This is a genomic window from Pseudomonas sp. W2I6 (assembly GCF_030815935.1).
Classification (GTDB): domain Bacteria; phylum Pseudomonadota; class Gammaproteobacteria; order Pseudomonadales; family Pseudomonadaceae; genus Aquipseudomonas.
The window spans coordinates 4,926,958-4,984,628 of record NZ_JAUSXJ010000001.1 but is presented as its reverse complement, the minus strand read 5'-3'; the positions used below and the strand labels follow the sequence as shown (position 1 = coordinate 4,984,628).

At 61.5% G+C, this 57,671-nt stretch carries 50 protein-coding genes (2 of these 50 only partly in view); 30 read left to right on the top strand and 20 right to left on the bottom strand.

Annotated elements, in window-relative coordinates; translation table 11 throughout:
- The 5 genes from cyoB to queC form a co-directional block, all read left to right on the top strand.
- Window positions 1-40, top strand: the 3' end of a protein-coding gene (gene cyoB, locus QF039_RS22980) for a cytochrome o ubiquinol oxidase subunit I (protein WP_003216371.1). 1,979 nt of this gene lie to the left of the window's left edge; 40 of the gene's 2,019 nt are visible here — the last part of the coding sequence; its start codon lies beyond the left edge, outside the window; the stop codon is at window positions 38-40.
- Between the two features lie 3 nt (window positions 41-43).
- Window positions 44-670, top strand: a complete 627-nt coding sequence (locus QF039_RS22975; RefSeq protein ID WP_008435616.1) for a cytochrome o ubiquinol oxidase subunit III — start codon at window positions 44-46, stop codon at window positions 668-670.
- Window positions 670-1,005: a cytochrome o ubiquinol oxidase subunit IV gene (gene cyoD, locus QF039_RS22970; protein WP_003216374.1), complete on the top strand. Its 336-nt coding sequence runs from the start codon at window positions 670-672 to the stop codon at window positions 1,003-1,005. Before QF039_RS22975 ends, cyoD begins: the two co-directional genes overlap by 1 nt.
- A gap of 11 nt (window positions 1,006-1,016) precedes the next feature.
- Entirely contained in the window at window positions 1,017-1,904 is an 888-nt protein-coding gene (gene cyoE / locus QF039_RS22965) for a heme o synthase (protein ID WP_003216376.1), read from the top strand.
- Window positions 1,905-2,006: 102 nt separating this feature from the next.
- Complete coding sequence (gene queC / locus QF039_RS22960; RefSeq protein WP_003216378.1) at window positions 2,007-2,699, top strand: 7-cyano-7-deazaguanine synthase QueC; 693 nt, start codon at window positions 2,007-2,009, stop codon at window positions 2,697-2,699.
- Window positions 2,700-2,750: 51 nt separating this feature from the next.
- Here the strand turns inward: queC and QF039_RS22955 are convergent, their stop codons facing one another.
- The 3 genes from QF039_RS22955 to QF039_RS22945 all read right to left on the bottom strand — a co-directional run bounded on the left by QF039_RS22955 (window position 2,751) and on the right by QF039_RS22945 (window position 4,502).
- Window positions 2,751-2,936: a hypothetical protein gene (locus QF039_RS22955; RefSeq protein WP_307520887.1), complete on the bottom strand. Its 186-nt coding sequence runs from the start codon at window positions 2,934-2,936 to the stop codon at window positions 2,751-2,753.
- A 77-nt stretch (window positions 2,937-3,013) separates the two neighbouring features.
- A complete protein-coding gene (locus QF039_RS22950; RefSeq protein ID WP_177044449.1) occupies window positions 3,014-3,910 on the bottom strand; it encodes a queuosine precursor transporter in 897 nt (298 codons plus the stop codon).
- A complete protein-coding gene (locus QF039_RS22945) occupies window positions 3,897-4,502 on the bottom strand; it encodes a helix-turn-helix transcriptional regulator (protein WP_003216382.1) in 606 nt (201 codons plus the stop codon). Before QF039_RS22945 ends, QF039_RS22950 begins: the two co-directional genes overlap by 14 nt.
- A 278-nt stretch (window positions 4,503-4,780) precedes the next feature.
- Here QF039_RS22945 and glyA point away from each other — a divergent pair, with 278 nt between their 5' ends.
- From glyA to QF039_RS22920, 5 genes are all read left to right on the top strand, one after another.
- Complete coding sequence (gene glyA, locus QF039_RS22940; protein WP_008435606.1) at window positions 4,781-6,136, top strand: serine hydroxymethyltransferase; 1,356 nt, start codon at window positions 4,781-4,783, stop codon at window positions 6,134-6,136.
- A gap of 256 nt (window positions 6,137-6,392) precedes the next feature.
- Window positions 6,393-6,929, top strand: coding sequence for a sugar dehydrogenase complex small subunit (locus QF039_RS22935; RefSeq protein ID WP_023659207.1), 537 nt, complete (start codon window positions 6,393-6,395; stop codon window positions 6,927-6,929).
- A 14-nt stretch (window positions 6,930-6,943) separates the two neighbouring features.
- Entirely contained in the window at window positions 6,944-8,533 is a 1,590-nt protein-coding gene (locus QF039_RS22930; protein ID WP_102369856.1) for a GMC family oxidoreductase, read from the top strand.
- Window positions 8,534-8,536: 3 nt separating this feature from the next.
- On the top strand, window positions 8,537-9,979 hold the full coding sequence (locus QF039_RS22925) for a cytochrome c (RefSeq protein ID WP_177040293.1): 1,443 nt from the start codon (window positions 8,537-8,539) through the stop codon (window positions 9,977-9,979).
- Window positions 9,980-10,128: 149 nt separating this feature from the next.
- Complete coding sequence (locus tag QF039_RS22920; RefSeq protein WP_307520878.1) at window positions 10,129-11,214, top strand: pyridoxal phosphate-dependent aminotransferase; 1,086 nt, start codon at window positions 10,129-10,131, stop codon at window positions 11,212-11,214.
- 122 nt (window positions 11,215-11,336) lie between these two features.
- On the opposite strand, the gene QF039_RS22915 is transcribed toward QF039_RS22920, so the two are convergent.
- From QF039_RS22915 to QF039_RS22900, 4 genes are all read right to left on the bottom strand, one after another.
- Window positions 11,337-12,041 (bottom strand): hypothetical protein, encoded by a 705-nt coding sequence (locus QF039_RS22915; protein WP_307520876.1) that lies wholly within the window; start codon window positions 12,039-12,041, stop codon window positions 11,337-11,339.
- Window positions 12,042-12,143: 102 nt separating this feature from the next.
- Window positions 12,144-12,398 (bottom strand): Txe/YoeB family addiction module toxin, encoded by a 255-nt coding sequence (locus QF039_RS22910; RefSeq protein WP_087692806.1) that lies wholly within the window; start codon window positions 12,396-12,398, stop codon window positions 12,144-12,146.
- Complete coding sequence (locus tag QF039_RS22905) at window positions 12,395-12,649, bottom strand: type II toxin-antitoxin system prevent-host-death family antitoxin (protein WP_087692805.1); 255 nt, start codon at window positions 12,647-12,649, stop codon at window positions 12,395-12,397. Before QF039_RS22905 ends, QF039_RS22910 begins: the two co-directional genes overlap by 4 nt.
- A 147-nt stretch (window positions 12,650-12,796) precedes the next feature.
- On the bottom strand, window positions 12,797-13,999 hold the full coding sequence (locus QF039_RS22900; RefSeq protein ID WP_307520872.1) for a pyridoxal phosphate-dependent aminotransferase: 1,203 nt from the start codon (window positions 13,997-13,999) through the stop codon (window positions 12,797-12,799).
- Window positions 14,000-14,222: 223 nt separating this feature from the next.
- Between QF039_RS22900 and QF039_RS22895 the strand changes: the two genes are divergently transcribed.
- Entirely contained in the window at window positions 14,223-16,247 is a 2,025-nt protein-coding gene (locus tag QF039_RS22895) for a c-type cytochrome (RefSeq protein WP_307520870.1), read from the top strand.
- Between the two features lie 142 nt (window positions 16,248-16,389).
- Here the strand turns inward: QF039_RS22895 and QF039_RS22890 are convergent, their stop codons facing one another.
- Complete coding sequence (locus QF039_RS22890; RefSeq protein ID WP_307520868.1) at window positions 16,390-18,408, bottom strand: TonB-dependent receptor; 2,019 nt, start codon at window positions 18,406-18,408, stop codon at window positions 16,390-16,392.
- A gap of 378 nt (window positions 18,409-18,786) precedes the next feature.
- Here QF039_RS22890 and QF039_RS22885 point away from each other — a divergent pair, with 378 nt between their 5' ends.
- Together QF039_RS22885 and QF039_RS22880 are read left to right on the top strand one after the other, a co-directional pair.
- Window positions 18,787-19,023 carry a VF530 family DNA-binding protein gene (locus tag QF039_RS22885; RefSeq protein ID WP_003216406.1) on the top strand — a complete coding sequence of 79 codons (237 nt, stop codon included), beginning with the start codon at window positions 18,787-18,789 and terminating at the stop codon, window positions 19,021-19,023.
- 1 nt (window position 19,024) lies between these two features.
- Window positions 19,025-19,666, top strand: coding sequence for a Pr6Pr family membrane protein (locus tag QF039_RS22880; protein WP_307520865.1), 642 nt, complete (start codon window positions 19,025-19,027; stop codon window positions 19,664-19,666).
- Window positions 19,667-19,737: 71 nt separating this feature from the next.
- Here QF039_RS22880 and QF039_RS22875 read toward each other — a convergent pair whose 3' ends face one another.
- Both QF039_RS22875 and QF039_RS22870 read right to left on the bottom strand, forming a co-directional pair.
- Complete coding sequence (locus QF039_RS22875) at window positions 19,738-20,487, bottom strand: siderophore-interacting protein (RefSeq protein ID WP_008435572.1); 750 nt, start codon at window positions 20,485-20,487, stop codon at window positions 19,738-19,740.
- The gene (locus QF039_RS22870) at window positions 20,484-21,032 is read right to left on the bottom strand and encodes a PadR family transcriptional regulator (protein ID WP_003216412.1); all 549 of its coding nucleotides are present in this window, start codon (window positions 21,030-21,032) and stop codon (window positions 20,484-20,486) included. Before QF039_RS22870 ends, QF039_RS22875 begins: the two co-directional genes overlap by 4 nt.
- Before the next feature lie 539 nt (window positions 21,033-21,571).
- Between QF039_RS22870 and QF039_RS22865 the strand changes: the two genes are divergently transcribed.
- Genes QF039_RS22865 through QF039_RS22825 form a run of 9 tightly spaced genes read left to right on the top strand, consistent with a single transcriptional unit; the run spans window position 21,572 to window position 29,241 of the window.
- On the top strand, window positions 21,572-22,093 hold the full coding sequence (locus QF039_RS22865) for a fimbrial protein (RefSeq protein ID WP_023659208.1): 522 nt from the start codon (window positions 21,572-21,574) through the stop codon (window positions 22,091-22,093).
- A gap of 51 nt (window positions 22,094-22,144) precedes the next feature.
- Window positions 22,145-22,705: a fimbrial protein gene (locus QF039_RS22860; RefSeq protein ID WP_023659209.1), complete on the top strand. Its 561-nt coding sequence runs from the start codon at window positions 22,145-22,147 to the stop codon at window positions 22,703-22,705.
- A 16-nt stretch (window positions 22,706-22,721) separates the two neighbouring features.
- The gene (locus QF039_RS22855) at window positions 22,722-25,334 is read left to right on the top strand and encodes an outer membrane usher protein (protein WP_307520859.1); all 2,613 of its coding nucleotides are present in this window, start codon (window positions 22,722-22,724) and stop codon (window positions 25,332-25,334) included.
- The gene (locus QF039_RS22850; RefSeq protein ID WP_134327278.1) at window positions 25,331-26,083 is read left to right on the top strand and encodes a fimbria/pilus periplasmic chaperone; all 753 of its coding nucleotides are present in this window, start codon (window positions 25,331-25,333) and stop codon (window positions 26,081-26,083) included. Before QF039_RS22855 ends, QF039_RS22850 begins: the two co-directional genes overlap by 4 nt.
- Before the next feature lie 21 nt (window positions 26,084-26,104).
- Window positions 26,105-26,686 carry a fimbrial protein gene (locus tag QF039_RS22845; protein WP_003216422.1) on the top strand — a complete coding sequence of 194 codons (582 nt, stop codon included), beginning with the start codon at window positions 26,105-26,107 and terminating at the stop codon, window positions 26,684-26,686.
- A 10-nt stretch (window positions 26,687-26,696) separates the two neighbouring features.
- The gene (locus QF039_RS22840; protein ID WP_134327277.1) at window positions 26,697-27,194 is read left to right on the top strand and encodes a fimbrial protein; all 498 of its coding nucleotides are present in this window, start codon (window positions 26,697-26,699) and stop codon (window positions 27,192-27,194) included.
- A gap of 14 nt (window positions 27,195-27,208) precedes the next feature.
- Window positions 27,209-27,688: a fimbrial protein gene (locus QF039_RS22835; protein ID WP_003216426.1), complete on the top strand. Its 480-nt coding sequence runs from the start codon at window positions 27,209-27,211 to the stop codon at window positions 27,686-27,688.
- An 11-nt stretch (window positions 27,689-27,699) separates the two neighbouring features.
- Complete coding sequence (locus QF039_RS22830) at window positions 27,700-28,233, top strand: fimbrial protein (protein ID WP_023659210.1); 534 nt, start codon at window positions 27,700-27,702, stop codon at window positions 28,231-28,233.
- Between the two features lie 36 nt (window positions 28,234-28,269).
- Window positions 28,270-29,241, top strand: a complete 972-nt coding sequence (locus QF039_RS22825; protein ID WP_307520854.1) for a fimbrial protein — start codon at window positions 28,270-28,272, stop codon at window positions 29,239-29,241.
- A gap of 13 nt (window positions 29,242-29,254) precedes the next feature.
- Here the strand turns inward: QF039_RS22825 and QF039_RS22820 are convergent, their stop codons facing one another.
- The 3 genes from QF039_RS22820 to QF039_RS22810 all read right to left on the bottom strand — a co-directional run bounded on the left by QF039_RS22820 (window position 29,255) and on the right by QF039_RS22810 (window position 38,300).
- The gene (locus QF039_RS22820) at window positions 29,255-34,360 is read right to left on the bottom strand and encodes an NEL-type E3 ubiquitin ligase domain-containing protein (protein WP_307520852.1); all 5,106 of its coding nucleotides are present in this window, start codon (window positions 34,358-34,360) and stop codon (window positions 29,255-29,257) included.
- 135 nt (window positions 34,361-34,495) lie between these two features.
- A complete protein-coding gene (locus QF039_RS22815) occupies window positions 34,496-37,588 on the bottom strand; it encodes a transglycosylase domain-containing protein (RefSeq protein ID WP_307520850.1) in 3,093 nt (1,030 codons plus the stop codon).
- A 253-nt stretch (window positions 37,589-37,841) separates the two neighbouring features.
- Entirely contained in the window at window positions 37,842-38,300 is a 459-nt protein-coding gene (locus QF039_RS22810) for a transposase (RefSeq protein ID WP_032899435.1), read from the bottom strand.
- 638 nt (window positions 38,301-38,938) lie between these two features.
- Here QF039_RS22810 and QF039_RS22805 point away from each other — a divergent pair.
- The gene (locus QF039_RS22805) at window positions 38,939-40,351 is read left to right on the top strand and encodes an amino acid permease (protein WP_003216436.1); all 1,413 of its coding nucleotides are present in this window, start codon (window positions 38,939-38,941) and stop codon (window positions 40,349-40,351) included.
- 45 nt (window positions 40,352-40,396) lie between these two features.
- Here QF039_RS22805 and QF039_RS22800 read toward each other — a convergent pair whose 3' ends face one another.
- From QF039_RS22800 to QF039_RS22785, 4 genes are all read right to left on the bottom strand, one after another.
- Complete coding sequence (locus QF039_RS22800) at window positions 40,397-41,521, bottom strand: OpgC family protein (RefSeq protein WP_177020505.1); 1,125 nt, start codon at window positions 41,519-41,521, stop codon at window positions 40,397-40,399.
- Window positions 41,522-41,664: 143 nt separating this feature from the next.
- Entirely contained in the window at window positions 41,665-41,961 is a 297-nt protein-coding gene (locus QF039_RS22795; RefSeq protein WP_003216439.1) for a cupin domain-containing protein, read from the bottom strand.
- Window positions 41,962-42,027: 66 nt separating this feature from the next.
- Complete coding sequence (locus QF039_RS22790) at window positions 42,028-43,647, bottom strand: FMN-binding glutamate synthase family protein (protein WP_003216444.1); 1,620 nt, start codon at window positions 43,645-43,647, stop codon at window positions 42,028-42,030.
- Between the two features lie 39 nt (window positions 43,648-43,686).
- On the bottom strand, window positions 43,687-44,451 hold the full coding sequence (locus tag QF039_RS22785; protein ID WP_003216446.1) for a LuxR C-terminal-related transcriptional regulator: 765 nt from the start codon (window positions 44,449-44,451) through the stop codon (window positions 43,687-43,689).
- A gap of 93 nt (window positions 44,452-44,544) precedes the next feature.
- Here QF039_RS22785 and QF039_RS22780 point away from each other — a divergent pair, with 93 nt between their 5' ends.
- From QF039_RS22780 to QF039_RS22760, 5 genes are all read left to right on the top strand, one after another.
- Window positions 44,545-45,366 (top strand): carbon-nitrogen hydrolase family protein, encoded by an 822-nt coding sequence (locus QF039_RS22780; protein WP_003216449.1) that lies wholly within the window; start codon window positions 44,545-44,547, stop codon window positions 45,364-45,366.
- Window positions 45,367-45,594: 228 nt separating this feature from the next.
- Window positions 45,595-46,920: an APC family permease gene (locus tag QF039_RS22775; protein ID WP_003216451.1), complete on the top strand. Its 1,326-nt coding sequence runs from the start codon at window positions 45,595-45,597 to the stop codon at window positions 46,918-46,920.
- Window positions 46,921-47,020: 100 nt separating this feature from the next.
- Window positions 47,021-47,293 (top strand): type B 50S ribosomal protein L31, encoded by a 273-nt coding sequence (locus QF039_RS22770; protein ID WP_003216453.1) that lies wholly within the window; start codon window positions 47,021-47,023, stop codon window positions 47,291-47,293.
- Between the two features lie 182 nt (window positions 47,294-47,475).
- A complete protein-coding gene (locus QF039_RS22765) occupies window positions 47,476-48,822 on the top strand; it encodes an HD domain-containing phosphohydrolase (protein WP_023659212.1) in 1,347 nt (448 codons plus the stop codon).
- Between the two features lie 48 nt (window positions 48,823-48,870).
- Window positions 48,871-49,281 carry an NUDIX domain-containing protein gene (locus tag QF039_RS22760; protein WP_307520840.1) on the top strand — a complete coding sequence of 137 codons (411 nt, stop codon included), beginning with the start codon at window positions 48,871-48,873 and terminating at the stop codon, window positions 49,279-49,281.
- A gap of 113 nt (window positions 49,282-49,394) precedes the next feature.
- Here QF039_RS22760 and metR read toward each other — a convergent pair whose 3' ends face one another.
- The 3 genes from metR to QF039_RS22745 all read right to left on the bottom strand — a co-directional run bounded on the left by metR (window position 49,395) and on the right by QF039_RS22745 (window position 55,895).
- The gene (gene metR, locus QF039_RS22755; protein WP_003216460.1) at window positions 49,395-50,312 is read right to left on the bottom strand and encodes a transcriptional regulator MetR; all 918 of its coding nucleotides are present in this window, start codon (window positions 50,310-50,312) and stop codon (window positions 49,395-49,397) included.
- Between the two features lie 97 nt (window positions 50,313-50,409).
- Window positions 50,410-51,024, bottom strand: coding sequence for a hypothetical protein (locus tag QF039_RS22750; RefSeq protein ID WP_307520838.1), 615 nt, complete (start codon window positions 51,022-51,024; stop codon window positions 50,410-50,412).
- Window positions 51,021-55,895: a dermonecrotic toxin domain-containing protein gene (locus QF039_RS22745; RefSeq protein ID WP_307520835.1), complete on the bottom strand. Its 4,875-nt coding sequence runs from the start codon at window positions 55,893-55,895 to the stop codon at window positions 51,021-51,023. Before QF039_RS22745 ends, QF039_RS22750 begins: the two co-directional genes overlap by 4 nt.
- A 203-nt stretch (window positions 55,896-56,098) precedes the next feature.
- Between QF039_RS22745 and QF039_RS22740 the strand changes: the two genes are divergently transcribed.
- Entirely contained in the window at window positions 56,099-57,118 is a 1,020-nt protein-coding gene (locus tag QF039_RS22740) for an alpha/beta fold hydrolase (RefSeq protein ID WP_307520833.1), read from the top strand.
- Between the two features lie 62 nt (window positions 57,119-57,180).
- Window positions 57,181-57,671: the 5' portion of a DsbA family oxidoreductase gene (locus QF039_RS22735; protein ID WP_003216466.1), read on the top strand. It continues 163 nt past the right edge of the window; the window shows 491 of its 654 coding nt (coding positions 1-491); the start codon lies at window positions 57,181-57,183; its stop codon lies off the right edge, out of view.

Here is a 57,671-nt window from a genome sequence, read left to right as displayed (position 1 = left end):
CCCGGCCAACCGTGTTGAAACCTCGTTGGAACAGGCTTAAACCATGTCGAACTTAGTGACCAATGCTGGACACGCCCATGTCGATGACCATGGGCACGATGACCATCACCACGACTCGGGGCCAATGACCGTATTCGGTTTCTGGCTCTACCTGATGACCGACTGCATCTTGTTTGCGTCGATCTTCGCGGTGTACGCGGTACTGGTAAACAACGTAGCGGGTGGCCCGTCGGGCCACGACATCTTCGAACTGCCTTACGTGCTCGGCGAAACCGCCTTGCTGTTGTTCAGCTCGATCACCTACGGCTTCGCCATGCTGGCCTTCTACAAGGGCAGCAAGAAAGGCGTCCTGAGCTGGTTGGCACTGACCTTCCTGTTCGGCCTGGGCTTCATCGGCATGGAGGTCAACGAGTTCCACCTGCTGATCTCCGAAGGTTACGGCCCGCACCGTAGCGGCTTCCTGTCGGCGTTCTTCACGCTGGTAGGCACCCACGGTCTGCACGTGACTGCCGGTCTGATCTGGATGGCGACCATGATGTATCAGGTCAACAAACATGGCCTGACCAACACCAACAAGACTCGCCTGAGCTGCCTGAGCCTGTTCTGGCACTTCCTGGACGTGGTCTGGATCTGCGTCTTCACCGTTGTCTACCTGATGGGGACTCTGTAATGGCTAATGCACATTCCCATGACAGCCATGATGACAGCCACGGCAGCGTCAAGTCGTATGCCATTGGCTTCATCCTGTCGGTCATCCTGACGCTGATCCCGTTCGGCCTGGTGATGTACCCAACCTTGCCGAAGTCGATCACCTTGATGATCGTCCTGGCGTTCGCGGTGATCCAGGTCCTGGTTCACCTGGTGTACTTCCTGCACCTGGACCGCTCGAAGGCTCAGCGCGATAACGTGATTGCGTTCGTGTTCGCAGGTTTGGTGATCCTCCTGCTGGTTGGCCTGTCGGTATGGATCATGTTCAGCATCCATACGTTCATGATGGCGAAGTGAGGTAAGACCCGATGTCGCTTAAGCACTTTATCCAAATCACCAAACCGGGGATCATTTTCGGTAACGTGCTTTCTGTGGCAGGCGGTTTCTTCCTGGCCTCCAAGGGGCATGTCGATCTGGCCATTTTCCTGGCTGCGATGATCGGCACGTCCCTGGTGGTAGCTTCCGGTTGTGTATTCAACAACTGCATCGACCGCGATATCGACATCAAGATGGAACGCACCAAGAATCGTGTGCTGGTCCAGGGCCTTATCTCCCTGAAACTGGCACTGATCTTCGCGACCATCCTGGGTATCGCCGGCGTGGTGTTGCTGTACAAGGTGGCCAACCCGCTGGCGGCGCTGTTTGCCGTGATCGGCTTTGTCATCTACGTCGGCTTCTACAGCCTGTACCTCAAGCGCAAGTCGGTTCATGGCACGCTGGTGGGCAGTCTGTCGGGGGCGATGCCGCCGGTGATTGGTTATGTGGCTGTGACCAATAGCTTCGACATGGCCGCGTTGGTGCTACTGGTGATGTTCAGCCTGTGGCAGATGCCGCACTCCTATGCCATCGCGATCTTCCGCTTCAACGACTACCTGGCTGCCTCGATTCCGGTTCTTCCGGTCAAGCGTGGCATCAAGGTCGCCAAGAAACACATCCTGCTCTACATCCTGGCCTTCCTCGTGGCGACCTTGATGTTGACCTTCAGTGGCTACGCCGGCATGAGCTACCTCGCCGTTGCCGCCGCCATGGGCATGTACTGGTTGTACATGGCCTGGACCGGCTACAAGGCGGTGGATGACACCGTCTGGGCACGCAAGCTGTTCGTCTTCTCGATCTTCACCATCACCGCCTTGAGCGTGATGATGTCCCTGGATTTCCAGGTGCCGAAAGAGTTGCTGCTGACGTACGCTCACTGAGTGATCGAGCAGTAAAAAACCCCGCCTTCGAAAGAAGCGCGGGGTTTTTTATTGAGGGGCCTTTAAACTATGCCAAATCTTACAAATGCAGGAAGCAGCGTGATGAGTAAAAAAGCCGTTATCGTATTCAGTGGTGGGCAGGATTCGACCACCTGCCTGATCCAGGCACTGGCGCTGTATGACGAGGTGCACTGCATTACCTTCGATTATGGCCAGCGCCATGTGGCGGAAATCGAAGTCGCACAGAAACTCGCCAAACAGCTGGGCGCCACCGTTCACAAAGTGATGGACGTGTCGCTGTTGAACGAGCTGGCCATCAGCAGCCTGACCCGCGACAACATTCCGGTACCCACGGTGAACAGCTCGGGCGAGAGTTTGCCGAGCACCTTCGTGCCTGGCAGGAACATTCTGTTTCTGACCCTCGCGGCGATCTACGCCTACCAGGTCAAGGCGGAAACGGTGATCACCGGGGTGTGTGAAACCGACTTCTCCGGCTATCCCGATTGCCGGGACGAGTTCGTCAAGGCGCTGAACAAAGCGCTGCAACTGGGCATGGAATACGACGTGCGCCTGGAAACGCCGTTGATGTGGCTGAACAAGGCCGAGACCTGGGCCCTGGCGGACGATCACCAGCAGCTGGACCTGATCCGCAACCAGACCCTGACCTGCTACAACGGCATTATCGGTACGGGTTGTGGCAACTGCGACGCGTGCAACCTGCGCGCACGTGGCCTGAACGACTACCTCGAAAACAAGGCAGCCGTCATGCAGAGCCTGAAAAGCAAACTGGCGTGATGTCGATCGTTCCCACGCTCCGCGTGGGAACGCATCCCGTGACGCTCCGCGTCACAAAGGCGGACGCGGAGCGTCCAAGGCGGCATTCCCACGCAGAGCGTGGGAACGATCATCAGCTGGCGTGTTATCGCCCGTGATGTAGCGCTTGAACAGCGAGCGGGCACCGTAGGCCGGCAGGATGTTGATGAAGGCAAAGCAGACCTGTCGATCGTTCCCACGCTCCGCGTGGGAACGCATCCCGTGACGCTCCGCGTCACAAAGGCGGACGCGGAGCGTCCAAGGCGGCATTCCCACGCAGAGCGTGGGAACGATCATCAGTTGGCGTGTGGTTGGGGCTGGGTATCGCCGGTGATGTAGCGCTTGAACAGCGAGCGGGCGCCATAGGCCGGCAGGATGTTGAAGAAGGCAAAGCAGACCTTGATCGCAATCTGCACGTAGATCATGTTCAGGATGTCGCTGGTCTGCATGGCGCCGTAGAACGCGATGAAGCAGAACAGGAAACTGTCGATAATCACCGCGAAGAACGTACTCAGGAAAATCCGCAGGAACAGGTACCTGGAATTGGTCAGCTCCTTGATCTTGCACAGCAGGTACGAGTTGATGTTCTCCGACACCAGGAACGAAACCGAAGAGGCGATGAGCACCGACGACACCTGGATGATCACGTCGTTGTAAGGCCCGTCGAGCTTCCAGCCTGGCAAACCGGGGAGGAAGGTCGAGCCGTAGAGCAGGATGATGATCATCGCGTTACTGGCAAACGCAAACAGGATGGCCCGTCTCGCCAGCCGCAGGCCGAACTGTTCGTTGAGCAAGTCCACGATCAGAAACGTCAGCGGGTAAAGGAACGTGCCGGGCGTGACGATAATGCCCAGCGACTCCAGGTAGATAGGTTTGGTCGCGGCGATGCTGGTGAAGATATAGAACGTAAAGAGCAGCAGGTTCAGGATGATGTAAATCATCCATGAGTTCTCGTTGCGGTCGTTGAGGTCGTACGCGGTCAGCGCTCCGCCCTGTGAGTAGAACTTCTTGTACATGTTCTTGACTTCCATTTTATTTAAATTGTCCATGATTTCGCTGTTCAGCACTTCGCTCAGCTTTATCCGAATGATCTTGCCCGTGGCGATCACCATGATCACCGCCAGGCTCTTGTCATTCTCGAACCCCAGCAACTTGTATTTGCTGTTTTCGACTTCGTGCTCATACGTTGTCATTGAAGCGCTCCTCAATGATATCTCCCACCACACAGATACGATCCGAGCTGACACACGCTTGATCCGTGATAAATAGTTTTTTGCTGAGCCTGTCGTACACCAACTTTTCCTTGTCGTCGCTCGACGTCCCTTTCTGCACGATCAACAAATCGCCCGGCTCGTTGACGCCGGCAATCGCATGTTCCAGCAGCACGGCTATCAAGTTGTAGGAAGTGCCGAAGTAGTAGGTCAGCGGGTACAGCGTGGCGAGTTCGCCAATGCGCTTGTCCATGCTCGCCATGACCTGGCTTTGCTTGATGATCGGCACGGCAGCAGGGTTCATGTTGCCCTGGGGGGAAATACTGCTGTCGATGATCTCTTTTTCTTCGAAGTCGAGGGTCTCGATTTCTTCATAGGAAACGCCGAAGAAATCCGAGATCTTGCGGATGGTGGACTGCTGTACGTTAACGACCTTGCCTTCCAGAATGTTGTAGATCGTGGTTCTGGTCAGGCCGGCCGCATTGCACAACGACAGCTGCGTCTCTCCGCGGCTCTTGATCAGGTATTTGATATTGCTCTTCAAATACTCGGTGCGTTCTTTTCTGTGAATCAAATGCCCACCACTTCCTTATGTTCTACACAGAGCGTCCATGTTGCGCTGGGTCGCGTGCTTCGCCGCGGCGCGAAGTGTTGCATGCGCCTGCCACAAGAATAAAGACCGTGATCAGTTTTTTGGCGATTGGCCATCATCCAGCCAGGAAAAACCGCGTCTTGTCCCCCTGTGTGCGGCCAAAAAGAATCATTTAATTTGGAAAATGTTCATTTTTCTGCTTAATTGCCCTGCGCCCAACGGAAAGGCGCACGGGATTTTCAGGGAAGGAACACAGGACAATGGCAGTCGACACGCAACCACTTACCCACCAGGCCGACCTGCTGCAACGAGGGCTGGCGGATCTACGGGCAGAAGACGCGGAGCTGGCAGGGTTGCTGGATGCGGAAGTCACGCGCCAACACCAGACGCTGTCGCTGGCCGCTTCGTCCTGCGCAGTGAGGCCGAATATCCTGGCGGCGTCCGCTTCGCTGCTGGTCAACGTGACCGCCGAGGGCACGCCCGGCTGGCGTCATCACGCCGGCTGCGAGAATGCCGATCGGGTCGAAGCCCTGGCTGTGCGCCGAGCGCGTGAGCTGTTCGGTGCGCAATACGCCGGCGTGCAATCACACTCGGGGTCGACTGCCAACTATCAGGTACTGGCGGCCTTGCTGGAGCCGGGAGACACCGTGCTCGGCATGGCCCCCGATCACGGCGGGCACCTGAGCCACGCCAGCCCCGTCGCGTTCACCGGCGCGAACTACAAGGCGCTCAGGTACGGCACTACCTCCAAGGGTGTTATCGACTACGACCAGGTGCGCACACTGGCGCTGGCCCATCGCCCGCGCGTGATCATCTGCGGGGCGACGGCCTACTCGCACACCATTGATTTCGCGCGCTTGCGTGGGATTGCCGACGAAGCCGGGTCGATCCTGCTGGCGGACATTTCGACCATCGCCGGCCTGGTCGCCACCGGGCGCCATCCGAGCCCGATCGACGCAGCCCACGTCACTACGCTGTGCACCCATAAACAACTGGGCGGCCCGCGTGGCGGCCTGATCCTTTCCGGTCGCGACGCCGAAACCAAGGTGCCGGGCCTTAAGACCAGCTTCAGCCGGCTCCTCGATCAAGCCGTGTTCCCACGAATGCAGGGCGCACCGGCCTTCAACATGATCGCGGCAAAGGCGGCGGCATTCGGCTACGCCATGTCCGCGGATTTCGACGCCTGGATGGCGCGTATTCGCACCACGGCCGACGAACTGGCCAACGCGTTCCAGGCCTGTGACTACGAGGTGGTGGGCGGGCGCAGTGAAAACCACTCGGTGCTGATTCGCTTGCGTGGCGGCATCACCGGCGCCATCGCCCAGGCGGCGCTGGAGCAGTGCGGCATCATCGTGGACAAGCATCGCGCACCGGGAGAGACGCGACCATCATTCGTCGCTGGCGGGTTGTGTATCGGCACCGGCTCCCTGGCGCAACGCCAGCTCGACGCCGATGGATGTCGGCAGGTCGTCGAACTGGTGTGCCGGGTACTCGATGCGGTCACGCCCCTCAACGAGCACAAGTTCACCCTGGATCCGAATGCACAGGAATCCCTGCGCTTGCAGGCTCAAGCCTTGTGCGCGAAGTATCCCCTCGCGGATTACCTGCACAACTGAGCAAACATCCAAATGGATGTTTCATGTTATTGCAGGATAAATTGCTGTACGGTGTTTAAGCGGCTGTTATAGACGGTCGCGTTGTTGCTCATTCTCATCATTAACAAGCTGCACGACAGCTTGGCGTTCTCCTGGCAGTTATAAAAAGGGCTCTTAAAGTCCGTTCAACCTCCGTGAACGAAGTACTCAGCCTTTTGCAGTGAAGTCGAACTAGGCCCGTGCGCCGATAGTTGTTCGACTCATGAGGAGATATCCCGTGATAACCCGAAGAAAACTCCTGTATTCAGGCGCAGCCTTGACCGGTGCTGGCCTGTTTGCCCCGCTGTGGGCAGGTGCCGCGCTGGCGCAGGAAGTCAGCAGCGCCGCCAGCGACGACATTGAATCCTTCCGCCAACTGTCGATGTTCCTCCTCGAACGCTCGAACCTGGATGCCGCCTTGTCCTTGCGCATCCTGGCTCAGTGCACCCGGAACGACCCTGCATTCCCCGAGAAGATCAAAGCCTTGTGGAGCAAGGTTGGCCAGCATCACTTGCGCAACGTCGGCCAGTTGTCCGGCAGCCCGTTCTACGCCGACCCGGTGATCAAGGACACGACGCAGAAAATCGTCTCCGCCTGGTACCTGGGCTACACCGGCACGCCGGTGTCCCTGCGCGCCACCGACGGCACGCGCCTGGTCACCTTCACCGGCGCCCTGGCCTATGCGCCGACCGCGGACGCCACGGTGATCCCGACGTACTCCCGGGGAAAAACCAATTACTGGGTCAATCCTCCGGCCACGCTGGCCAACGACTAAGACAAGGCACTTTTATGAATCAGGATTTTGACGCCGATGTCATTGTGGTTGGCTCCGGCGCATTAGGCAGTAACGCGGCCTTTGAATTGGCCAAACTCGGCAAGTCGGTGATTATTCTGGAAGCGGGTGAACATATTCCCCGCTGGAAGATAGTCGAGAACTTCCGTAATTCGTCGAACAAGGGCAATTACAACTCACCCTATCCGAATGAACCGTGGGCCCATCATTCTTATGATGAGCAATACATCGAGAACACCGGTTCTTTCGAGTTCCGCCCCGGCATGTTGAAACTGGTGGGCGGTACCACCTGGCACTGGGCGGCAGCGTGCTGGCGTTACTTGCCCAACGATATGAAACTCAAGACGCTCTACGGCGTAGGTCGCGACTGGCCGCTGGAATACAGCGAGCTGGAACCCTATTACGTGCGTGCGGAAATTGCCCTGGGCGTATGCGGCAGTGACACCCAGGACCAGAGCGGGCAGGGCGGCGGCGCTTTCCCGCCACGCTCAAGCCCGTACCCGATGGCGCCGGAAGGTGATACCTACCTGTTCCAGCGCCTGCGCGAACGCATGGCACCGGCGGGGTATCACTTTATCCATGAGCCCAATGGCCGTGCCACTGAACCCTACGACGGGCGCCCGGCGTGCAGCGGCAACAACAACTGCATGCCGGTCTGCCCCATCGGCGCGATGTACAGCGGCGACGTGCACGCCCGCCATGCGGAACAGGCCGGCGCCAAGCTGATCACCGACGCCACCGCCTACAAGCTGGAAAAAGGCGCGGACGACAAGATCGTCGCGATCCATTACCGCAGCTCCACCGGCGCTGATGTGCGGCTCACTGCCAAGTACTTCATCGTTGCCGCCCACGGCCTGGAAACCCCCAAGCTGCTGCTGATTTCCGAGGTGGCCAACTCCTCCGACCAGGTCGGTCGCAACCTGATGGACCACACCGGCCAGGGCCTGCAATTTATCGCCGACGAGCCGTTGTGGCCGGGACGCGGCGCGGTGCAGCAGGGCGGGATTTTCAACCGCCGCGACGGCGAGTTCCGCAAGGAACGGGCGTCGGTCAAACACTCGATCTCCAACAACGTGCCGAACATTGCCGTGGCCAAGCGGCTGATCGCCCAGGGCGTGTACGGCAAGGAGCTGGACGAACGCATCCGCCACGATGCGGCGCGTTGGGTCGACGTCTCTACCGTGTATGAAACCCTGCCATTGCAGACCAACACCGTGCGCCCGAGCCGCACCCGCAAGGACGCCCTGGGCATTCCGATGCTGGTGGTCAACTACGAGGTGGGCGACTACGTGAAGGCGGCCAAGGCCGGCGTCACTGAAGACTATGCGCACTTCGTGCAGCTGATGGGCGGCACGGTGGTGGAAGACAACACCGGCTACCAGAACCGCGACCACCTGATGGGCACCGTGATCATGGGCGCCAACCCCAAGGATTCGGTGGTCAACCACGAGTGCCGCACCCACGACCACGCCAACCTGTTTCTCGCCACCACCGGGGTGATACCGGCCTCCGGCACCATCAACCCGACCCTGGCCGGCGTGGCGCTGAGTATCCGTATGGCCGACATCATTGCGCGGGAGGTCTAGGTCATGGGATTGCTTAAATTTCCATTGCTGGCCTTGCTGCTCACCGCGTTGCCGGTGTTTGCCGCTGAAGACACCGCCGCGCTGATCCAGAAAGGTGCGTATGTCGCCCGTGCCGGCGACTGCGAAGCCTGCCACCGTACCGCCGAGAATGGCGGCGCGCCGCTGGCCGGCGGGTATGTGATCGACTCGCCCATGGGCAAGATCATCTCCAGCAACATCACCCCGTCCAAGGCCTACGGCATCGGCGACTACACCGAGCAACAACTGGCGGACGCCTTGCGCAAAGGCATCAACGCCAAGGGCCAGCACCTGTACCCGGCGATGCCCTACACCTCTTACCAGGGCATGAGCGATGACGACATCCACGCCTTGTATGTGTACCTGCAACAGGGCGTCAAAGCCGTGGACCAGCCGGTGCCGGAAACGCACCTGGCGTTCCCGTTCAACATCCGCCAACTGATGTTCGGCTGGAACCTGGTGTTCCTCGACAGCCAGGGTTTCGTGCCCAAGCCCGGCGCCACCGAACAGACCAGCCGTGGCCAGTACCTGGTGGACAACCTCGCCCACTGCGGCGCCTGCCACACCCCACGTAATGCCTTGATGGCCGAGGACAACAGCCAGTACCTGGCCGGCGCCAAACTGGGGGGCTGGGTTGCGCCCAACATCACCTCCGACAAGGTCAGTGGCCTCGGCGACTGGAGCGAGGACGACCTGGTCAACTTCCTGAAAAACGGTCACCTCGCCGACAAGGCCCAAGCCGCGGGCGGCATGGCCGAAGCCGTGGAAAACAGCTTCCGCTACCTCAGCGACAGCGACCTGCATGCCATGGCCGCCTACCTGCACAGTGTGCCGCCGATCCGCGATCCCGGGCAAACCGAGCGGGTGGTGCGTGACGTCAAGCCGGTGGACATGAGCACCCTGGAAACCGGCCAGGGCGATCAAGCCTCACTGGCCGACGCCACCGGACTGGATGGCGCACGCCTTTACAACTCGGCCTGCTCCAGCTGCCACGGCCGCGATGGCCAGGGCTCGGCTGACAAGTTCTACCCGTCCCTGAGCCTCAACACCGCGCTCAACGGTAACCAGGCCAACAACCTGGTGATGGCGATCATCGCGGGCATCGACCGCAAAGGTGCCGACGGCGCCGTGAGCATGCCGGCCCTGGGCGGTGACCTGAACGACGCGCAAATCGCTGCCATCGCCAACTACAGCCTGCAAACCTTCGGCAACCCGGCGCTGAGCGTCAGTTCCGAAGAAGTCACCAGCCTGCGTCGCGGTGGGGATGCGCCGTTGTTGATCACGGCCATGCCGTACCTGCTGTGGGGCGGTGGCCTGGTGGTGCTGGTGCTGATCATTGTGCTGTTGCTGTGGCGCCGTCACCACCAACACCTGCGGGCAGTGGAGGCCAAGCGGATCGCGTTGAACCGGCGTTTTCATTCCAACTAGCCGGAAACGCAAAAGCCCCGCCTTCGGTATGAAGTGCGGGGCTTTTTGTTGGTTGGGTAAATCACCGGCTGTTTTCCTCGTCATACCCAATTGCAGGAACGGGGGCGAATCCCGCACCTGAAGCTGCGAGCCGACAAGGAGAGGTCTTCATGGTCAACGTGAGTCGTCGTTCCCTGATCGCACTGGGCGCGGCCTTGCCGTTGCTGGGTCGCCTGGACTGGGCTGAGGCAAGCCCCGCCGTGGCGGCGCCCGAGGTGCTGCTCAACTACAACGAAAGCCCCTACGGGCCCTCGCCGGCTGCGCGGCAGGCCATGCAGCGCGGCATCGCCACCTCGGGGCGCTACCCGTACCCGGACATGTACGCGCTGGTCGAACAGTTTGCCAAACAGCAGGGCATTCTGGAGGAACAGGTGGCGGTGTTCGCCGGCTCCATGGCCGCGTTGCGCTACGCGGTGCTGGCGTTTACCAGCGAAACCCGCAGCCTGGTGATGGCCACGCCTTCCTACGAAGTTCCGCGCCAGGCAGCCGAGTCGTGCAAGGCCAGGGTGCATGAAGTGGACCTCAACGCCGATCACGCCCATGACCTTCCCGCCATGCTCACCGTTGACCGCCAGCCCGGCCTGATCTACCTCTGCAACCCAAACAATCCCACCGGCACCCTCACACCCGCCAAGGCCATCGAACAGGCACTGGCGCGCAAACCCCAGGGCAGCATTTTGCTGGTGGACGAGGCCTACATCGACTTCAGTGACGCACCCAGTTGTGTGGCGTGGGTCAAGGACCATGATGACTTGCTGGTGCTGCGCACGTTCTCGAAAATCTATGGCCTGGCCGGCGCACGCCTGGGGCTTGCGATCGGTCATCCGCAGCTGCTGGAAAAACTGGCGGTGTTTGGCGGGGACAACGTGCCGGCGGCCGCCAGCCTGCTCGCCGCCCGCGCCAGCCTTGCGGATGCGCAACTGGTGCCGGCGCGCAAGGCGCTCAATACCCGGTTGCGGGATGAGACGGTGGCCTGGCTAAAAAACCGCGGATTCACCTGCACGGCGTCTCACAGCAACTGTTTCATGATTGATGTGCGCCGTCCGGCGGAACAGGTCATCGAGCGGCTGGGCGAGCAGGGCGTGAAGATAGGGCGCGTGTGGCAAAACTGGCCGCAGTGGGTGCGGGTCACCGTGGGGAATGCTGATGAGATGCAGCGGTTTCGCGAGGTGTTTGCGGCTCAAGTCGTAGGCTGAATTCGCTGCGACGCAGGTCAAATGTGGGAGCGGGCTTGCTCGCGAAAGCGGAGTGTCAGTCAATGCATACGTGACTGACCCACCGTCTTCGCGAGCAAGCCCGCTCCCACATTTAGATCGAGTTACTGCTGGGCGATGCTGTAGCCCTCAAACGCTGTCTGCTGCTGCAGCGCGGTGATGATGCTTTTACGCGTCAGTGGCTGCTCGGCGCCCGAGTTATCCACAAAGGTTTCAACTTCCAGTTCCGCCTCGTCACCTTCACCGACAAAGGTAAAGCCGAGGAATTCAAACGCCTCACGGTCGACGTTCGGCTTGGAGCGCGGCGAACGCAGCGGCAGGGTGACGCTGATGCCGTCCTTGCTGATGGCGAACACTTCCATTTCCTTCTTCGGGCGGGAAGCCTTGCCTTTGCCGGCGCTCGGATTGCTGATGGCCTGGTGGGTCTGGTTCAGTACCTTGAGGGCCAGGCCGTAGACCAGCTCCTGGAACTCCGGGTCGTCCTTGAAGCTGGACAGGATGCGGCTGATGGAGAACTTGGTGTTGAGGTCTTCGAGGGCGGCGTTGTCGGCGGCTTCGGCGTCCTTGAGCTGCTTGAGCTCGCCCATCAGGTCGTAGGCCTTGTCGTCGTCGAAGGCGTCGTGGGCCTGGCGGATGGCCACGCGCAGCTCGCGGATCTGGTCGCTTTCCTTGGAGGTGTGGAACGCGTCCAGCACCATTTCACTGATGGTCTTGGCCGCCGGCACGTGCTGTGAAAGATTGATGGCGTTTTCGTATTCAGCTTTGGACTGCAAGGCGACTACGGATTCTTCGGTGCGGGAATCGGACATTGAAATTTCACTACTTCAGTAAACGGGGAGACGGGAAAAGCGTCGCGCATTTTCAGCGGGGAGGGGGATCAGGTCAAGGCAGGATCCTGACGGTAAATGGCGTCAATAGTGATAGCGACACATGAGGATCTGTATTTCACCCTCCTCAATCCCGTACACCAGACGATGTTCCGCTGTGATTCGCCTGGACCAGAAACCACTGAGGTTATGTTTGAGTGGTTCTGGTTTGCCAACGCCGTCAAAAGGATCACGCTGGATCGATTTGATCAGTAAGTTGATGCGTTTGAGCCCAGCTTTGTCGTTTTGTTGAAACCAGAGGTAGTCGTCCCAGCCTTCAGGCGTAAAGAGTATTTTCATTCTTCAATCAACTGCCTCGGCTTGGCCTTTCCGGCTCGCAGGCTGTTGATCGATTTGATCAAGCGTTCCGCGTTGTTGGGAGAGCGCAGCAGATAGGCCGTCTCTTCAAGAGCGTTGAACTCTGAGAGAGAGATCATGACCACCGGTTCACCTTTTTGCCGGGTCACCAACAGAGGGGCACGATCTTCGTTTACCCGATCCATCGTGTCCGAGAGATGGGCCCGTGCATGGGTGTAGTTGATAGTTTCCATAATTGAGTCCTCGCTTAATGGCTGAAACGTACAGAAATACGTACAGGTCATCAAGGGGCATCTTACCAACGGTTGATTTAACCGAGGCGCTTGCCCATTTCGAAGGCGCGTTTTCCGTAGCCCAATTCCTGGTACAGCCGCTACCTGTTATCGGTCATCACGTAAAGGCGCGGCGTCGGCCCCAAGCCCTTCGACGAAGCCGGCAATGCGCTGGCAAGCCTCCCTGAGGGTGTCATCGGCAACGGTAAACGAAACCCGCACAAACCCTTCGGCGCTGGCGCCAAACGCCTGGGCGTCAAGCACCGATACGCCGGTCTGGCGATACAGTTGCCAGGCGAATTCCCGGCCGGTGAGCCCGGTGCGGCGTACGTCCACCAGCATGAACATGCCCGCCTGGGGGACTCGGCAGTCCAGCTCGCTGATCGCACTCAACGCGTTCACCACCAGGTCACGCCGGCGCCGATACACCGCGCGGGCATCGCTGACCACGGCCTCATCCAGTTCCAGTGCCTTGAGCGCCGCCGCCTGGATAAACCCTGGCAGGCCGTAAATCATGCACAGCAGCAAGTTCTCCAGATGGCTGATCAACGTGGGCGGGCCGGCCACCCAGCCAACCCGCCAGCCGGTCATGGCGTGGCTTTTCGACAGGCTGTTGAGCACCACCGTGCGCTCGGCCATGCCGGGCAACGCGCTGATGCTCAGGTGTTGATCGTCATAAATGAGCTGCCCATACACTTCATCGCAAATCACCCACAGGTCGTGGGCGCGTGCCACTTCCGCGACGGCTTCCAGCTCTTCGCGGCAGTAGACGTTGCCGGTGGGGTTGCACGGTGTAGCGAGGGCGATGCCCCGGGTCTTGTCGGTAATCGCGGCTTGCAGCGCGGTACGGGTCAGGCGAAAGCCGTTGGCGGCCGGTTGTTCGACGGTTCTAATGCGTGCCCCCGAGGCTTGGACACAGGCCTCGTAGGTCAGGTACATCGGCTCTGGCACCAGCACTTCATCGCCGTGGCTGAACAGGCACAAGCAGGCCGCGAACAGGCCATTCTGCGCGCCGGCGACCAGGGCGATATTGTCGGCGTGCACCGCAATCCCTTGCAGCAGGCTCTGCCGGGCCGCGATGGCTTCCCGCAGTTCCGGGCGGCCGAGCACAGGGGTGTAGTGGGTGTCGCCGGCGCGCAGGGCGTCCACGGCGGTTTCACAGATCGCGCTGTGTGTGGCGAAATCCGGGTCGCCGACACTGAGCACAATCACGTCTTCGCCCCGCAGTTGGGCTTCGGCGGCGGCGTAGTGAATATCCCAGGCACTGACGGATTCGCCGCCAATGCGCCCCACAAAGGGTGAATAACGCATCCTTGCTCTCCTCGCCGGCATCGATGCCCGCGTCAATTAGTCAATTTCAGTTCCACTGTAGAACATGCCGCCTGATCCACATCAAGGGCTGCGCGCAAAAAGTCCGCTACAACGAAGCTGGGGCCGACCATGCCCCGGTTATCTGCCTGATGACCCAATAAAAACGATTGCAGACCTGCGCCGAGGGGACCGCCCCAGGCCGGGTTATTAAAGGAATAGTGCGATGATTTTTCCCCTGTCACGTCTGGGCCTTGTGGGGGTGGTGCTGTGCCTTTCCCTTCCCCTGCACGCCAACGAAGCCGACCCCACGCTGATCGAACAGGGCAAATACGTTGCCCAACTGGGCGACTGCATCGCCTGCCACACCGCCAGGCAAGGCGCGCAAATGGCCGGCGGGCTTGAACTGGGCACGCCAATGGGCACGATCTACTCGAGCAACATCACCCCGGACCGTGACACCGGCATCGGCCAGTACACCTTCGAGCAGTTCGACCGGGTGATGCGTGAAGGCGTGACGCCGGCCGGGCAGAACCTGTACCCGGCGATGCCTTACCCGTCCTACGCGAAGATGAGCGAAGGCGACATGCGCGCCTTGTTCGCCTACCTGATGCAGGGCGTGGAGGCGGTGAACAAACCCAACCTGGACGCCGAGATGGGCTTCCCGTTCAACCAGCGCTGGGGCCTGGCGTTGTGGAATTTGGCGTTTCTCGACAAGCAACCATTCGTGCCGGACCCGGCGAAGGATGACGTGCTTAACCGTGGCGCCTACCTCGTCCAGGGCCTGGGCCACTGCGGCTCGTGCCACACCCCGCGCGGCATCGCCTTCCAGGAAAAAGCCATGAGCGACGCGGGCCGCAGTGGCCGGCATTACCTGGCCGGTGAGACTGTCGAGCACTGGCGCGCCTTGAGCCTGCGCAACCTGTGGACGGTGGACGACACCGTGCAATTGCTCAAGACCGGGCAGAACCGCTTTGCCACGGTCGCGGGCAACATGGCGGATGTGATTCATCACAGTACCCAACACTTCACCGATGCCGATTTGACCGCCATCGCGACGTATCTCAAATCCCTGCCGCCGGGCAAGGACGACCTGCCGATGCCCGCCGTGGCCCACGAACCCGCCGCACCGCCCAAGGACTTGTTCACCAGCCGTGGTGGCCTTGGTTACATGCAGTTTTGCAGTGACTGCCACCGTAGCGATGGCGGCGGGGTGAAAGGGCTGTTCCCGCCGTTGGCCGGCAACCCGAGCGTTGCCTCGAACAACCCGACGTCACTGCTGCACATCACCCTCACCGGTTGGGAAACCGCCGAGACCGCAGCCCATCCACGGGTCTACACCATGCCTGGGTTTGCGCGGTTGGCGGATCAGGAAATCGCTGAAATCCTCAGCTTCGTGCGCAGCCGTTGGGGCAACGAAGGCACGCCTGTCACGGCTGCCCAAGTGAAGAAAATGCGCGGCCAGCTCAACCCGGTCACCACCGACTCGTCAGCGTTTGAAACCCCACGCCTGGCCGAATTGTTGGCGGCGCCGAATGCCGATCAGGTGGTACGCGGCATGCGCCTGCACCTGCAGACCAAGGAACTGCTGCCCAATAACGTGGGCAACTCGCTGAACTGCACCAGCTGCCATCTCAACGCCGGCACTGTGGCGGATGGTTCGCCGTTTGTGGGCGTCTCGGCATTTTTCCCGAGCTATGCGCCGCGTGCGGGCAAGGTGGTGAGCCTGGAAGAGCGGATCAACGGCTGCTTCCGTCGCTCGATGAATGGCAAGCCGTTGCCAGCGGAATCGGCGGATATGCAGGCGATGGTGGCGTACTTCGACTGGATGAAAAACAACACCAGGCCCGAAGACAAAGTCGCCGGGCGCGGGGCGGGCAAGGTCGACCCGGCGATCAAGCCGGATATGCAGAATGGCAGGCAGGTGTACGCCCGGCAATGCGCGGTGTGCCATGGCGACAATGGCCAAGGGTTGACGCGGGCGGATGGCGAGTTGGTGTACCCGCCGTTGTGGGGCGAGCAGTCGTTCAACATCGGGGCGGGGATGGCGCGGCTGTACACGGCGGCGGCGTTCGTCAAACGCAACATGCCAATCGGTTTCCACGAGAAATTCCCGTTGGGGCAGGGCGGGTTGTCGGATCAGGAGGCGGTGGATGTGGCAGCGTACTTCTCCCAACAACCTCGTCCGGATTTCCCGGACAAAGTGAAGGACTGGCCGAAGGGGGGTAAGCCCGTGGATGCGCGGTACTAACCCCACAACCTGTTCGAAGTGGGCACAGTCAATGTGGGAGCGGGCTTGCTCGCGAAGACGGTGAGTCAGTCACCCATGTATTGACTGACACTCCGCTTTCGCGAGCAAGCCCGCTCCCACAATTTTAACCGAGTGCAGTCAGTTAGAAGGTGGTGCGCAACCCAACCTGCACACTTCGACCCGGCGCCGGGGCGATGTCCCGCAGGATCGAACTGGCGTAGCGCACGGTCTGGTTCGTCAGGTTCTCGCCGTTGACGAACGCCAGCCACTGGCTGCCGCCGACATTGAAGCGGTAGCCGGCGCTGGCGCCCAGGGTGGTGTAGCCGTCGGTGCCGCTTTCGTTGTCCGGCACCCGGCCCTGGCCCGCCGCGTGTTCAACGTCGATCCGCGCCTGCCAGCGATCCAGGTCCCACAAGAGGCCGCTGTTCAAACGCAACGGCGCAATGCGGGGCAACGCTTCACCCGTGTCCAGGTTGGTTGCACGGGTGTAGTCGCCCGACAGTTCCAGCGCAAACTTGCCGTAGGCACCTTCCCCCAGCTTGATGTGATCCTGGGCTTCAAAGCCTGCGAAACGCGCACGCACACCGGAATATTTGTACTCAGGGATGCCGCCGGCGTCTTCCTCGCCTTCGTCATTCAAGGTGCGACCGCTGCCCAGCAGGCCGATGTAGTTGGAGAAGTGGCTGTAGAACACGCCGAAGCTGCCCTTGTGGGTGCCGTTGTCGAAGCGCAGTGCCAGGTCGCTGGACACGGCTTTTTCTTTCGACAGGTTGGCGTCGCCCAGTTCATAGGTGCCGGTGGCGACGTGAGCGCCGTTGGCATACAGCTCGTAGAAGGTCGGGGCACGTTCGGTGTAGCCGAGGGTGGCGGCCAGGGACCAGATCGGCGTGAGGGTGTACACCGCGCCGGACGACAGGCTGCCGGCGGTGAAGTCGGCGGATTTGTCGGCATTGGCGAAGCGTGCGTTGCCTTTGCCGTCCGGGTCGACGTTAGTGTGTTCCAGGCGCCCGCCGAGGCTCAGCTTGAGGCGCTCGGTGGCCTGCATTTCTTCGAGGATAAACAGCGCGCCGGCGTTGGTATCGGTCTGCGGCACGAAGGCTTCTTCACCCAGGGCCGAGAATTCATTGCGACTGACTTGGGCACCCACCACGCCGTTGAACGGCCCGATCGGCAAGTGTCGCGCTTCCACCCGGGCTTCGTAGCCCTTGTTCTTGAAGGTGGTGCCGGTCTCGCCGCCTTCGATTTCCATGTGCTTGTAGTCGGTATAGCCGGCGTCGAGTTTGACCGAGGTGAACGGGCCTTGCAGGTTGCGGATTTCGGACGCAAAGGCGTAGTGATCCTGCTTCATGCGGATGCGTACGTCCTGCTCGGCCGGGGAGCCGTAGTTGCTGTCGTAGTTGCTGTAGGACAGCCCGGCGTAACCGTCGTCCCAGGTGTAGGAACCGCCGACTGCACCACCGTCCTGGCGTCCGTCGCTGTTGCCGAGGCGACCGTTCTTGCCTTCACCGTCGTCGCTTGGCGGTGCATGGCGGCTGCGGGCAAAGCCGGGGATTTTCAGGTCGTTGAATTCCCGCGCGCTGGCGTCCAGGTGCAAGGCGAAAGTGCCGTTGCCGGCTTCCAGTTTGCCGGCGCTGCTGCGGGTGGTGTCGGCGCCGCCGTAGCGCAATTCACCGGCACCGTGAATGCCTTCGATGGCTTCGGTGGGGATGCGGTTGTCGAAGGTATTGACCACGCCGCCGATGGCGCTGCCGCCATAGAGCAGGGCGGCCGGGCCACGCACGATTTCGATGCGGTCGACGTTGACCGGGTCCAGCGGCACCGCGTGGTCATAGGACAGCGACGAGGCATCCAGCGCGCCCACACCATTGCGCAGGAGGCGAATGCGGTCACCATCCTGGCCACGAATGATCGGCCGGCTGGCCCCCGGGCCGAAGTACGACGACGACACACCGGGCTGCTTGTTCAGGGTTTCACCCAGGCTGCCTTTTTGTTGCAGGGTCAGGTCATCGCCTTCCAGCACGGTGGTGGGCGAGGCGAGGGTTTCGCTGCCCAGCGGGTTGCCGGTGATGACTTGGGGTTGCAGTTCCAGGGCGTTGGCCTGGGAGGTGATCAACAGGGCGGCGGCCAGCGGGGTGAGGCGCCAGAGAGAAGAGAGGGACATCGGTCGTTCCTTGGCAAACGGCAAAAAGAGAAGGCTGAAAACGGTAAGGGATTCGATACCCTTTGATAGTTATCGTTACAATATAACATTACTTTTTTCCCTGCCAAGGGGAACTTTCCCAAACCCCGCTCGATCACTCCCACGCTGATCGTTCCCACGCTCTGCGTGGAAATGCATGCCGTGACGCTCTGCGTCACCATTGCGCAGGGTTAAAACTTGCGTCGACCGAGGGACGCAGAGCGTCCAATTCGGCATTCCCATGCAGGGCGTGGGAACGATCGAACAGTGGCCTATAGTGAAGGCAACGCTTCCACCCGCACGGCCCGTCCGCTAAGGTGCGCGGCTTCGTTTTCTTCTTTTCTGCACAAAAGGCCCGGCATGACCGCGACAAACAAAGACCCACTGCACGGCGTCACCCTGGAACAGGTCCTCACCGCGCTGGTGGCGCATTACCAATGGGAAGGCCTGGCCGAGCGCATCAACATCCGCTGTTTTTCCAGTGACCCGAGCATCAAGTCGAGCCTGTCGTTCCTGCGCAAGACCCCGTGGGCGCGGGAGAAGGTCGAAGGTTTGTACGTGAAGTTGATGCGCACCAAGCGACCGGTCGAGGACTGAGGTGAAACGTCACCTTATCGGCCTCGCAGCCCTCGGCGGTTGGGCCGGCCTGGCGCTGCAGCAGTACATCATTTTCTACTTCCGCTGGGTCGATGGCGCCAGCCTGTTGCCGGGCCTGGTGAATTTCTTCAGCTTCTTCACCGTGCTCACCAACACCCTGGTGGCGGTGGTGTTGACCCATGCGTGGGTGCAACGGCCAACCGCGGCGAGCCGGTTCTTCCTCGGGCCCGTAGTCAGCAGCGGGATTGCCGTGAGCATTGTCGTGGTCAGCCTCGCCTACAGCCTGTTGTTGCGCCACATGTGGCAGCCTGCGGGGGTGCAGTTTGTAGCGGACGAGTTGCTGCACGACGTGATGCCGTTGGTGTTTGTCGCGTATTGGTGGTGGTGCGTGCCCAAGGGCAGCCTGCGCCTCAAACACATCGGGCTGTGGGTGATTTACCCGGTGGTGTACTTCGCCTATGCGTTGTTGCGCGGGTATGTGTGGGGGCTGTATCAGTACCCGTTCATTAACGTGGACACTCTGGGTTATCCACAGGTGTTCATCAATGCCGGGGGAATTCTGGTGGGGTTTGTGATGATTGCTCTGGGGGTGGTGGGGCTGGATAAAATCTGTAGGAGCGAGCTTGCTCGCGAAGAACGTTAACGATAACGCAGTGTGTCTGGTTTGACGCGGCGCTCTCAGGTTCTTCGCGAGCAAGCTCGCTCCTACAGGGATCACTGTTGCCAGTAACCCACGGCCTTGAGGAATGCCTCATTGACGTTGTGTGTGTCCAGCAGCACCCGCCGTACCTGGCGCGACAGCTTGCTCTCGGTGGCGACGAAGCTGTACAGCGAACCGCCCGGCAGCGTCAGGTTCTGCACCGTCTCGAGCAGGTCATCCTGGCCGCGCACCACCCAGATCACTTCCACTTCGGCAGCGCTGGCCAGCGGCTGCTGTTCCGCCGCATTGGCGATCTCGATCACCGCCAATACCTTGCGCCCCGCCGGTAATTCGTCCAGGCGCCGGGCAATCGCCGGGATCGCGGTTTCATCGCCGATCAACAGGTAGCTGTCGAAGATATCCGGCACGATCATCGAGCCACGCGGCCCACCGATATGCAGGTGCTGGCCGACCTTGGCCTGCTCGGCCCAGGTGGAGGCAGGGCCATCGCCATGCAGCACGAAGTCGATGTCCAGCTCGCCGATGTCCAGGTCGTACCGGCGTGGGGTGTAGTCGCGCATGGCGGGTTGCGGGCCGTCGCCGCGCAGGTTGAAGTCGGGGCTGTCCAGCGCCGCTTGTTCGGCGGCGTTCTGTGGGAACAGCAGCTTGATGTGATCGTCACTGCCCAGGCTGATAAAGCCCGCCAGTTCCGGCCCGCCCAGGGTGATGCGGCGCATGCGCGGGGTGATGTCGACCACCCGCAGGACTTCGAGGCGGCGGCGTTTGATTTCGTGGGTCACGCGGTGGATGGCTTGGGTATTCATTGAGCTTTCCCGTCGGCAATGGCTTGGGCGGTGCTGTTGAGCAGCGCCGCGACACGAACGATTTCTTCCGGGCTCCAGCGCCCGTGGTGCGAATGCAAGGCGTGGCGCAGGTTATGCACCGCCTCGTGGATTTCCGGCGGACGGTCCTGGCCCCGCAGCGAACGTTTGCTCACATCCATGCGCATGCGAATGCCTTCGAGGGCAACCGCCTGTTCGCTTAAGAAGAGACGACCGGCGTCGGTGATTGTGTAGCGTTTTTTTCCGTCTTCGGCGTCGCCGGTAATCAATTCGCTTTCTTCGAGAAAGGTCAGCGTGGGGTAGATCACGCCGGGGCTGGGGCTGTAGGCGCCGTCGAACAGGGTCTCGATCCGGCGAATCAGGTCGTAGCCATGGCACGGCTGTTCGGCGATCAGCGCCGGCAGCAGCAGTTTCAGGTCGCCGGGCGCGAAGACCCGTGGGCCACGGCCGCCGCGCTCGCGGCCTGGACGTTTGTCGAAGCCGTCGCGGCTGTCACCGGGGTCGCGGTGTGAATGATGGTCTCTCATTTCGGGTGCTCTCGTTTGGTTTAGATACAACGTAAGATATATCTTATTGCCGCCGCAACCTCGGCAGACGAACGGTCATCTCGCGTCTTGTGAGACGGGACTCGAAACGGGCCGATCAGCGCACTGACCCTTTCGACATATTCGCCAACTTGTTAGTTGGCGTGCCCCAGTAATTACTGTTGTTTTTTATAATATGTAATCCTATTCTTACGGACTTGTTCTGCACTAAATCATTCTCGTTAAGTTGATGTAGTCCGTTTCTTACGGTTGATTCAAAAGTTTTGGCAAAGTGCCATAATTTTCCTATGTGTCTTGGTGTGACAAGGCTACGTGAATAAGCGAATCGACCGGCTTTCATATTCAAAATCGAAATGGATAATTGCCCGGCCTCGAACGAACTCCTGAATTGCAATACAAGTAATTGGAAAGCATCCAATTTCCATTGCTTCGGGAAATTGTTCTGGCGCTGGGTTAATTAAGTCCTGTGCGCAACTAAGCCAGGATTTCGTTTTGATTTTTAATACATGTGAGCTCTGCAAATGAAGACTAAAGTAAAAGCTGCGCTGTTGACTGTCGGCCTGTTGGCGGGTTCGATCTCTGTTGCTAATGCGGCGGACGGGACGATTACATTTACCGGTTCGGTCCATTCGGGTGCTTGCTCTATCAAGCCTGAGTCTGTGGATCAGTCAGTTGCACTTGGCGCTATTGCAAAGCATCAGTTGCAATCCGGCGGCAAGTCCACCGCCCGCCCCGTGGCGATCGAGCTTGAAGGGTGCGACCTGTCTGGCCTCACCGATAACACCGTGACCACTACCTTCACCGGTGCACCGTCCAGCGTTGTGCCTGGCGGCATCGGCACGGTCGGCAGCGCGGGCGGCATCGGCATCATGATGACCCACGGCGGCAAAGCGATTGAGCTGGGCGTGCCAACCACTCCGCAGGCCATTGTTGCCGGTAATAACACCCTGCAGTTCGGCGCCTACGTACAAGGCCAGGCGACAGGCGACATCGTTCCTGGTGATTTCAGCGCAGTCACCAACTTCACCTTGGCTTATCAGTAAGTGTTTCCCCCGCCACCACTGGTGGCGGGGGAAAACTGGCGGGAGATCAAGGTGAAAACATTCATAAGTCTCGCTATTGCCTCTTCATTGACGTTGTTCATCAGCCCTTGTGATGCCGCGCAGACGCGTGTGCAAGGCGATGGGCTCGTCACGCTGGGAGGCGAGATCATCGACTCGGCCTGCGGGCTGGAAGCGGTCACTGCCGATCAGACCATCGACATGCCTCCCGAACCCATCGGCCGCCTGTTGCGAGAGGGCGCGGGGCAAATGCAGCCGTTCCAGCTACGGCTGGTCAACTGCACCGTGACGCGTCCCGACCCGCTGCGCCCCGGCGAAACGCTGCCGGACTGGGAGCATCTTCGCGTGACGTTCGACGGGCCCAGCGATATGGGCGGGCGCACCTTTGCGGCCTTTGGGGCCTCGCAGGGGGTTGCTTTCCATATTGAGGACGCCGCTGGCCAGGTGAGTGTGCCGGGAGTGCCGATGGCGCTGCTGCCGGTGGTTGATGGCGACATGACACTTCATTACAGGCTCCGCCTGGTGGGCAACGGAGTGCCGCTGTTGGCAGGGGCTCACCGCGCGGCAGTGCGGTTCAAGTTGGAATACTTTTGAAGATTGAGTTGCGTGTATGTTGAATACGTCGAAAGTCATGAATACGCTGCGCCCCAGCCTCTTTGGCGGGTTGATATCACTGGCTGGAACTGCAATGGGCGCCGGGGATATTGAGTTTAATACCGACGTTCTTGATCTGATTGATCGCTCCAATATTGACCTGTCTCAGTTTGCACGCAGTGGGTTTATCTTGCCTGGCACCTACTCGATGGTGGTCCAGCTCAATACCCAACCTATATCTGAACAATCGGTGGCGTTCTTTGCCCCCGATGATGATCCCAAAGGCAGTGTGCCCTGTTTATCGCGCGAGCTTGTCGAGCAACTGGGCCTCAAGGCGTCCGGTGCTGACCAGCTGAAGTGGTGGAAGGGCGGGCAGTGCCTGGATGTCATGGGCTTGCCCGGCATGGAGGTCAGTGCCGACCTGGGCACGTCCACCCTGGACATCAACCTTCCCCAGGCCTACCTGGAATACAGCGCCATCAACTGGGACCCGCCGTCACGTTGGGACGAGGGGGTGCCGGGGCTGCTGGTCGACTACAACATGACGGCGCAGTCCAGCTACCGCAAAGGTGACGGTACGCGCAATGACCTCAGCGGTAACGGCACACTCGGGGCCAATGCCGGGGCCTGGCGCCTGCGGGCGGATTGGCAAGGGCGTGTCGAGAAAGACCGCGAGGCGCAGGCCAGCCGGCAAAAACTGGAGTGGAGCCGCTATTACGCATATCGCGCCATTCCTGCGCTGAAGGCACGCCTGGTGTTGGGCGAGGACTACCTCTATTCGGACCTGTTCGACAGCTTCCGCTTTACCGGTGCCGGGCTCAAGTCAGACGAAAGCCAGCTGCCGCCCAACCTGCGGGGCTATGCACCGGAAGTGGTCGGGGTGGCCAAGACCAATGCAAAGGTTGTCATCAGCCAGCAGGGGCGTGTGCTCTATGAAACGCTGGTGGCGGCAGGCCCTTTTCGGATCCAGGACCTTAACGACGCCGTGTCCGGCACGCTGGATGTGCGGGTCGAGGAGCAGGACGGTTCGGTACAGAAATTCCAGCTCGATACGGCAGGCGTTCCCTACCTGACGCGTCCCGGGCAGGTTCGTTACAAGCTGTCTGCCGGGCGACCGTCCAACCTGCAGTACCACTCCCATGGTGACTTTTTCGGCACCGGCGAGTTTTCCTGGGGAATCAGCAATGGTTGGTCGCTGCTGGGCGGTGCGATAACGGATAACAACTACCGTGCGCTGTCGGTGGGGGCGGGGCGGGATTTGCTGGCGTTCGGGGCCGTTTCCCTGGACGTCACCCAGTCTCGCGCCAGCCTGTGGAACCAGACACTTTCGGGCAAATCCTACCGCCTTCAATATTCCAAGAACTTTGAAGAGTACGACAGCCAGGTCACCTTCGCCGGTTACCGGTTCTCCGAGAAGAACTACTTGAGCATGAGCCAATACCTGGATGCTCGGCACTATGGGCTGAACGGTGAATTGGGTGGGCGCGGCGTGTTCGATGAAGACGGTAACTTCATTGAACACTGGAAACCCATTGGCGGTAACAAGGCGCTGTATACGGTCACGGTGAACAAACAGTTCCGCGATCTGAACACCACGGTGTATGCCAGCTACAACAAACAAACCTATTGGAACCGGCCGGACACCCAGCGCTGGAACCTGTCGGCGTCTCGTTACTTCAACGTGGGCTCTGTCAGGAACATGAGCCTGTCGCTGAATTTATATCGCACCCATGAATACCAATATAAGGACAACGGAGCAGCGCTGACGGTCAGCCTGCCATTGGGACCCACCGGCACCCTGTCGATGGATGCCAACAGGGCCGGCGGCAAAAACAGCTTTACCACACGCTACGCCGATCGCCTGGATGAACGTAACAGCTACCAGGTCAGTGCCAGCGACACCTCGGCCAGCGGCTACCTGAGCCATATTGGTGACCAGGCCGACATCGACCTCAGCGCCACGACGCAACAAGGCAATAACCGCACCCTCAGCGCATCCGTGCGTGGCGGCGGCACGCTCACGCCTTACGGCGGGGCGCTGCATCGAACCACCAGTACCGGCGGAACCCGGCTGCTGGTCGATACCGCCGGTGTGCCCGATGTGCCCGTGCGGGGCTACGGCACGCCGACCCGCAGCAACGCGTTCGGCAAGGCGGTCATCTCCGACATCACCAGCTACCAGCGTACGGCGGCCAGTGTTGACCTGGAGAAATTGCCCAGCGATGTCGAGGCCACTCAATCCGTGACGCAACTAACCCTCACCGAGGGGGCCATTGGCTACCGATCCCTGGAAGTGATTTCCGGCCAGAAGGCCATGGCGGTTCTTCGCCTGCCGGATGGCAGCGCACCGCCCTTCGGCGCCACGGTGAAAAACCGCAAGCAGCAGGACACCGGGGTGGTGAATGACGGCGGGGATGTCTACCTGAGCGGCATTCAGGCCGGCGAGCAGATGATCGTCAGCTGGGGCGGCACCGAGCGTTGCGTCCTGACGCTGCCTGTCGAGTTGCCAACGGATGCGTTCACCGATGCCCTGCAACTGCGCTGCCAGAGGGTAGCCGTCGATCAAGCCTCACCCGAGCCAGCCAGCCTGACCGGCCAGCGAAACACTATGGAGAACCCATCCTCATGAAACACCACATACGTTTTACCTACGCACTGCTGCTGACGGTCTTGAGCCAGAGCGCCAACGCCGCTGTCGGCCTGGACCGTACCCGCGTGATTTTCGACGGTGGCAAAGACGCAACCAGCGTCAACATCACCAACAACAACCCCCAGTTGCCGTACCTGGCCCAGGGCTGGATCGAGGATGAAGAGGGCAACAAGATCACCTCGCCGTTGATCGTGCTGCCACCGGTCCAACGCCTGGAGCCCGGCAAGCAGAGCCAGGTAAAAGTCCAGGCGTTGCCGGCCGCCAAATCGCTGCCCCAGGATCGGGAGACGGTCTACTACTTCAACCTGCGGGAAATTCCGCCGCGCAGCGACAAGCCCAACACCCTGCAAATCGCCCTGCAAACCCGGATCAAATTGTTTTACCGGCCGCAGGCAATTACCCCCACCCAGCAGGACCTGTCCAACCCATGGCAGGAAAAGCTGACCCTTACCCGGCAAGGCGATCACTACCAGGTGAATAACCCCACGCCTTACTACGTGACCCTGGTGGATGCGCGCAGCAGCAAGGACGGCAAGACCATACCGGGCTTCGAGCCGGTGATGGTCCCGCCCAAAGGCACGCAGGCCCTGGGGCCGACTGCCAAGGAGCTCGGCACCACCCCCTATTTGTCCTACGTGAATGATTACGGTGGCCGTCCGCTGCTGGCGTTCACCTGCAGTGGCGAGACATGCAAGGTGAACACGCAACTGTCTGTGGCCAATCAGTAGTGCCTGCTGCCGGAGAACGTCATGAAGTTGCACACAGTGAAGGTCTTGGGCGGTCTGTTGCTGGCCCTGATGGGGCCGGCGCACGCCGCGGATGACGAGGATGTGGAGGGCATGGTCGGGATGCTCAACATTCTCGGGTCCATGCATGAAACCCCCTGCAGCCTGGAGATGGCATCCCTGCACCAGACGATCGACCTGGGCCCGGTGTCGGCCAGCCAGTTGCAACGGCCGGGTGACCAGGCGACCTCCGTGGCCTTTCAACTGCTGTTCGAGGATTGCCGGCGCACCGCCGGCCGCATCGCCAGTGAACGCACGGGGAACCTGACATGGAGTGCTTATCAACCGGTGCTCTCGGTGGCGTTCATCGCACCAGCCGATGCCGATGATTCACGGCTGGTCAAGGTGCAAGGCATCACCGGGATGGGCCTGCGCCTGACCGATTCCCAGGGGCGCGATGTACAGCTGGGTTCAAGGGGGGAGCCATTGTTCTTGCCCTTGGGCCGCAACACGCAGACCTGGAACGTCCAGCCCACGCGCACCCCGGCACCCCTGACCAGCGGTGCATTCCGGGCCGTGGTGGATTTCAGGCTCAATTATGAGTAAGGGCAGAACAATGACCAGGTTAACCGGCCCGTGGGCCATTTTTATCGGTGCGGGACTGCTGTGGGTGGTCAGCCAGGGCGTGCAGGCCGATACCAACCTGACGATCCGCGCGACCATCATTGCACCTCCACCGTGCGTGATTAACAGCGGCGGCACACTGAATGTGCCGTTCGGCAATGACCTGCTGACGTCACGGATTGATGGCGTGAATTATCGACGGGACGTGCCGTATACCGTCACCTGCAGTCCTCCCGTTTACAGCAACGCGATGACCCTGGAACTCAAGGGCGCGGCAGCCGGGTTTGATAACAAAGTGCTCTCGACCCCCAAGACCGACCTGGGGGTCAAGCTCTTCGCCAATGGGGCGGACTGGCCGCTGAACACGCCGCTCAGGTTTACCCATCCGACCTTTCCGGTCGTGCAGGCGGTGCCGGTCAAGCGCGCAGGCAGCACGCTGACGGGCGGGGCATTTGCGACCGCCGCCACCCTCGTGATCGAGTACCAATAATGAGGAAACGATCAATGAAATGTTGGCCACAGCGAACGTTGCTCGGCTTGTGTTGCTTCGGCTTTTTCAGTGCTGCGTCGGCCAACCTGACGTTCAACGGAACGCTGAACGAGCCGCCGCCCTGCACGATTGATTCGGGCAGCACGATTGAAGTCGATTTCGGGGATGTCGGCACCAAGCGTGTCGATGGCGTGAAATATCGCAGGGCCGTCGGCTACACCATCCGCTGCGGCGCCTCCACGCTGCCGTGGCTGTTGAAGTTGAGCGTCAAGGGCGCAGAGACAAGCTTTGATAACGCGGCCCTGCAGACCACTGCGCCTGACCTGGGCATTCGGCTGTATCAGAACAACGCGCCGTTTCGCCTCAACACGCCGCTGGACATCAGCCTGGCGGCACCGCCGACCTTGGAAGTGGTGCCGGTCAAACGGCCGGGTTCGGTCCTGAAGGCCCAAGGGTTCACGGCGGTGGCCACGCTGTTGGCTGAATACCAGTAGGAGTCGAGTGTATGCGACACGCAATGATTCATAAGGGCCTGGCCCTGCTGCTGACCTTCGGCCTGGCGGCCACGGCGCAGGCGGTGGACAACCTGAGGTTCAAGGGCAACCTGGTGGAACAGGCCTGCACCATCCGCCCGGGCGATGAAGCCATCACCCTGGAGCTGTGGGACCTGACCAGCAAGCACCTCTACATCAACACACGCTCAGTGGGCAAACGTTTCACCCTGCACCTGGATGACTGCAATACCACCATCAGCGACTCGGTGACCATCCTGTTCAACGGTGCGGAAAACCGCGCGCTGCCCGGTTTATTCGCGCTGGATGGTGGCAGCGGTGCCTCAGGTATCGGGCTGGGCCTGGAGACACTGAGCGACAAGCCGGTGCCGGTGAACAAGGTCGGCGACGAACAGAAATTGAGCCCCGGCAACAACGTCATCCTGCTCAAGGCCTATGTGCAGGGTGAGCCGGATGCCCTGCGGGACAAGACCATCGGGCACGGCAGCTACCGTGTGACTTCGACGTTTACGCTGGATTATCCGTAACGCTAAACCGTTATGCATGGGATGAAAGAGAACAACATGAAACGACTATTTGGAGCCGTTGTGCTGCTTGCCCTGGCTGGCATTACGACGACCGTGAAAGCGGCTGATTGCCGGGTCAATGGCGGCAATTGGCAACGGGTGAGCATTGGCGGGACGTTGAACCTGCAGGTTCCGGTGAATGTGCGACTGGAGGTGAATGAGCCGCGCATTCTCCTGTCCGGGGTGAGGATCGAATGCCGGTTTGAACCGGACAGCTATACCCCGGATGGACGGCAGGATTACTGGGCCACCGGGACGAGGATCGGCCCGGCCTGGTCGCCTGGTCCGAAGTTCGTCAACCAGACGACCGGCTTGCGTATCAATGGCAGTTATTGGAACACGCCTATCCAGGCGGGTATCAGGATTGCGACCATGCCTAACAATACGTCTCCGATCCCGGTCGATGTCATCCCCTATATCTTGATCCGCAATAATCCGACAAACCCCATCGACATTCGAATCGGTGACAATCTCGGCGTGTTGCGCCTCGACCAGACCAACAACTATGACTCCAGCGCCACGAGCCTGCAGCTTACGTACATTGCCAACAACGACTTCACCATCTCCCCGTCGTCGTGCACGATCAACAATAACCAACCGATCGAAATCAACTTCGGCAACGTGCACCAGAGGGCGATAGGCACCGACCCCGTATCAACCACCGTTCGTACCGATCGCACGCTCACCTACCGGTGCCCGGACCCGGGGATTACCACGCCGATCACTATTACCTACAAAGGCACGCCGTCCTCGTTCAACGCCAATGCGCTGGTGATGAGCAATCCGAACGTGGGCACGGCCCTTGTCCGTCAGGGGACTGCGGTTCGAGTCAACGGCTCATTCCTGACCCGCATCACCAACAGTTCCGGGAGCGACGTTGTAACGTTCGCCCTGGTCAAGCAGGCGGGGTCCCTGCCTGTCGAGGGGCCGTTGAACGGCAGCGGCGTATTGGTAATGGGTGTGCCATGACACACCCATACGGTCAGACCTGGCGCGTGACGCGGTTACGTTGTTGGCTGTGGCGTTCCAAAGCCTGGTGGGTCAACTCGCGCATCCATTGTTTTTCGCGGTAGCCCAGTTCGTTGAGCAGCAGGTTGTAGCTGTCGTCCGTCATGGGTTGCCCGGTCAGCACTTGTGGGTGCGGCACACCCAGGGCGTCGGCGAGGCCGATCAGCGTGAGCCTCAACGCTTCCTTCTGCTCGGCGGGTAAGCCGTTGGCCTGGGCCAGCCTGGCCTGGGCTTCCTGCAGTTCATCAAGGCGTGCGCATTGTTCGTCGAAATGCCGGGCATTGGCCTCAAGGGTGTTCGGGTGGTGGTCGTGCAGGTACTGTTCCCAATAGGGCTCCAGCAGCATCTGGTTGACCAGGCCATCGCCTTCGCCCAGCTCCAGCACCGTGCTGTAGGCCTGTTCGATCTGCGTGGGTTTTACGTCGCCGGTGTCACGGTACAGCATGTGTTCCGACAGCCAGGGCAGGTCGAGGCGCTTGGCCAGGGAGGTCTGGTAGCTCAGGTAGACCTCCACGTCGTCCACGTTACCCATCACGCCCTCCCGTCGTTGCGAACGCAGCCATTGGCCGAGGCCGCCTTCGGCTTCGGGTTTGAGCCGATGGGCAATGTCCTCGCTGGCGATGCGGTTCAATTGCTTGAGCCGTGCATTGCCCTTTGCCAGCGTCACCAGTTTGCCCTCGCGCTCGCTGGCCGAGGCGGAGTAACGCTGGGCTTCGCTGACCAGCACTTCGATGCCCAGGTCATTGAAAATCTGTGCACTGCCGTCGGCGCACAGGCCGGGAAAACTGGCCATCTTGAACAGCTTTTCACGCAGCGCCGTATCGTTGTGGGCCGCCTCCAGCAAACGCCAGACGCGCTCGCGCAACGTTTCAAGATTGTCCCAATAGGTGTCCATGTCCTGGGGCCGCTGGAAGAAGTCGGGCGCTTCAAGGGCCTTGATCACCTCGAACAAACCCTGGGAGCCGTGCTCGCGCTCCACCGCTTGCCACAGCTCCTGGCGCCTGCCCAGTAACGGCGGCCTGACCCGTTCCAGCCACGGGCCGCTCTCTCCACGGGGTTCATAGCTGCGGTTGGGGTCCAGTCCGGCGGCTTCGCGGTACTGCTCGTACAGCAGGCGCTGGTCGTTGAGCAGGGTGTTGCGGTCCAGGCGGGTGTGGGCGACGGTCCGGGCCTCGGCGCTGCCGGCCATGAGCGCTGGCACATGATCAATCCGGGTTTGGCTCAGGTCCAGCAGGAAACCCTCCTCCCGTGGGTGGGCAAACAGCCCGGTGGGCCATTGGGTGATGGGGGTGCGGCTCAGGAACAGGCGGCGCAGGTGCGGCATTTTCGAGATGTTCGGTGGCTGCGTCAGCGGGTTGCGGTACAGGTTCAGGTTGCGCAGGTGCTTGAGGTTTTTCAGGCGCGCAACGTCGCCGTTGAGCAGCGTGATCTGGTTTTCCCCCAGGTTGAGGTCGCGCAGGTAGCGCATGTTGGCGATGGGCTCGGGCAGCCGCGTCAGTTCGTTCGCACTGACGTCCAGCTCCCGCAGGGACGGGAATGCCTGCAGAAAGGGCCACTGGCTGTCGTTGAACATGCAGTTGGCCAGCTTCAGTTGGGTGACGTGCTCGAAACCATTGCCCAGCAGCGGCAGGCTGCCGGGCAGGTCGAGGGCGCTGAGGTCCAGGCTCGCGCCGCTCTGCACCTGGCCCAAGTCGTCGCGGTGCTCGGCGAGGCGGTCTTCCCAGCAGCGATAGAGTTTGTGCGCAATGATATTTTTACGCAGTTTTTCCTCCCGGGCCATGCGGCTGTTTTTGGGATGGGGGCCGGGCAGGCGCTTCCATTGCTCCAGCTCCCGGTACAGGTTGTGCCGCTGCAGGACCAGGCGATTGAGGACATCGTTGTTCAGCCCCGGGCCGATCTCATTGAGGAACCGCTGCAGGCGTTCCTCCTCCAGGGTCGGGAACAGACTGGCCAGCACCTCCCGGGCGCGGGCCTGGCCCAGGTGCTCCTGGGCGCGGCGCAACCCGCCGAGGGCCGCGCCGCCGAGCAGGGTGGTGGTCTGCGCATCAGCGGTAGAGCGCAGCGGTGGCTCGGCCAGCACCCGGCGCCGTTCGGCCAGGGGTTCGAGGGTTTCCATCAGCCAATGCTTGAGCCCGGCGCCCTGGCCGGGCCGGTAGCCCAACTCGCTTTGCTGAGCGTCGGACAATGCACGCAACAGGCATTCATACAGGGTATCCGGGCCGTGCAGGCGTTGGCCCTGTTCATCGAACAGTTCGTAGCCCACGTGGTTCTGGCGCACCAGCACCCGGCGCCGGCGGGCATCGGCCGGCCCGGCTTCACAACGCAGCGTACCGCTGACCAGGCGATCGCGGATTTGCAGGTGCAGGTCGCCAAAGCCATCGCTGTAGCGCTTGAGGGTATTGAGCACCAGGCGCTCGGTACCTTCGGTGATCGCCCAGGGCGGGAAGAACCCCGCGTAGGCCTGGACACTGTGCTGGGCGAAGCTCAGTTCCCTGGCCTGATTGAGCAGGCGCAGCGGTACGTGGTGGTCCAGGGTTTGCCGTTCGGCCGGGGTTGTGCCGGCCAGCAGGGTGTCGGCCAGCGGCCGGTCCAGCGGGCTGACCTGCTCGCGCAAACGGCGTCCATGGGGATCGGCGCTGACCTGGCGGGCCTGATGGATGTAGTCGGCGATGTCACCGGTCTGGCGCGCCACCGAGTCCGCCAGTTGATCGCGCAAGGTTTGCACGCGCAGTGCTTGCGGCACGTCGCCGCCCAGCAGGTGCCTGATCGACGGCTCATCGAGAAACTCCAGCACCCGCGCCGGCAACTCGCCGGACATCACCTCGGCCAGGCTCAATTGCAGCGTGTCGGCCGGCGATGCCTGCGGGTTGGCGTACTTGTGGGAGTCACCGCTCTTGTCCGAGCGCACGAACACTTCCAATGCCTTGGTTTGGGGCCAGCCCGGCAGCTCGGTGATGGTCTGCTCGAACCAGGCGGACGTCGCATCCAGCGGCAGCGGTGCGCCGGCGCGAATGGTGTGCACGGTCTGTGTGGCAGCGCGCTGGGCTTCATAGCGATTGAGGGTCGCTTCCAGCAGCGGCGGGGTCGGCCGGTTTTGCACGTAAAGGTTGCGCAGCACACCGTCGTCGGCACCGCTGATGCGTTGCATCTGCTGCAGTTGCTGGTTGCTGAAGGGCGCCGTGCGCGGCCCCAGGCGGCGCATCAGCGTGGCGCTGTCCCAGGTGCGCGGTTGCTCGGCTTCATGTACGAAGGCGCCGTCGCCGTTGAACCGCACCAGGGGTTGATAGGCGTTGGCGCGCTCCGGGTGAGCGATACGCGTGTCGCCGGTTTCAGGGTCTGCCTGCACTTCGAAGTGAGCACCTTGCAGCGCGAGGATCTGCTTGCCCTGATGGGTGTGCAGGCCGTCGACAATGGGCGGCTGGTCGAGGTTTTTCACAGCATAGGGCGCAATATCCGGGTGCCACAGGCGCGTGCTGCCGTCGGGCCGTACCACCGGGCGCAAGCCTTCGACGAAGGGGCTGAGCTTGAGCCGTGCGACATGGCCCAACTGGCTGGCAGCACCGAACAAGGCAAACTGGATCACGCTGTCGGCCACCGCGACCACTTGCTCCGCCGCCGCGGCACCGCGCCCCTGGGCCCAATCGACAATCCCCTCGAACACCTCGTCGGTGATCTGGTACAGGCTGTAGGCGAGCATCGCTTCCCCCAGCAGCGGCACGAAGGGCGTCAGCACCAGCAGCGCCGCATTGAAGATATCCCCGAGGATTTTTTCCAGGTTGTCCCACCAGGCCCAGCGCGCGTGGCGGTCGGCGGTGGCGGTGGGCACGGCGATGTCCAGGGCATCGTTGACGATCTTGTTCAGCTTGAGGCGGTACTGGTAATTCCACAGGTCATTTTCGGCGGCGAGCGTTGAGCGATTGACGTGATCGTCACCGATAGCCTGCACGCTGAATTGCAGGTTTGGCTGGGTGATCGGGGTGTCGCGCCAGCTGGGGCGCGGGTCGGTGTGGGCGGTTTGATGCCAGCGCACACGGCTCAAGCGTGTATTGAGCCCGGCAAAGAATTCACCGCGCCTGGCGTGGTCGATGAACTGGCTGAAGAAGGTCTGGTAGCGCTGGCTGTCCCGCAGTTTTTCCGTGAGGTGGCTGAGGAAGGCCGCAGGCGAAGGGTATTGCTTCAGAGGGTGTTCGGGGTCTGCGGGGATGTACACCAGCACCTTGCCGACGGGCCGGGTGGGCTGCGGGACAAACAGCAACAGGATGCCGGTCAATGCCGTGTTCATCAGGCTCAGGGTATGGCATCCAAGCGCCTGACCGTCCAGCAGTGCGACGCGGCCGGCGATCAGGTCGAGCACGGCGCCGTGGGCATCGGCGTCGATGTCCCGGTTGATCAAGGCCAGGTGCGCCGCCGTACCCAGGGCAGTCTTCTGAGTGGCAATCATCTGCAGGCGCACGGCCCGGGTCACCGCCGGGTCATAGAACCCCAGGGCCTGGCGCAGGCTTTTCTGGTAGCGGGCGCCCAGGTCCAGGGTGCGGCAGATGTGCTTGAACTGTTCAGCGGTCAATACGGCGCCGGTGATGGAGTGGCGCAAGGTCAGTGTGTCCCGCTGCCCGCGTGGGTCTTCGCCGGACAGGAAGGCGTAGTCGACGAAGGTGTCCGAGGCGGCAAAGTTGGCCAGCGCGACGTCCAGCAGCGACAGGGTTTTGCTTTGCTCCCCACGATTGAAATCGTGCACCCACCAGGCAACTTTGGCGCTGGCATACAGCCGCAGGCAGGTGGTTCTGACGTCGATCTCGCCATAGGCCTTCAAGGCATTTTTCAGCAGCGGTTCGGCGAAGGCATACACGTCGGTCAATGCCTGGAATCGCTGGTCCATCGCAGCCTGCTGCTGCCAGTGTGCGGCGATCGCGGGCTTGAGCGCTTGATGCTGGTTGGCGCTGGCATGGGGATAGTGGCGGATGCCTTGGCGGGCGACGTCGTTGAGTGCGCGCAGGCGGAGTGGCGAGGTGGTTTTCAGCCAGTGCGGCAGGGCGTTTTCGATAAACGCGTGGTGCAGGGACTGGTCGGGTATGTCGGCCATGGGGGCAACCTGTAGAGCTCAAAAAGAAGGCTTGAGTCTATGCACCGGCACGGCTGCGGATAAGTTTGAATAGTGGGTGGAAACCGCGGCGGATCCCTCAGTAATCCGCAAGTGAAAAGCGCAGGGATAGGCCCATCAGCGCACGCTGCATAAGCTGTTGTTGCCCGGTTGCAGATAGGGCGTAAGAATCGGCGCCATGCCCTTGAGTACCTGTACCGGCAACGCCGAAGTGAACTTGAAACCCTGGGCCGAAGCGCCGGGGACGAAGGCGGTCAGCGTGCCGAAATGATGCTCGCCGATGTAGAACACGAAGGTCGCCGTGCGGTTGATCGCCTTGGAGCTGAGAATCCGCCCGCCGGCGCCGATGGCTTCGATCCGGTTGTCGCCGGTACCGGTCTTGCCGCCCATGGCCAAAGGCGTACCGTCCGCCAGTTTGAAACTGCCGGACACGCGCCGTGCAGTGCCCGCGTCCACCACCTGGGACAGCGCCCCCTTGAGTGCCGTGGCCACCTCGGAAGGCATCACGCGCTTGCCGCGATTGGGGTCGTTGACCAAGCGGGTTTCGTACGGGGTGTCGGCGGCAAAGCGCAGGCTGTCGATACGCAGGGTGGGCTGGCGCACGCCATCATTGAGGATGATCCCCACCAGTTCCGCCAGGGCCGCCGGGCGGTCGCCGGAGCTGCCGATGGCCGTGGCAAGCGACGGCACCAGGTGGTCGAAGGGGTAGCCGACTTTCTGCCAGCGCTGGTGAATATCGAGGAAGGCTTCGATCTCCAGCATGGTGCGGATGCGGCTGTCGCGGGCACTCTTGTGGCGGCTCTTGAACAGCCAGCTGTAAACCTCCTGGCGCTCGTGTTCACTGGCGGCGGTGGCCTGGGTGAAGGTGGCGTCGGGGTTGTTCAGCAGGTAGCCCATCAGCCACAGGTCCAGCGGGTGAACCTTGGCGATATAGCCTTGGTCAGGCAGGTCGTAGGCGCCGGGGCCGTAATTCTGGTAGAGCTTTTCGAGGCGCTCGTCGGTGAGTTTTTCAGGGCTTTTGACGCTGCTCAAGTGCGAGCGGACGAAGCTGTTGAAACTCGCCTGGCTGGCGTTGGGCAGCAGGTAGCGGTGTACGGCGGCCAGGCGAATGGCGGTGGGGTGCATGCCATCGAGGAAAGTATCGAGGCGCGCCTGGGTATCTTTGTTGCGGTACTTTTTCCAGAACTTGAGCAGGAACGTAGTGCCCTCGCGGTCGGCAAACTGGGCCAGGTATTCCTGGCGGCGCGGGTCGTTGTCGTCCTTGAGCAACTCGGCGCTGTTGTTCGGGCCCTGGTAGGTGGTGTAGCGCACCAGGTCGCGCATCAAGCGAATGAACGGCAGGTTGATGGACTCGCGCAGGGCCTCGATCAAGGTGGGATTGCGGCCGTTGTCCTGGCTGCGGAAGTTGTGGAAGTGGTGCATGCCGCCGCCGGTGAAAAAACCTTCGCCGGTGTTGGCCGAGTATTGGCGATTGAGGGCGGCGTCGAGCATGGCCGGCAGGTTGCGGTCGCTGTTCTGGATCAGGTAATCGAGGGCCCAGCGGGTGATGCGGTCCTGGTCGTCCACCGGAATCTTGCGCAACTGGGCAGCCGGCATCGCGCCGTATTTGTCGTGCAGCTCGCTGACGATTTGCAGGTAGGTGGTCATCACCCGCAGTTTGGCGGTTGAACCCAGTTCCAGCTTGCTGCCTTCGTTGATGTCGAATGGCTGGTCGGTGCTGTCGGTTTGCACGCGCACGCGGGCACCGTCGGGTGTCATCTCGTAGAGGTTGAAACTGTAGCGAACCTGAGCGGTGCTGGCGGGCGTCAGCAGCGTGGGCCCGAGCAGGCCGATCTGCGCGGCGAAGGCGGGGTCGGCGAGTTGCTTGAGGTACGTGCTGGCCTGGCTTTGCAGGTCGGCTTGCAAGGTGCTCGTGGCAGAGAGATCGAGTCGGTCGAGGTCGTACAGCGGCTGGTTGAGCAGGGCGGCCAGGCGAGTGCGGGCGACGCTGATGCCCTTGTTGGTTTCGATTGGCTGGATCGTCGGTTGTTGCTGCCAGTCACGGTAGGTGACTTTGCTGGCGAGGGCTGCGCTGGCCAGCGCCGGGTCGATCACGTTGTTTTGTGCGAGCAGGCGGATGTGGCTGTCGGTGAGGTCCGCCAGTTCCTTGTGGCCCTTGGACAGATAGTGAGACGGGCGACGCTGGGCGATCATCAGCGACAGCACCTCGCGCAACGCCAGACCCTTTTGCGGCAGCTGTTTGGGGTCGGTGCCGATGAGCAGCGTGTTTGTCTGGTTGAAGTCGGCGCCGTACCACACGCGCAAGCCTTCGGCCATGCCGTGCACTTCGCCATGGCCGGGTACCGCCGACAGGGGCACGCTGTTGAGATAGTCGCGCACGATGTCCTGGCGAGCGGCAAGGGTTTGCGGGCCGTCCTGATACGCGCGCACGCTGGCAGAAATCATCTGGCGGATTTTCTCGCCGCCGGACAGGGTCAGGCCGTCGGGCGAGTGGCGGTATTTTTCCAGCTGCGTGGCCAGGGTACTGCCGCCTGCCGTCTGGCCGGGCAGGTGCAAAAGCTTCGCCACCTGGGACCAGGCGGCCTTGGCAAAGCGCGGCCAATCCACGGCCGGGTTGAGTTGCGGGTTTTTCGGGTCCAGCAGGTCGCGGTCTTCGATAAACAGCAGGCTGCTGACCACCACCGGCGGGATCGCCGCAAAGCTTGGGTAGAACTGTTGTGGATACGTGAACTGATACAGCGGCGCGGCGCGGCAATCGGTGATGGTCAGGCCGGCCTGGATTTTTTCCGGGTAGGGCACGAACAGGCCGCGCTGGGCGTAGGCCATCAGGTCGGGGGAGAAGCGCGCTTGAGCCTGGATCAGGTAGTCACGCTTGATCAAGCGCGGCAGGAACTCGCCGAGGGCGCTGTAGCCCAAGCGCTTGTCAAAGGGCCCGGCGCCAGGGTAAACCCGTGCATCACTGGGGCCCGAATGCATTTGGTAGGTGAGGGTTGAGGCAATGTCGGAGAAGGTTTTGGCCTGCAACCTTGAAGTGCGCATTTCCCGCAGGGCGGCAAAGCCCAGGGCGATCAGCGCAATCAGCAGCACCAGCCAGAACAGCCGCCACCACAACCGTCGGCGGGGAGGAGGGCTTTGTGGCAACGGCTGTTCATCCGGGCTATCGGTGGATACCGCAGCCTTGGTCGAAGCGTTTTGCCATAAAGCGCCCATAGTCGATTGATCCATTTACGTAGATTGATCGGACTTGGTTGAAGCTTAGACGGTGGTGGGCGAGTGGGAGGAATTTGTGAGGGTGATGCTGTTTGTGGCGAGGGGGCTTGTCCCCCGTTGGGCTGCGCAGCAGCCCCAAAACCTGCCATGAAGATCTTCCTGAAGAAATGCGGTGTGTTTACTGGGGCTGCTGCGCAGCCCAACGGGGGGCAAGCCCCCTCGCCACAGACAAGCCCTCTCCACACAGGAAAAATCAGAGCCAGGCTGCGTCCCATAGTGGGTAGTCACCAATATGTTCGACCAGGCCCGCTCGCAGAGGATTGGCGATGATGTAGCGGGCAATTTTGCGAAGGTCTTCATCGCTACGCACTGCTCGGTCATGGTAGCCAAGTTGCCAGAATCGTTCTTTGCTGCCGCGTGCGCGATTAATGGTGAGGGTGCTGCGGGATTTGGTACGTCCCACAGCCTGCGACAACGTTGTGCCTTGCAGCTCAAATAGCCAATGAAAGTGATCAGGCATGACGACCCATGCCAGAGAGTCGACCATTCCCAATTCATGGGTCTTCCTGAATTCTGCTACCAGTAGTCTTCCCAAATGGAAGTCTTTGAACAGGGGTTGCCGGTTGTGAACCACGGCGGTAATCAGATAAGGACGGCCAGATTCTGAATGTCGACCACGGCGTAACAGATGAGAGTTGGGTTGATGAAGCATTCCTTTGCTCCTTGAGGGGAAGTAGTCAATTGACGTTAGCAGCTGCTGTGGAGTGCTCTCTTGCAGTTCGGTGTCGGCGTGTTTCTCGAAGGTAGATTTGTGGCGAGCGGGCTTGTCTGTGGCGAGGGGGCTTGTCCCCCGTTGGGCTGCGCAGCAGCCCCAGTAAAGACACCGCATTTTTCCGGATAGAACTTATGGCAGGTTTTGGGGCTGCTACGCAGCCCAACGGGGGACAAGCCCCCTCGCCACAGACAAGCCCGCTCGTCACAGATAACCCCGCCACATAACCCCAAACCGTCGAGCTAGAGCCTCCCCCACCCGTAAACCCGCCAAAGGTAGGGGCATGACGCTGCACCATTACCGTGCAATACTCGCCGCCGTTTGGTGGCGATGATTCCTACGCTAACCAGGTGATGCTCCTCCGCAAAAGGCGCCTTTACCGAGAGTTCCCGCTGAATCTTGCCGTTTATAGAGTGAAAACCCCTGGGTTTAGCTTTTTATACTGCACCCCCGCTGATCTGGCCCGGCCAGACCGTTTTACCCAAAAGGTGATCCGGCAACGGTACGCCATGGCAGACCCGCCATGACGCCCCGGACTCGGTGGCTCATATCCAATAACAAGACGAGGTTGTATCCCTATGCCAGCTGGCAATCATCTGCCCCACGGCGAGACCGCTCAGGGCGGTCCGCTGAAACGCGAACTCGGCGAACGGCATATTCGCCTGATGGCCCTCGGTGCATGCATCGGCGTCGGCCTGTTCCTAGGCTCGGCCAAGGCCATTGAAATGGCCGGCCCGGCGATCATGCTGTCGTACATCATCGGCGGCCTGGCGATCCTGGTGATCATGCGCGCCCTCGGCGAGATGGCCGTGCACAACCCGGTGGCCGGTTCGTTCAGCCGCTACGCCCAGGATTACCTCGGCCCGCTGGCGGGCTTTCTCACCGGCTGGAACTATTGGTTCCTGTGGCTGGTGACCTGCGTGGCAGAAATCACGGCCGTCGCCGTGTACATGGGCGTGTGGTTCCCCGATACACCCCGCTGGATCTGGGCCCTGGCAGCACTGATCAGCATGGGCACCATCAACCTGATCGCGGTCAAGGCCTTCGGTGAGTTCGAGTTCTGGTTCGCACTGATCAAGATCGTCACCATCATCGCCATGGTGATCGGCGGCGTCGGCATCATCGCGTTCGGCTTTGGCAACGATGGCGTGGCCCTGGGCATTTCCAACCTGTGGACCCACGGCGGCTTTATGCCCAATGGCGTGCAGGGTGTGTTGATGTCCCTGCAGATGGTGATGTTCGCCTACCTGGGCGTGGAGATGATCGGCCTCACCGCCGGTGAAGCGAAGAACCCGCAGAAGACCATCCCGAGTGCCATCGGCTCGGTGTTCTGGCGCATCCTGCTGTTCTACGTCGGTGCGTTGTTCGTGATCCTGTCGATCTACCCGTGGAACGAAATCGGCACCCAGGGCAGCCCGTTCGTGATGACCTTCGAGCGCCTGGGTATCAAGACCGCCGCCGGCATCATCAACTTCGTGGTGATCACCGCAGCGTTGTCGTCGTGCAACGGCGGTATCTTCAGCACCGGGCGCATGCTCTACAGCCTGGCGCAGAACGGCCAGGCCCCGGCCACGTTCGGTACCACCTCAAGCAACGGCGTGCCGCGCAAGGCGCTGCTGCTGTCGATCTTCGTGCTGTTGCTGGGCGTGCTGCTCAACTACATGGTTCCGGAAAAAGTCTTCGTCTGGGTCACTTCCATCGCCACCTTCGGCGCGATCTGGACCTGGCTGATGATCCTCCTGGCCCAGCTCAAGTTCCGCAAGAGCCTGACCCAGGCCGAACGTGACGGCCTTAAATACCGCATGTGGCTGTACCCGGTCAGCTCCTACCTGGCCTTGGCGTTCCTGGTGCTGGTGGTGGGCCTGATGGCGTACTTCCCGGACACCCGTGTGGCGCTCTACGTGGGGCCGGTGTTCCTGGTGCTGCTGACGGTGTTGTTCTACGTGTTCAAGTTGCAGCCGACTCAAGCGGCGGCACGCACCGCGAGCTGAGTTTCCTGCGCTCAACAAAAAGCCCCTTACGGGGCTTTTTGTTTTTCAGGCGGTGGCGGGAGGCGCCGGTTGGGTGAGCCGCTTGTTCAAATCCAGCCAGGCCCCCAGCAGCGCCATCAGCCCGGCGCCTACCAATGCGGTGAAGATTTGCATGGCGAAGGCATCGCCGGTGATCGCATTGATCATGTCCGCCAGCGGTGCCAGCAGCACCCCCAGGCAGAACACCTCCAGGGAGTAGCGGCCCATGCGGCAGGTTTGCTGCGCCAGCCAGTTTTGCGTCCAGGCGTGGCCAGGCAACAGCTTGGCGGTGACATAGGCCAGGGCCAGGAAGTGCAGCAAACGCACGGGCGACAGGTCGGTCTTGCTGATGGGGTACAGCAGGTCACTGAGCGCCGACGGCATCAGCGCGTCGTGGATTTCCGGCCAGCGCCACGAGAGCGTGAGAACCCCCGCCACCAGCGCATACACCGCCGCAGCGACGAACAATGGCTGACGCAACAGGCGCCGAGTCTCGACAGGGCGGGGTTGCCCGGCATGAATCGCCGCCGCGCCGCCCAGCACAAACAGCAACTGCCAGGTCACCGGATTGAAATACCACACGCCGTCGGCAATCGCCGCCAGGTTCCAGCCCAGGTGCGGCGCCAGCAAGTACACCGCCAGCGAAACAGCCACCACCGCCCAGGTCTTGCGCAACAGCAGCGGCAACACCAGCGGCAGGCAACCCAGCAGCACGATGTACAGCGGCAACGGGTCCATCAGGTTGGGTTTGAAGCGCAACAGCAGTTCATCCACCAGGGCTTGCTGGGGATGAGTGACGAAGTGCGTCAGGCCCATCTCTTCAACGAGGTCGCGGGTTTCCACATGGCTGTTGGCGAAGAACACGATGCCCATCAGCATCGCCAGCAAGAAGATGTGCACCACGTACAGCACCCAGGTGCGCCGCCAGATCTTCACGCAGGCGATCAGATAACCGTCGCGCTGCAGGATCTTGCCGTAGGCCAGCACGGCCGCATAACCGGCCAGGAACACGAAGACCTCCGCCGCGTCGCTGAAACCGAAGTTGCGCAGGGTGATCTGGCCCAGAGGGTTGTGGGGCACGTGATCCCAGAAAATAAAGATCAACGCCAGGCCCCGAAAAAAATCGATGCGCGGGTCGCGTCCGTTCAACATGGCAGCGGGCTCTTGAACAAGGGGTTTAGTAATGACAAGTGGACGACGGCTTCAGTCGAGCCGTACGTCGGGCGGGCGCAGGTTGGCGGTATTTGTAAGCAATTGCAAAGCTGAGTTTTTTGCTGAATGTCTCATCGCTTTGTTTAAACGTCGATGATCACCAGCGTGCCTTGGCTGCCGGCGAGTACCGCGTGGGCGATGCCGGCTTCAACCAGGTACATCTGACCGGCGCCGACGTCGATGGCCTCCTCGCCAATAGACAGGCGCAAAAGGCCGTCGATCACCAACAGCCCTTCGTTATAGTCGTGGGTTTCTTCTTCATAAGCCTGTGCATCCATGCGCAGCACCTTGATCCGCGCCGGGCCGACCTGGCCCACGCGCGTGGATTTCCAGGTGTCCGGCAGTTGGGCGGCAAGGGCGGTGAAGTCGAGTAACGGCATGGTGAAGCTCCTTGTTTCAACGATGCCGTTCGGTGGTCCGGTTCAGCGGGGTTGTTCAGTGCGGGCTCAGGCTGCGGCGATTTCATTCGGCTCAAAACTGTCCGCCCGCGCCATCTGCCACATGCGCGAATAAAACTCGCCGTTCACTTCGCCGGTGAGCAATTCGCCAGGTTTCAGGAACACATGCAACTGCGAGAACAGCTTGATCTCGGTGGCCGACATGCGCCGCACCAGGTGCTTGGCCGACAGTTGCGAAGGGTGGTCGAGACCGGCGGCAGCGAGCATTTCGGCCAGGGCCTTCAGCGTGTTGCGGTGGAAGTTGAACACGCGCTGGGCCTTGTCCGGCACCACCAGTGCGCGCTGGCGCAACGGGTCCTGGGTGGCCACTCCGGTGGGGCATTTGTTGGTGTGGCAGCTTTGCGACTGGATACAGCCGATGGCGAACATGAAGCCCCGCGCCGAGTTGGCCCAGTCGGCACCGATGGCCAGGACGCTGGCGATGTCGAACGCGCTGACGATCTTGCCGCTGGCGCCGAGCTTGATCTTGTCCCGCAGGTTCAAGCCCACCAGGGTGTTGTGCACGAACAGCAAGCCTTCACGCAGCGGCACGCCGATGTGGTCGGTGAACTCCACCGGCGCGGCGCCGGTGCCGCCTTCCTTGCCGTCCACCACGATAAAGTCCGGGAGGATGCCGGTTTCGAGCATGGCCTTGGCGATGCCCATGAATTCCCACGGGTGGCCCAGGCAGAACTTGAAGCCCACCGGTTTGCCGCCCGACAGTTCACGCAGTTGGGCGATGAAGTGCATCATTTCGATGGGAGTGGAAAACGCGCTGTGGCGCGACGGCGAGATGCAGTCCTCGCCCATCATGATGCCGCGGGTGTCGGCGATTTCCTGGGTCACCTTGTGCTTGGGCAGGATCCCGCCGTGGCCCGGTTTGGCGCCCTGGCTCATCTTGATTTCGATCATCCGCACTTGCGGGTTCTGCGCCTGCACGGCGAAGCGTTCCGGGTCGAAAAGGCCGGCGCTGGTGCGGCAGCCGAAGTAGCCGCTGCCGAGCTCCCAGGTCAGGTCGCCGCCGTTTTCCCGGTGATAGGGGCTGATGCTGCCTTCACCGGTGTCATGGGCGAAGTTGCCGAGCTTGGCCCCCTGGTTGAGCGCGCGAATCGCGTTGGCGCTCAGCGAACCGAAGCTCATGGCCGAGATGTTGAACACCGAGGCCGAGTAGGGCTGCTTGCATTGCGGGCCGCCGACGATCACGCGAAACGCGCTGGGGTCGCTCAGCGGCGCGGGGCGCATGGAGTGGCCGATAAACTCAAAGCCCGACTGGTAAACGTCGATCAGCGTGCCGAAGGGTTTGTCGGCACTTTCATTCTTGGCGCGGGAATAGACCAGCGAGCGCTGGGCCCGGGAGAAGGGCAGGGCGTCGCTGTCGGATTCCAGCAGGTACTGGCGGATTTCCGGACGGATGCCTTCCACCAGGTAACGGATATTGCCCAGGATCGGGTAATTGCGGCGCACCGCGTGGGGGCTTTGCAGCAGGTCGAAAATGCCGATCAGGCTAAGGATGCCGGTGACCACGGCGATCGGCCACAGCCATTCGTGTTCGATAAACGGCATGCTGGCGAGGGTGAAAATGACGCAGACGGCAAAGAACGCGTAACGGCTTAGTAACGACAGGCTCATACGGTTTTCCTTAGGTTCCACTCATCAGTAATACGATTTTCAGGCGTTTTGCGCCTGCAGAAAAATCGAGAACAGCTCCGACTGGGATTTGATCCCTAGCTTGCTGTACATGTGTTTCTTATGGACTTTCACGGTTTCAACAGAGATTTCCAGCTTACGAGCGATTTCCTTGCTGGAGCAACCACTGAGCATCAAACGGCCCACATCCAGCTCCCGCGCGGTGAGTTGCGCGCCCCAGCCATCGTTGTGGATCGGCTGCTCCGGAGCGCTCACCTGGTTGAGTTCATGGGGCAGGCGCTGGCGCAGCAAGCCCAGTACCCACGGTTGAATCAGCGACAGCAGGGCAATCTGCTGTGGGTCAAAGCGCTGTTTGGAGCCCAGGGACAGGCATAGGGTTCGCCCGTCCGGTTGCTGGCAATTGAACTGGATTTCATCGGCCACCACGTTCAACCGGAAGTAGCGCTGGTAATACTCGGTCAGCTCGAAATGCTCCGGGGCCACTTCGGCCAGGCGAAACAGCCCGGTGCGCGAGTGTTCGCGGCTGGCGATGTAGAAGGGATCGAGCAGGTATAAACCGTTGAGGTAATCCTGGAACAGATGGTCGGGTTCGCCGTCCTGGCCCGGGCATTCGGCGAACACCAGGGGTTTGTGCTCGCTGCTGAACAGCAACACCACCCAACTGTCGAACGGCACATATTGGTCCAGCAACCGGACAAGCTGCGTCCAGAAATTCGGCTGGTCCAGGGCGTCTATCATCTGCCCCACCGAACGGTGCCAGGCGATGTCTTCCAGCGACAATGTCATGCATCTACCCCCATAGGGTTAACCCGGCTGCGTGATTTCCCGAGTGTTCGCGGCTGCGCATACTGCGCCACAGATAAAGAACAAGGAATAACCATGAAGGTCGAATTTGCCCAGCTGGCAGGCCGCGATAACGGCACAGCTTACAACCTTGAGCGCGCGTTGGCGGCAATTGCTGCGTGTGCGGCGGATACCCAATTGGTCGTATTCCCGGAAACCCACCTGATGGGCTTCCCGACCGCCGGCACCGTGGCCGAGGTGGCCGAGCCGGTGGACGGCCCGACCGTGCAGGCGATTATCCAGGCCGCCCGCGCGCGCAACATCGCCGTGGTGATCGGCATGGCCGAGAGCGACGCGGGCCAATTCTATAACACCACCTTGATGATCACCCCGGACGGCATCGCCCTGCGCTATCGCAAGACCCACCTGTGGGCCTCGGACCGCGGCGTCTTCACCCCGGGTGACCGCTACGCCACCTGCGTGTGGAACGGCGTGCGAGTCGGCCTGTTGATCTGCTACGACATCGAATTCCCGGAAACCGCCCGGGCCCTGGCGCAGTTGGGCGCTGAAGTGTTGATCGTCACCAACGGCAACATGGACCCGTACGGCCCCACTCACCGCACTGCGATCATGGCCCGCGCCCAGGAAAACCAGGCGTTCGCGCTGATGGTCAACCGAGTGGAAGAGGGCGACGACGGCCTGATGTTCGCCGGTGGCAGTGCGCTGGTCGACCCGTTCGGCAGCTTGCTGTTTGAAGCCGGGCGCGGGGAAGGGCAGTTCAGCGTTGAACTGGACCTGGGGCAACTGGCGGCGGCGCGACAGGACTATCGCTACCTGGATGACCAGCGCTTGAAATTGCCGGGGGAGGTGATTGAGCGCGAGGACGGGACGCGGGAGTTGTTGATCCCCAAACCCTGACACGGGTCTCGTGGCAAGGATGCTGTTGTGGCGAGGGGGCTTGTCCCCCGTTGGAGTGCGAAGCGCTCCCGCTTTTTCTGGGGCCGCTTCGCAGCCCAACGGGGGACAAGCCCCCTCGCCACAGAAGCTGCATTTCACCAAAAAGCTGCTTCAACCATAAAAATTATTGCGTTCGCTGCACCGACTTCAGTTCTGCCATAAATCTAATAATTGCGCGGAGAATCGCTCATGGCTCGTTTGCAACGCACCCTGTCGTTAGGGTCGGTGGTGCTGTTTGGCATCGCCTATATGACACCGATCATTGTCCTGGGCACCTTCGGTATCCTGGCGCAATCCACCGCCGGCATGGTCCCGGCCGCTTACCTGGCCGCCCTGGTGGCGATGTTCTTCACCGCCATGAGCTACGGCCGCATGGCCTCGGCGTTCCCGGTGGCCGGGTCTGCCTACAGCTATGTGCGCAAGGCCATCAGCCCCAAGCTCGGGTTTATCGCCGGTTGGGCGGTGTTGCTCGACTACCTGTTCCTGCCCATGGCCATCTGGCTGATCGGCGCGGCCTACCTGCATTCGGCCTTCCCGGCCGTGCCGCAATGGGTCTGGGTACTGGCGTTTATCGGGGTCACCAGTGTGATCAACATCATCGGCCTGAAACTCGCCAACGGCATCAACGCCTTGCTGATGCTGGTGCAGTTCCTGGTGCTGGTCGCCTTCGTCGCGCTGTGCATCCACTACATCGGCGGTGATGCGAGCAAGCCGCTGTGGACCATCACCCCGTTCTTCAACGGCCAGATGCAAATGCCGTTGATCATGAGCGGCGCGGCGATCGCCTGCTATTCGTTCCTGGGCTTTGACGCGGTCAGCACCCTGACCGAAGAAACCCGCGACCCGCGCCGCACGATTCCCCGGGCGATCATGCTGATCACCCTGATCGGCGGGCTGATCTTCGTCGGTGTGTCGTACTTCGTGCAGATCGCCCACCCATCGTTCGAGTTCACCGACGTGGATTCTGCCGCCTACGAGATTGCCCGCAACATTGGCGGCGACCTGTTTGTGTCGATCTTCCTGATCGGCCTGATCGTCGGCCAGTTCGCCTCGGGGCTGTCGGCGCAGGCCAGCGGTTCGCGGTTGCTGTTTGCGATGGGGCGCGACGGGGTGTTGCCCAAGTCGTTCTTCGGTACCTTGCACGCGCGCTTCGGTACGCCGGTCAACAGCATCCTGCTGTGCGCGGTGGTTGCGTTACTGGCGTTGAGACTGGACGTCACCACCTCCACCTCGTTCATCAACTTCGGTGCGTTCCTGGCTTTCAGCCTGGTGAACCTGTCGGTGATCTTCCACTACTGGATCGGTGCCAAGCAGCGCGGGTTGCGGGAGCTGGTGCTGTTCCTGGTGTTCCCGACCATCGGCCTGGTGGCGGATTTGTGGTTGATGGTCAGCCTTGATCACTTGGCGATTTACCTGGGCCTGAGCTGGTTGGCGATTGGCCTGGTGTACCTGGGTTTCCTGACGCGGGGCTTCTCCCGGCAGCCCCCGGAAATGGACTTTCAGGAAGCCGCATAGAAGCTCGGGATCTATTCTTATTGCAATCGGTTCTCGTTTGGGTGCATCATTTGTGTTACTGTATAACACTTGATGTTCACCCAGACGCCCCGGAGGCCTTATGAAACCTGGTATCCACCCCGACTACCGCACCGTGTTGTTCCATGACACCGCCGCCGACGTTTTCTTCCTGATCGGTTCCACCGTGGAAACCGACCGTACGCAACAACACAGCGACGGCAATACCTATCCCTACGTGCTCCTGGACGTGTCCAGCGCCTCGCACCCGGTGTACACCGGCCAACAGCGCAAGACCCAGTCCGAAGGCCGCATCGCCGGCTTCAACAAGCGATTTGCGTCGTTTGGTTCGGCCGGTAAAACCGCCGAGGCGTGATGCACCGCGCGTTACCTCAGGGCCGCTTCATTCAATGAAGTGGCCCTTTTTTATGCCCATCTGACGAAGTGATGTCGCAAGGCCATCACTGCAAAGAAAAACCGACTAAACTGCTGGGTAATGGCCAGGAGGCTGTTACCTTGACCGTAGGACACGCACATCGACGCTATACGAGGTGCCCCATGGGAGAGTCAGTGACCTTCGCAAATCCCGACCGCCCGGTAGTGCTGTTGATTGACGCACACCCGGACGTGCTGGACCGCCTGACGCAGTTGCTGCGCCTGGAACCCTTTGAATTATGCAGCGCCACCGACGCCGCTCACGCGCTGGCGATTCTGGCGCAGCAACCCGTCGACCTGGTGATGAGTGCCGCGCGCCTGCCGGACATGGACGGCGCCACCCTGCTTGCGCAGATCCACCATGATTACCCGCACACCGTGCGCATCCTGCTGACCGGTGAAACCGACCTGACGCTGATCATCAAGGCCATCAACGAAGGGCAGATCTACCGCTACCTGAGCAAACCCTGGAAAGACGAAGAACTGCTGCTGGCGTTGCGGCAATCCCTGGCCCATCAACACTCCGAGCGTGAGCGCCTGCGCCTGGAGCAATTGACCCGCCAGCAGAACGACGAACTCAAGCAACTCAACGCCAGCCTGGAAAAACGCGTGGCCTCACGCACCAGCGAGCTGCAGCAAACCGCTGACATGCTCGACCTGGCCTACGAAGAACTCAAACACAGCTACGCCACCGGCACCGAAGTGTTCTCGCTGCTGGCCAACCTGCGCTTGCCCCGAGCCAAGCAAACCAACCGGCAGATCATCGAGCTGGTGCGCACCTGGTGCCACGGCCGCGGCCTGGACGAGGCCAGCAATCGCGACCTGACCATGGCTGCCGCGCTCTACAACATCGGCAAGTTGAGTTGGAGCGACAACATGATGGTCTCTCCCAGCGACCTGCTGCACAGCACCTACCGTGAGCGGTACCGGGCGTATCCGGCCCAGAGCGAATCGTTGCTGATGACCCTGGAACCGATGAAAGACGCGGCACGCTTGATCCGCCATCACCAGGAACGCTGGGACGGCAGCGGCTTTCCCGACCACCTCAAGGGCGAAGCAATACCTGTAGGTTCGCGCCTGTTGAAACTGGCGGTGGACTTCATCGAATTGCAACGCGGCTTGATCCTTGAGCGGCAGATGAACAGCGACGAAGCGCTGCTCTACATCCGCAAATACGCCGGGCGCCTTTACGACCCGGACATGGTCGAGGACTTCATCCAGGCCTGCGCCGCGTTCCTCAGTGACGTGACCCTGGGTGACCCGTCGGTGAAGGTCCTGACCACCCGCGAACTGGCCGAAGGCATGGTGCTGGCGCGCAACCTCAACGCCGACAACGGCATGCTGCTGCTCAACGCCGGCAAGGTGTTGAACCTGCCGCTGGTGGACAAGCTGATTGCGTTCGAGGCCATGGAAGGGGCGAAGTACAGCGTGTTCATCAAGGAGCCGGATGAGGCACTGCTTTCGGGGTGAGACCGGTTCATGGGATCCTTGCGCCTTTGTATTCAAGGCGACCTTTTCATGACCTCCACCATTCGCATCGCCGCCGCCCTGCTGATCGGCAGCGACGGCCAGACCCTGCTGGTACGCAAGCGCGGCACCCAGGCCTTCATGCAGCCGGGCGGCAAGATCGATGCCGGCGAGCAACCCGCAGAGGCTTTGGCCCGTGAGCTGCACGAAGAACTGGGCCTGCGGATTGATCCGGCGGCGGCTGTGTACCTTGGGCAGTTCTCGGCGCCGGCGGCGAATGAGCCGGGGTTTGTGGTGCAGGCCGATTTGTTCCAGGTGCACATCGACGTGGCGGTGATGCCGGCTGCCGAGATTGAAGAGGTGTGCTGGATCGACCCGGCGGGCGACGGCGGTTTGCAGCTTGCGCCGCTGACCCGGGATTTGATTCTGCCGTTCTATCGCGCCTCTCTAACGGGTGCCTGAAACTGTGGCGAGGGAGCTTGCTCCCGCTGGGGCGCGAAGCGGCCCCAGGATTTTTGGGTCTGCTGCGCAGCCCGGCGGGAGCAAGCTCCCTCGCCACAGGTAGCCGCTACAGGTCAGCGAACGGCGCTGACGCCGTCCAGGGTCGAAAACGAGGTGTCCTTGGCCGTCAGCAGAAAATCACGCATGTACGGCGCGTCCAGCATGTCGGCGCGAATCCCGGCGTACAGCGTGGCAAACAAACCTTTCTCCCCCAGCCGCTTGGCCTTCACATACCCCCGGGAGCTGTATTCATGCAGCGCCCAATGGGGCATGCCGCACACGCCGCGACCGCTGGCCACCAACTGCATCATCATCACCGTCAGTTCCGAGGTGCGCACCTGGGCCGGTTCTACATCTGCCGGTTCCAGGAAGCGGGTGAAGATGTCCAGGCGATCCCGTTCCACCGGGTAGGTGATCAGGGTTTCGCTGATCAGGTCTTCGGGCACGATGTACGGCTTGTTCGCCAGCGGGTGCTGGTTGGCCACGGCGAGCATGGCTTCGTAGGTGAACAGCGGTACATAGGTGATGCCCGGCAGCTCCAGCGGGTCCGAGGTCACCACCAGGTCCAGGTCGCCACGGGCCAGGGCCGGCAGCGGCGCGAAGGCGAAGCCGGAGGCCAGGTCCAGCTCGACTTCCGGCCAGGCATCGCGGAACTGGTCGATGGTCGGCATCAACCACTGGAAGCAACTGTGGCACTCGATGGCCATGTGCAAACGCCCGGCCGTGCCGCCGGCCAGGCGCGCGATGTCGCGTTCGGCACCGCGCAGCAAGGGCAGGGTGGCGTCCGCCAGTTGCAGCAGGCGCAGGCCGGCGCTGGTGAAGCGCAGCGGCTTGGTCTTGCGCACGAATAACTGCATGCCCATGCGCTCTTCCAGTTCCTTGAACTGGTGGGAGAGTGCTGATTGCGTCAGGTGCAGGCGCTCAGCGGCCTCCACCAGGCTGTCGGCTTCGCGCAAGGCGTGCAGGGTCTTGAGATGGCGGATTTCGAGCACGGGGTCTCCATGAATATAACTTGTGACAAATTCGGATCGGTTGAGTTTGTCTCATGTTGTTATGTGTGTCGACCGTCGTGCGCAAGTCCCGCCGCCTTTACACCCCGGCAAAGTGCCGGGTGGCCAGCGCTCGCCCGATATTGCCGCGCCAGATAGGGTCCACCGCGACCCCGGCTTGCGCCTGGGCGACTTGCCATTGCAGGCCCAGGTTGCGCTGCTCGGGAATCTTCAAGTGGGCCTTGATGAACTCGTCGAACTGCGCCCCGGCCTTGTCGTAATGAAAGTGCGCATACCACAGGGTGGCGGGCGGCGTTTGTGTCAGGTCCTGAATCACGTATTCCTGAAGAAAATCCGCCCGTCCTTTCTTGCCTTCATTGAGGTTGCGGGCCGGTTCGCCCTTGCGAATCTCCACCACCCGTTGTTCGCGAAGGTAGTCCAGATAGCCTTCGGTGGGGGTTTTGCTGGCGAGGGTCTGGCGGATTCGCAGGTTGCGGCCCTTGATGGTCAGCTCCATGGCCTTGGCCCGCAACTGGCGCACGAGGTCTTCGGTGGGGTCCAGGCGTTCCAGGCGATTGGCCCGCAGGTTCAACTCGGCCGCTTCACTGACCAGCAGGTGCTCCAGGTCCACCGGCAGCATTTTTTGCTCGGTGTAGGCGGTGGCGCGGTTTTCGTACAGCGCGACGTTGTCCAGGCGAGCCCTGGCTTCGCTCACCACGAACGGCTTGACGTTGGACTCCGGCGGCGCGGGTTCCGAGGCGGCATTGTCCTTGAGCCGGGACTTGCCGCCGGGGCCCTTGATCCAGGTCTCGGACCGCCCTCTGGCGCTATCGACCCGGTAAGTGGTGGGCGGCTTGCCGGCGACTCCTTGATGGCCCGGCGGGCGAGTTCGATCATCTGGTCAATGTCGACGAAAAACGCACTGAGTTGCGCCTGGTCGAAATGCTGCGGGTAACCGAGGTTCCAGGTGCGGATGGTCAGCCGGAACTGTTCATAGGCCTGTATGCAGTCTTCCAGCACCTTGCGCCGCTGTGTGATGTTGGCAGTGGCGTTAGGCAATTCAAAATGCGAAGCCTGGGCCCGGTTGACCTTGGCATAGCTGTCACGGGCCTGGGCTCTCAGGTACCACCAGGACAGTTCGGTCACTTCGGGGTATACCTCAAGGGTGTCGAAGCGGTGCGCCAGCCTCAGGTGCATGCGGTAGTTGTCATTAAGCACGTGTCGGAACCGTTCCAGCATCGGGCTTAGCCGGGCACGGTGGGCGGTGTCAGTCACCTGTTCGAACCAGCGATTGAATTGGGGAAAGTCGGCATCGATTATGTCCAGGTCGCGCAGAATCTCGACACTGATCCTTTTACGTTGCCGCAGAATGTCCAGCACGGCAGGAACAAGCGCCGGTGTGCCGAAAATCTCGGGGTTGATGGCGGTCATGTTATGGGTTTCAAGCTCCAGGATCCGTGCCTCGATCTGCTTGAAGTGATAGCGCGCCCGGTTCAGGGTGGTGAGGGTCAGGCGCGCCGCATTGCGGCTCATGTCCTCTCTGATCGCGCGCTGGCGGTTGCCGCTGGTAAAGGGCACGAACTCCGTCAGTTCCTGATACTGGCGGCTGTACAGTTCGATGTCCTGCTCGAAGGATCTGCGGATCGCCGGGCCTGCGCTGTCGGTGCGGGCCATCAGTTCTTCGGTTCGGTTAATGGAGAGCGCAATCAGGTCTTCACGGCTGTTGATACTGTTGGCCAGCGCCTGTTGGCGGCGCAGGGCGCGGTCGGTCCACCAGCGCGGCAAGTAATCACGGATCGCCTGGGGCCAGATCGGATCAAGCACTTCGGCCATATGCCCGAGCACGCTGCCGCCACCCGCCAGGCCGCCCTTGAATGCGCTGCCGTAGACGCCGTAGTGAGTGTCCCATTCGCCGTTTTCATCCAGGGCAATCGGCTGCTTGTAGGTTTTGCTGCGGGTCGGGCTCAGGCGCCAGTCCAGGGGATCGCCGGCCAGCTCAACCTGATAGATGCGCCCGCGCCGCATGATGAAGTCGCCTTCGGTATGCCGGTACACATTGCGATAAAAACCGTGGGTCTGCGGTTGCAGCCCGGCCAGCGAGATCACTCCTTCATATTCATAACCGGCGAAACGCTGTGCCGCCCGCCGAGCCTGGGTGACCGAGGGCAGGTGCAGGCTGGCGGCGCTGCTGGCCAGATGGCGCAATTGACGCTGGCGCGTGGCAGCGCGGGCGTTGATCGGCAGGGCGAGGCTGCCCGGCAGAATGTCCATGGCGCAGTCGATCAGCGACAACAGCACCGCCTCGACCTCGGCCAGGCCATGGCCGACGTTCCCGCGCAGGAACGCAGCAGTAGCCAGGTTGGCACTGGACCAGGCGTCATACAACGCGACGACCGAACCCACGAAAGGCACCAGCCCCAGGGCGATTTTCAGGTAGTTGAAGATCAGCCCGGCGCGCAGCGCATTCTGCTCCAGCAACAAGGCCGCGTTGGAGCGCGAGGTCGCGCGATGCGCTTCTATGACGCGGCCCATATGGGCGTTCAGCAAATGGGCGGCCAGCGATGTGGTGGCCGGCCACGGGGTTCCGACGGCAAAGACCGGATCAAAATTCCGTTGCTGGGCCTGAGCGATCCGGGCGAGGTGGGCGGCGGTGTCGCCCTTGATGGCCAGGCCGGCCAGGTAGGCGCTCATGCCGCTGGCCAGGCTGAGGTCGTAGAGCGCCTTGCGGGCCAGTTCCAGGCTCGCGTAGCGCCGCAGGTCCTGGTTGTCCGGGCTGTTTGGCAGGTACAGCAGGGTTGTGCCGGAGATTTGTTCCTGGATGAAGGTGACCCCTGACAGGGTGGTCGGACCGAAGTCGGTATCTTCACCGCCCGCACTCAGGGTGGCCGGCAGCAGCACGATTTTCTTGTCTTCCACCTGCCAGGCATCCGCGTTGTCGGCGTCGATGGCGATGTTCAGCAGCCGCAGATCGTTGTCGTCGAATCGCCCCAGGGCCCGCGCGCGTTTGCCTTGCAGCATGAGCATCAGGCGCAGGGGCTCGGCCAGGCATTCGCGACGGTGCTGCGTGGTGAAAGGCGCCGCCGCGGGATCACCGAGGAAGGTGCGGGTGATCAAGCTTTCGTAGGCCCCGGCGAGGTCCAGCTCCTTGACCAGGGTCTTCAGGTATTCCAGGGACAGGCCGGTGGTCAGCCGGGTGGTTTCAGGGGCATTGGGGCCGGAGACATCGAGCTTCATGTAGGTCAGGCGCTGGGCCAGCGTCGGGTCGATGTTTTGCTGGGCCAGTTGCAACAATGACAGGGTGCTGCGGCGGGTACTGGGCACCGTCACATACTTGAACGGTGTACCCGGGCCCGCGTATTCGGACAGGTATTCGCGCTCCTGGCTGACCGTATCGGGCAGGTCCAGTTGCACCGACCAGGTGTGTTCAAGCTGGAAGTCTTCGCGCAGGCGTTGGTCCAGGCGGCGCTGGCCGAAGTCGTCGAAGGGTTCCAGCTCGCGTTCGAGCAATTGCTGCGAGCGATGCAGGGCGCTGATCTGCGCTTGAATCAGGTGCTTGAGTGCCAGGCGTTCATCTGCCGGCAACTGGCTCAACTCCCCAGGCAGTGCCCCGGCCAGGGTGCTGCTGCGTTGTTGCTCGAGCAGTTGTCCGTACGCCAGTTCCCGCGCCGGGCACACCGGGGTTTGCAGGGTAAACAGGGTTTGCTCTTTGAGTCTGTCCAGGCCTTCGGTTCGCTCCTGGCCGAACGGAGGCACCGGGAAGAGGGAGATCAGCGCATACGCCTGTTGTTCGCTGGCGTACAGCTGCTGTTGCAACGAGTATTCAATCGGGTCGCCGGTGAGCAGCGACAATTGCAGGGTGACGTCCTGCGCTTCGCTCGACAGCTTGAACAGCGAGTGTTCCAGGGCTTGGCGGGATTCGAAACGCTGCAGGCCCCCTGCATTGCCGGGCCAGTACAGCAACAGGCTGTGGGGCACCGAAGAGGTCAGCGCGCTGGTCTGGGTGATGAGCAACAGGCCTGTCAGCTCCTCGGAACCTTCCCTTGGGTCACGGCTGGAGAGGATCAGGCGGGTCACCGCGACAGCCGGGCGGCGTTCCGGGGCCGCGGGGTGTTCCGTGACGGCCAGGAGCAGGCCGTGTTCTTCATCGCTGATCTGCTGGAGCGCATGCTGGATGGCGCCCTCGGCGCGCAGGGCGGCGAGCCGCGCCCGGTAGAGCGCGTCATAGTCCGGATTGGGTTTTTGCCGCAGCTCAAGTTGATCGAAGGCGGCTTTTTTTGCCAGCAGGCCGCTGGCGGCATCATTGCCGGCCTGCTCTGCGTCTTTCAGCGCCTGCATCAAACCCTTCAACTGCGCCAGCCGGGCGGTTTGCTCAGGGCCATCGCCCAGGAAGCGCTCCAGTGCGCTGCGTTGCAGCCTGATCGCGGCCCAGCGTTGGCCCAGGGCAATGTCGGCGCTGAGGTGGCCGAAGGGCAGGGCAGGAGGCAGGTCGTCAGCGTCCGGGCCGGGCGTAGCTGCCGGTTGATGCGGTGCGATAAGCATCGGGATTTCCCGGCGCTGGCTGTCCAGGCGGTCGGCATCATCCAGGGCATGGCTGGCGTAACGGGCCAGGTCACTGCCATTGCGATGACGGTTGCGCAGGCTTTCCAGCTGAGCCGCGTGCAGGTGCGACAGCAGGTCCAGAATGCCGTGCTCCAGGGGGTCGGTGCGCGAGCTGTATTCGACGGTGACAGCGTCAGCCGCGACGTCCGGCGGGATCAGTTGCTGATGCGCTGCGACCAGCCACTGCTCCATGTCGCGGCGTTGGCTGAAGACCATCACGCCGGGTTGCCGGCAGGGCAGGTACAGGGTTTGTGTCAACAGCGGCTCCTGGCCCACGGAGATGACCCAGGCGCCAGCCAATTTGACCTTGCTCTGGTCGGGCAGCAGCAACGCCAGCTGGCAGGTCTCGACGGGGCGTACGCCATTGGGGGGGGTGACCGGGTTGAGCACTGTCTGCAACGAGATCAGTTGTTGGGCACCCAGCCTTCCCTGGGCATAGGCCGATTGCCCGCAGGCCTCGAAATGCTGGCAGTACAGTTGTGCCGCCCGCTCGCGACGGGACAACGGCGTACCCGGCGCCCGGGTACTCCAATAGTTTTCCCAGCGGGCGCTGAGCAGTTTCCCCAGGCCCAGTGCCTGGAGCCGCTTGAGCAATTGCACGGGCGTGAGGGCTGACAGGCGGTGGGACGCCAGGCCGACCACGGTGCTGCGCGTATCCAGGGTGGGGGAGATGTCTGGAAACTGGCAGATAAATCCCCAGGCATCCACCAGGCTGACGAAGTGCTCGTCGTGATCTTCGGTCTTGAGAAAACCCAGGCCGACCGGTGCGGCGCCCAGTTGCCAATGCTCTGTGAGCAGTTGTTCGATGGAGTCGCGCACGCCGGGTGCCTGGGCAATCAGTTGATGCAGTTCCTGTTGGCTTTCGCGCCAGCGCGCTGAGGCTTGCAGGGACAGGCTCTGGTCCTGGAGGCGGGCCTGGCCTGGAAGCGACGGTGAGGCGAAGTCGCTCAGGGTGGCAGACGGGGGAAGTAGGGTGAGGTCACTCATGATGGTGTGTTCATGCTCTGGTGAGACCGGGCTTGCCGGTGAATGCACCATTAAAGAGGCGGGGCCAGGGCGTGAGGTGATAGATAGATACGCGGATGACCGTTGGGCGCCCTTCATCAAACTGTCACTGAACTGTGGCAGCGCGCTTGTACAAAGTTCATCAGACTCGCGCTCTACTGGGGTTCTGCGTTTCGGTGTTTTTCATGCGCGTGTTGTTTTTCATGGCCGCTCTGTTATTCGGCCTGCCGTCCTTTGCGGCTTCTCGATGTGATGTGAATGTCCCGACTGAACGGGTTGATCTGGAACAGGTGAGCCTGGCCTACCAGAGCATTGGTCGTGCCTCCGACCCGGCCTTGCTGCTGGTGATGGGCCTGGGCGGGCAGTTGATCCACTGGCCGGACGAAGTGGTGGTGGCCCTGTGTGAGCAGGGCTTTCGGGTGATTCGTTATGACAACCGTGATGTCGGGCTGTCCACCTGGCGCCAGGCACCGGCCAGCGCCAACCTGACCTTTGAAGTGCTGCGCTACAAGCTCGGTCTGCCGGTGGCGGCGCCCTACACCCTGACCGACATGGCGAATGACGCACTGGGCTTGATGGACGGCTTGCACATTCAGCAGTTCCACGTGCTGGGCGCGAGCATGGGCGGCATGATCGCCCAGCACCTGGCGGCCATGGCGCCGCAACGGGTGGAAAGCCTGACGCTGATCATGACCAGCTCCGGCGCCGAAGGCCTGCCGGCACCGAGTGCGGCGCTGGTGCAGCTGTTGTCGCGCCGCAGCGCGCCCAATCGTGAAGTGGCCCTGGAACAACAGGCCGACCTGCTGGCGGCGCTGGGCAGTCCTTATGTGAAGGATGATCGCAAGGTGCTGTTGCAGCAGGCGGCGCAGTCGTACGACCGGGCGTTCAACCCTGACGGTGTGAAGCGCCAGATCATGGCGATCCTTGCCGAACCGAGCCGGGTGCCGTTGCTCAATCAACTGCGGGTGCCGACGCTGGTGGTGCATGGCACGGCCGATCCGTTGTTGCCGGTGATGCATGGGGTGCACCTGGCGGCGCATATCCAGGGCAGCCAGTTGCGGCTGATTCCGGGGCTGGCCCATCGTTTCCAGGAGGCGTTCAAGGCGCCGTTGCTGGCGGCGGTCTTGCCCTACTTGCAAGCGCATCGGCAGGATGCGGCGCATTGGGCGCAGATCGACCCGGTGGTGCCTTCGAAGGTTTTGTAAGGGCTTGACGGGGTGTATCGTGGGACCTTTCCGGCGTTTAATGCCAGCGAGGTTGCCTAGTCATGAGTACTCCCCTGAAAATCGATTTCGTCAGCGACGTGTCGTGTCCCTGGTGCATCATTGGCCTGCGTGGCTTGACCGAGGCCCTGGACCAACTGGGTCCGGAGGTGCAGGCCGAGATTCATTTCCAGCCGTTTGAGCTGAACCCCAACATGGCTGCCGAAGGGCAGAACATTACCGAGCACATCACTGAAAAGTACGGTTCCACGGCTGAGCAGTCCCAGGCTAACCGGGCGCGGATTCGTGATATGGGTGCGGAGTTGGGGTTTGCGTTTCGTACTGACGGGCAGAGTCGTATCTACAACACGTTTGATGCGCATCGTCTGTTGCATTGGGCGGGGCTTGAGGGGTTGCAGTACAACCTCAAGGAAGCATTGTTCAAGGCGTATTTCACTGACCAGCAGGATCCGTCTGATCACGGGACGTTGGCGGGGATTGCCGAGGGTGTTGGGCTGGATCGTGTGCGGGCAGAGGAAATTCTGGCTTCGGACGA

Excerpts from the sequence above, each read along its gene's own strand:
- QF039_RS22975 (WP_008435616.1), top strand. The coding sequence starts at position 44 with ATGTCGAACTTAGTGACCAATGCTGGACACGCCCATGTCGATGACCAT.
- cyoD (WP_003216374.1), top strand. The coding sequence starts at position 670 with ATGGCTAATGCACATTCCCATGACAGCCATGATGACAGCCACGGCAGC.
- cyoE (WP_003216376.1), top strand. The coding sequence starts at position 1,017 with ATGTCGCTTAAGCACTTTATCCAAATCACCAAACCGGGGATCATTTTC.
- queC (WP_003216378.1), top strand. The coding sequence starts at position 2,007 with ATGAGTAAAAAAGCCGTTATCGTATTCAGTGGTGGGCAGGATTCGACC.
- QF039_RS22955 (WP_307520887.1), bottom strand. The coding sequence starts at position 2,936 with ATGCGTTCCCACGCGGAGCGTGGGAACGATCGACAGGTCTGCTTTGCC.
- QF039_RS22950 (WP_177044449.1), bottom strand. The coding sequence starts at position 3,910 with ATGACAACGTATGAGCACGAAGTCGAAAACAGCAAATACAAGTTGCTG.
- glyA (WP_008435606.1), top strand. The coding sequence starts at position 4,781 with ATGGCAGTCGACACGCAACCACTTACCCACCAGGCCGACCTGCTGCAA.
- QF039_RS22930 (WP_102369856.1), top strand. The coding sequence starts at position 6,944 with ATGAATCAGGATTTTGACGCCGATGTCATTGTGGTTGGCTCCGGCGCA.
- QF039_RS22925 (WP_177040293.1), top strand. The coding sequence starts at position 8,537 with ATGGGATTGCTTAAATTTCCATTGCTGGCCTTGCTGCTCACCGCGTTG.
- QF039_RS22920 (WP_307520878.1), top strand. The coding sequence starts at position 10,129 with ATGGTCAACGTGAGTCGTCGTTCCCTGATCGCACTGGGCGCGGCCTTG.
- QF039_RS22915 (WP_307520876.1), bottom strand. The coding sequence starts at position 12,041 with ATGTCCGATTCCCGCACCGAAGAATCCGTAGTCGCCTTGCAGTCCAAA.
- QF039_RS22910 (WP_087692806.1), bottom strand. The coding sequence starts at position 12,398 with ATGAAAATACTCTTTACGCCTGAAGGCTGGGACGACTACCTCTGGTTT.
- QF039_RS22905 (WP_087692805.1), bottom strand. The coding sequence starts at position 12,649 with ATGGAAACTATCAACTACACCCATGCACGGGCCCATCTCTCGGACACG.
- QF039_RS22900 (WP_307520872.1), bottom strand. The coding sequence starts at position 13,999 with ATGCGTTATTCACCCTTTGTGGGGCGCATTGGCGGCGAATCCGTCAGT.
- QF039_RS22895 (WP_307520870.1), top strand. The coding sequence starts at position 14,223 with ATGATTTTTCCCCTGTCACGTCTGGGCCTTGTGGGGGTGGTGCTGTGC.
- QF039_RS22890 (WP_307520868.1), bottom strand. The coding sequence starts at position 18,408 with ATGTCCCTCTCTTCTCTCTGGCGCCTCACCCCGCTGGCCGCCGCCCTG.
- QF039_RS22885 (WP_003216406.1), top strand. The coding sequence starts at position 18,787 with ATGACCGCGACAAACAAAGACCCACTGCACGGCGTCACCCTGGAACAG.
- QF039_RS22875 (WP_008435572.1), bottom strand. The coding sequence starts at position 20,487 with ATGAATACCCAAGCCATCCACCGCGTGACCCACGAAATCAAACGCCGC.
- QF039_RS22870 (WP_003216412.1), bottom strand. The coding sequence starts at position 21,032 with ATGAGAGACCATCATTCACACCGCGACCCCGGTGACAGCCGCGACGGC.
- QF039_RS22865 (WP_023659208.1), top strand. The coding sequence starts at position 21,572 with ATGAAGACTAAAGTAAAAGCTGCGCTGTTGACTGTCGGCCTGTTGGCG.
- QF039_RS22855 (WP_307520859.1), top strand. The coding sequence starts at position 22,722 with ATGTTGAATACGTCGAAAGTCATGAATACGCTGCGCCCCAGCCTCTTT.
- QF039_RS22850 (WP_134327278.1), top strand. The coding sequence starts at position 25,331 with ATGAAACACCACATACGTTTTACCTACGCACTGCTGCTGACGGTCTTG.
- QF039_RS22845 (WP_003216422.1), top strand. The coding sequence starts at position 26,105 with ATGAAGTTGCACACAGTGAAGGTCTTGGGCGGTCTGTTGCTGGCCCTG.
- QF039_RS22840 (WP_134327277.1), top strand. The coding sequence starts at position 26,697 with ATGACCAGGTTAACCGGCCCGTGGGCCATTTTTATCGGTGCGGGACTG.
- QF039_RS22835 (WP_003216426.1), top strand. The coding sequence starts at position 27,209 with ATGAAATGTTGGCCACAGCGAACGTTGCTCGGCTTGTGTTGCTTCGGC.
- QF039_RS22830 (WP_023659210.1), top strand. The coding sequence starts at position 27,700 with ATGCGACACGCAATGATTCATAAGGGCCTGGCCCTGCTGCTGACCTTC.
- QF039_RS22825 (WP_307520854.1), top strand. The coding sequence starts at position 28,270 with ATGAAACGACTATTTGGAGCCGTTGTGCTGCTTGCCCTGGCTGGCATT.
- QF039_RS22820 (WP_307520852.1), bottom strand. The coding sequence starts at position 34,360 with ATGGCCGACATACCCGACCAGTCCCTGCACCACGCGTTTATCGAAAAC.
- QF039_RS22815 (WP_307520850.1), bottom strand. The coding sequence starts at position 37,588 with ATGGGCGCTTTATGGCAAAACGCTTCGACCAAGGCTGCGGTATCCACC.
- QF039_RS22810 (WP_032899435.1), bottom strand. The coding sequence starts at position 38,300 with ATGCTTCATCAACCCAACTCTCATCTGTTACGCCGTGGTCGACATTCA.
- QF039_RS22805 (WP_003216436.1), top strand. The coding sequence starts at position 38,939 with ATGCCAGCTGGCAATCATCTGCCCCACGGCGAGACCGCTCAGGGCGGT.
- QF039_RS22800 (WP_177020505.1), bottom strand. The coding sequence starts at position 41,521 with ATGTTGAACGGACGCGACCCGCGCATCGATTTTTTTCGGGGCCTGGCG.
- QF039_RS22795 (WP_003216439.1), bottom strand. The coding sequence starts at position 41,961 with ATGCCGTTACTCGACTTCACCGCCCTTGCCGCCCAACTGCCGGACACC.
- QF039_RS22790 (WP_003216444.1), bottom strand. The coding sequence starts at position 43,647 with ATGAGCCTGTCGTTACTAAGCCGTTACGCGTTCTTTGCCGTCTGCGTC.
- QF039_RS22785 (WP_003216446.1), bottom strand. The coding sequence starts at position 44,451 with ATGACATTGTCGCTGGAAGACATCGCCTGGCACCGTTCGGTGGGGCAG.
- QF039_RS22780 (WP_003216449.1), top strand. The coding sequence starts at position 44,545 with ATGAAGGTCGAATTTGCCCAGCTGGCAGGCCGCGATAACGGCACAGCT.
- QF039_RS22775 (WP_003216451.1), top strand. The coding sequence starts at position 45,595 with ATGGCTCGTTTGCAACGCACCCTGTCGTTAGGGTCGGTGGTGCTGTTT.
- QF039_RS22770 (WP_003216453.1), top strand. The coding sequence starts at position 47,021 with ATGAAACCTGGTATCCACCCCGACTACCGCACCGTGTTGTTCCATGAC.
- QF039_RS22765 (WP_023659212.1), top strand. The coding sequence starts at position 47,476 with ATGGGAGAGTCAGTGACCTTCGCAAATCCCGACCGCCCGGTAGTGCTG.
- QF039_RS22760 (WP_307520840.1), top strand. The coding sequence starts at position 48,871 with ATGACCTCCACCATTCGCATCGCCGCCGCCCTGCTGATCGGCAGCGAC.
- QF039_RS22745 (WP_307520835.1), bottom strand. The coding sequence starts at position 55,895 with ATGAGTGACCTCACCCTACTTCCCCCGTCTGCCACCCTGAGCGACTTC.
- QF039_RS22740 (WP_307520833.1), top strand. The coding sequence starts at position 56,099 with ATGCGCGTGTTGTTTTTCATGGCCGCTCTGTTATTCGGCCTGCCGTCC.